This is a genomic window from Aedoeadaptatus coxii, assembly GCF_001553115.1.
Lineage (GTDB): Bacteria > Bacillota > Clostridia > Tissierellales > Peptoniphilaceae > Aedoeadaptatus > Aedoeadaptatus coxii.
In genome coordinates this window covers 1-57,671 of sequence record NZ_KQ960154.1, presented here as the reverse complement: position 1 = coordinate 57,671, position 57,671 = coordinate 1, and the positions used below count along the sequence as shown (strand labels likewise).

Sequence of the window (57,671 nt, the reverse complement as noted above, 5' to 3'; positions counted from 1 at the left end):
TTGCCGGTTAAAGCATTTACAAAAACGTGACCGCGAAGGGCGTAAGAATAAGTATCCTGTAAGCCGCCTGCCAATGTCAGCAGTGTGGCAAATAGGAGCGATTCCGAGTGTTTAGTCATAGGATCTCATCCTTTCGAGAAGCTCGCGATAAATGGGAAGCATATGGTCTTCCGCTACAAAAGCATCTAATTTATCTACAGGCACCCACATTCTGTTTTCATCGGGATGAAGAAGGGTGTCTCCTTCTTCGCCCCAAAATCCGAAGCAAAAATTAATGTGAAAATGACTGTCCACTTTTTCGCCCTTTCGCTCGTGAGATGCTACGGGCATAAGCTCCAGGGCAATGGGCTTTTCGGAAAGGGGCTTGGCGCGGCGCAATCCGGTCTCTTCGTAGAGTTCCCGAAGTGCGGAGTAAAAAAGCTCTTCTCCTTCCTCCACATGGCCTCCGGGCCACGACCAGGAGCGATAGATTTTGTGATAGATCATGAGGAGTTTATTTTTTTCCCGATCCAACACCATAGACGAGGTGGTGTAGTGGTAGGGGGCGCTCCGATCGACGGAAATCAATCGTTCGTCCAGGCGGAGCAAATGATCTTTGTCCTCCGCCTCTTTTTTATTTTTAGCTTCGTAGTTTTTAATCCAGTCCATGGATAACCTCCAGTGCCGGTTGAAAAGCCGATGGTATGGCGTAGCGTTCAAGTTCTTTTTTATCGACCCAAAGGCCGGATTCCTCTTTTGCAAAGAGGGCGTCGACCTTGGCGTAGACGATGGTAATATTCCAGATGCGATGGCTGAAAATATGTCGGTAACTTCCCCTGTTTTCTACAGAGCGCGTCATAACATTTCGCTCCGTTAAATACTTTTGTACATCTTCCGTTTTCAAATGGTTTTCGAGAAGGGGAAAACCCCACATACCGTGTAAAAGGCCCGTCTCCCGTTTTTCCAAGAGAAAAGAATCATCCAAATCTAAAAGCAGCAGCGTGTAATCTAAAAGCGTCTGCTTTTTTTTCGGCGTTTTTTTGGGAAGCTCCGCCACGCGGCCTTCTTTAAAGGCGGCGCAATCGTCGCGCAAAGGGCAGAGAAGACAGAGAGGATTTTCAGGCGTACACACTTTATTGCCGAGATCCATCATAGCCTGATTTAAATCCCCCGGCCGCTCCCTTGAAATATCTTTATTAGCGAGGGCGAAGATTTTATTTTTTCCCTTGCTCCTGTCGATGACGTCATCGACGCAGTAAAGCCTGCTGTAAATTCGAAGGAGATTGCCGTCGATGGCGGCCACGGGTTCGTCGAAGGCGATGGAAGCAATGGCGGCGGCGGTGTAATCGCCGATGCCGGGAAGCTCTCTTAAACCCTCAAAGGTTTGAGGCATGCCCTTTTCGTGAATGACTAGGGCCGCCTTCTTTAAATTACGCGCCCGGCGATAATAGCCGAGACCCTGCCAAAGCTTTAAAAGCATTTCTTCATCCCCCAGTGCCAAATCGTCTACTGTGGGAAAAGTTTCCATAAAACGTTCGTAATAGGGAATAACTGTATTGGCCTGAGTTTGTTGGAGCATAATTTCCGAGATCCATATGGCGTAGGGATTTTTCGTATGACGCCAAGGTAAGTTGCGATCGTGAGGTCGATACCAATTTAAGATTTTATATTTGATGCACATATGGGTATTATAACAAAAAGGTTAAATACTGGCGATTGACGCTATTTCATCGTCATGGTATAGTTGTTTATATCATACAAGATCAATAGGATATATGGAGGAAATGAAAATAAATGGATGCATTATTAAAAGTTGAGGGTGTACGCGCCTCAGTTGCAGAAAAAGAAATCCTAAAGGGAATGAATTTAACGGTCAATAAAGGCGAAGTACACGTCATTATGGGCCCAAACGGCAGTGGTAAATCTACTTTAGCCAACGTAATCATGGCAAACCCTGCCTACACCATGACCGAAGGAAAAGTATTCTTTGAAGGGGAAGACATTAGCGACGAAACCACAGATAAACGCGCTTTAAAAGGCCTTTACCTCAGTTTCCAAACCCCTTATGAAATTCCCGGCATCAGTGTGGAAAACTTTATTCGTCAAGCGCTTTTGGCACGGGGCCAAAAGACTTCCATTATTAAGTTTAAAAAAGAGCTTAAGAAAAAAATGGAACTTTTGGACATGAAACCGGAATATGCTGAGCGCTATTTAAATGTGGGCTTTTCCGGCGGCGAGCGCAAAAAGACTGAGATTTTACAGCTTCTTATGCTCGAACCGAAACTGGCCATTCTAGATGAAACGGACTCCGGTCTCGACGTAGACGCCGTCGCTACTGTAAGCCGCGGCTTAAAAGAATATTTAGACGGCGAACGCTCGGCGATTATCATCACCCACCACAGAGAAATTTTAAAAGAAATTCAACCGGATTTTGTTCACGTCGTAAGCGACGGAAAGATCGTAAAAGAAGGCGGCGACGAAATCATCGATCGAATCGAAGCGGAAGGTTTCGGCTGGATTAAGGATGAGCAAAATGCGTAAGATAAGAAAAAAGACTGAAATCCAAGAGATGGATCGGGGGATTTACGACGAACGGAATCCTTTTACCTATCGGAAAAAAACGGAACAAGGTTTAAACGAATCCATCGTACGCCAAATTTCGGAAGAAAAAAATGAGCCGGCGTGGATGCTCGAAAAGCGTTTGGAAGCTCTTAAAATCTTCAACGAAAAGTCCAATCCCGAATGGGGTCCGGATCTTAGCGAAGTGGATATGGACAAGGTCATTACCTATATCCGTCCCGATGCCGATCTCGCTGCAGACTGGAACGACGTACCCGAAGAAATTCGTAAAACCTTCGACTCTCTGGGCATTCCCGAAGCGGAAAAAGAATCCATGCTTTCAGGCGTCGGCGCACAATACGACTCGGAAGTGGTTTACCACAGCATTCAACAACATTTATTGGATCAAGGGGTCGTTTATACCGATTTTGAAACCGGTCTCCACGAATACGAAGACATTGTAAAAGAATATTTCGGCAAGTGCATCAATCCGAATCTGCATAAGTATGCGGCGCTGCACTACGCGGTATGGAGCGGGGGAAGCTTCGTCTACGTGCCGGAAGGTGTCGATGTCGATGTGCCCTTGCAATCCTATTTTAGATTAAATGCGCCGGGCGCCGGACAGTTTGAACACACGCTGATTATTATTGAAAAGGGCGCGAAATGCCACTTTATTGAAGGCTGTTCCGCTCCGAAATACAATGCGTTGAACCTGCACGCCGGTGCCGTCGAGCTTTTTGTAAAAGACGATGCCACCTTGCGTTATTCCACCATCGAAAACTGGTCGCGGAATATGTATAACTTAAATACGAAACGCGCCATCGTCGGCAAAAACGGCAAGATCCAATGGGTATCCGGATCCTTCGGTTCCAAAGTGAGCATGCTCTATCCCATGAGCGTTCTCGCAGGAGACGGAGCGCAAAACGAATACACCGGCATCAGTTTTGCCGGCGCCGGCCAAAACATCGATACGGGGGCGCAGGTTATTCACGCTGCCAACAACACCAAGAGCTCCATCCAATCGAAATCCATTTCGAAAGGTGGAGGGATCGGCGTTTATCGCGGCCTCGTCAAAGTAACCGACAATGCCAAGGGTACGAAATCCACGGTATCCTGTGAATCCCTTATGCTCGATAATTTATCCCGTCAAGATACGATTCCCGCCATCGACATTAACAATCGCGACGTCGACTTCGGACACGAAGCGAAAATCGGTCGGATTTCCGACGAAGTTATTTTCTATTTAATGACGCGGGGAATTTCCGAGGAAGAAGCGCGGGCGACGGTAGTGCGCGGCTTTGCCGATCCTATCGCCAAAGAATTGCCTTTGGAATACGCCGTTGAAATGAACAACCTCATCTCCTTGGAATTAGAAGGGAGCATCGGCTAATGAAGGCACACAAAGGAAATATTTTAGATTATAAAACGTACTCTTATTTAAAAGTAAATGAAGCGGACATCGAAGGCGCCGACGTTAAGGGTGACGAAGAAGTTATAGCCGACGACGTCTTTAAAAATTACGACTACGGCATCAGCCCGGAAATGGTGGAACTTCACGACACAAGCTCCACTATTGCCAAGCAATATAATATAACCTGCGCAAAAGATCTGGGCGTTCACAGATTAGACGGCGATCGCGACGAAATCGTCACGTTGGATTTCAATGTAGCGACAAACGCCCGTCTCACCGGCTATTTCGCATCGGAAAAAAATGCCGGTTATCGCTCCGCCCTTGTGCGTATTCACGTTAAGAAAAACGCCGTAGCGCGCCTTTATTTCGTCAACATGGATAAGAGCCAAGTGGCCAACTATCTTTCCATTGCCGCCGTCGTAGAAGAAGGTGGAAAGTTGGATTGTTACGTGTTCCACATGGGCGACGGCGACGAAACCAGTAATGTGAAATGCTATTTGAAAGGCGAACACGCCCTCGGCAATATTCAGTCCATCTATCTTGGAAAAGGCGGGCAATCTTACGATTTGCTTTACGATATGGTACACGAAGGGGTGGACACCACATCCAATCTCGTCGTAGACGGTGCGTTAATGGAAAATGCCTACAAAGTATTTAAAAGTCGTATCGACTTTTTGGAAGGCAGCAAACACAGCCGCGGCAACGAAGAAGAATTTGCTATTTTATTGGATTCCACGGCGAGAAGCCTTTCCGTACCCGCCCTATTAAGTCACGAAGACGACGTAGAGGGTAATCACGCTGCCAGCGCCGGAAGAATCGATCAAGATATGCTCTTTTACTTCCTCACCCGCGGTTTCGACGAAAAAACCGCTGAGCGCATGATCGTCGATGCGAAATTTGCGCCGGTGATCGACGCGGTAGTTTACGATGAAGAGCGGGAACTCATTTATAAAGAACTGGAAACTATTTTGAGGAGACGTGAACATGTTACAGCCTAGCGAAATAAAAGAAATTCGTAAGGACTTCCCTTATTTGGAATTATCCCAAAAAGACAAGCCCCTCGTTTATTTAGATTCCGCTGCCACGACCCAAAAACCGAAAGTCGTCATCGATGCCATGAGCGATTACTATCGCTATCATAACGGCGGGCCCCACCGCGGCGCCCACCGCCTTTCCATGGCGGCTACGGAAGTGTACGAAGGGGCGCGGGAAGCGGTTAAAAACTTTATCGGTGCGCGGGAATCTGCGGAAATTATCTTTACGCGAAACGCTACCGAAGGGCTCAATCTGATTACCTACAGTTACGCCCTCGAAAACTTAAAACCCGGCGATGAGATCGTGATTTCCATTATGGAACACCACGCTAACCTCGTTACCTGGCAATATGCGGCTGAAAAGACAGGCGCTACCCTTCGTTACCTCTACATCGACGAAAACAAGGAAATTCCCTGTTCGGAAGTGGAAGAAAAGGTAACGGCGAAGACGAAAATTTTAGCCATTACCCAGTGTTCCAATGTTCTCGGCACCATGCCCGAAGTGAAAAAAATGATCGCCCACTTGCGCAAAGTGAGCCCGGAAGGCGTCGCCGTTGTAGACGGTGCCCAAGCGGCTCCCCATATGCCCGTGGACGTCAAAGACCTGGACTGCGATTTCTACGTGTTTAGCGGCCACAAAATGCTCGCCGCCATGGGTGCCGGCGCCGTTTACGGTAAGTTGGAACGCTTAAATGCCATGAAGCCCTATATGTATGGCGGCGACATGATCGAATACGTGTACGAAGACCACACCACCTTCCAACAAGCGCCGGCCCGTTTTGAAGCAGGCACTCAAGATGTTGGGGCGGCTGCCAGTTTACCTGTGGCCATCGATTATTTAAACGCTATCGGTTTGGATAAAATCCACGAATACGAAAGCTATCTTACCGATTACGCCTACGATCACATGAAAGACATGGACGATATTACCATTCTTTCCAAGCCGACCAATCCTCGCGGCGGCCTCATCACCTTTAACTTTAAAGAGATACACCCCCACGATGTGGCGTCGATTTTAGATTCCAAGGGCATCGCCATTCGCAGCGGTCACCACTGTGCCCAACCCTTGCATCGAAGCTTCGGCATTCATTTTTCCTGCCGAGCATCTTTTGCCGTATATAACACCATCGAAGAAGTCGATTACTTTATAAAAAGTCTCGATGAAGTAAGGAGGTTGATGGGTCTTGGCACTCGATGATATTTACACCACGCTCATTATGGAAGAATCCAGAAGCGAGCATAACAAAGGGGATTTAGAAAATCCCGACTACAAAGAATTGGGCCACAATCCCAGCTGCGGCGACGAAATTACGCTGCAAATTAAAATGGACGGCGACACGCTGAAGGATCTTTCCTATACCGGCGTCGGCTGCGCCATTTCCCAAGCCTCCACCTCGATCATGATCGACACCGTTAGAGGCAAGACGCGGGAAGAGGCGATCCATTTAGCCGATACCTTTATCGGCATGATCAAAGGCGTTTCCATTACAGAAGAAGAACAGGACGCGTTGGAAGATGCCATGGCATTTGAGGGCATTTCCAAATTACCCGCTCGGGTAAAATGTGCCGTGCTTCCCTGGTATACGCTGAAAAACATTTTAGAAGCATGAAAAGAGCTGCATGTCAGCTCTTTTTTTATAAAAATGGATAGAAAATTTAGATTTAAAAACATGTAAAAGAAAACAGATTATTTGGTAAAGTAACAAAGAAAATGTGGTATAATAAATCTGATAAGTATAATCAATAACCAATTATAAATGGCCATTACCAGCGCAAAAGGAGGATAGCTATGAAGGCCAGAGAATTTTTATGGACCTATTGGAATCTGTTAAAAGAAGCAAACGACACAAAGATGTCACTGATGGATTACTTTTCCGAAAACTACGGGTTGACGCAGTTGCAATTACTCGTCTTGGGAAAAATCGATTCATTAGACGACACATCCATTCGCTCCATCGCCAGATCCCTACATCGAGATCACGGCAATATTTCAAAAATTTGCACCGTACTCGAACGCAAAGGCTATGTTTATCGGGAGCGCTCCGTTACAGATTCGCGAATCGTCCATGTGTACTTAACGGAACAGGGAGAAAAATACATCGACGAATTTTCAAGTATCGTCGCGCCGCTTTACGATAAGTTGGGAGATCACTTAACCGACGGCGATCTGAGATTTTTATTAAAATCAATGGAAATTATCGAATCCTTGTTTAATCAATCGGAAAAAGTAAGAAATATTCAGGACGAGCAACGCCTTGCCAGAAAAGAAGAGCAACGTCTCGCCAAACTGAAATAGAATCAAAAAGAAAGGGGTGCGCCCCTTCTTTTTTTGTATCATTGTTTCAAATTAAAGACATATAGGCGGAAAAAAAGATTTTTGCCGTGTTGCAATTTATAATAGTTACGAAAGGAGTGGACGATGAAAGGATTAAAGCATTTTGGAATACTTACACTGATTTTGTGTTTGGCGTTTTTTCCGAATCTTTCGGAAGCGAAGAGCGCGCAGGGCATAAAGAGCCCGCAAAAACTTCGGGTAGACGGCAAGCTTACCGATGTAAGAGGATATAATATCGAAGGCTACAACTACTACCGCTTGCGCGATCTCGCCAAGGCACTGGAGGGAAAAGTCGATTTTTCCGTTACAGGGGACAGCCAAACCATTACCATGGATAGAAAGGGACGCTACAAAAGTTTTAAAGGCGACAATATAGGCGGCGCGCGAGAAAGGGCGATCTTAAAGACCATGAATGTTCGCGTAAAAGGCGATTATCCGGTGGATATTATTGAGGAAACCTATAATATTCGAGGCTTCAACTATTTCAAGCTTCGCAGCATGGGAGAAATATTAGGTTTTGCCGTGGATTACGACCGCAATAAAAACGAAGCCCTTATTACGACGACGCCATCGAAACCTGAAAAACCCAATGAAGTTGTGCCGATGCCCGAGGCGCAAAAAACACCTGACATAAAAGGCCGCGTCGTTCTCGGCAACGAGCGACTCTTTACAGAATACGCAAGCCTTATTGACGGCAAGCGGGTGGGCCTTATTACCAATCAAACCGGCGTCGATGCAAACGGCGTACCCGTGGCGGAAAAGTTAAAAGCTTATCCGAAGACCAAACTCGTGGCTCTTTACAGCCCGGAACACGGTTTAGACGGCAAGCAGGAAGCGGGGAAATACGTCAAGAGCTACTTCGATCAAAAAATGAACCTTCCCGTCTACAGCCTTTACGGGCCGACGCGGAAACCTTCGAGGGAAATGCTTCAAAATGTAGACGTACTGGTTTACGATATGCAGGATATCGGCGCGAGAACCTACACCTATATTTCCACGCTGCAAAACGCCATGGTGGCGGCGAAAGAAAATAACATTCCCATCGCGGTCTTGGATCGCCCCAATCCCTTGGGTGGCACCATCGTCGAAGGCTTTTTGAGGGAAACGCGATTTAAAAGCTTTGTAGGTATCGACAAACTCCCTATGACCCACGGCATGACCGTCGGCGAACTCGGAAAGTTCTTTAATCGGGAAATCGGCGCCGATCTTACCGTCGTCACCATGAAAAACTGGACGCGAAACATGGTGTGGCAAGACACGGGGCTACCCTTTGCTCAAACCAGCCCGAACATTCCGAATCTCGAAAGCGCCTTTTTATACTCGGCCACGGGAAGCGGCGAGCAAACGGGCATCGGCCAAAGCGAATACTTCCGCTGGGTCGGCGGCAAAAACCTCGATTCCAATGACTATGCCAGACGTTTAAACGCGGCGGGCCTTCCCGGCGTGCGTTTCATTCCGGCACCGAAGGGCAATCGAGGAGGCGTTCGCCTTAAGGTAACAGATTGGCACAGCTTTAACCCGGCGCGAACGGGAATTTACACCCTGGCCATCGCCAATCAAATGCGACCCATGAACGTGCCGGAATGTAAAAAACCCTACTCCATGTTTTATTTAATTCAAGGTTCCGAAGAAATTGCGAACCTCTTTAGAGCCCGTAAATCTCCGGAAGAGATCGTCAAAGCATACGAAAAAGACGTCAACGCATTTAAAGCTGAGCGCCAAGCATATTTGCTCTACAAATAGAAAAAGACCTTTCGAGCATAAATTTGCTCGAAGGGTCTTTTTGCTTACGATTGATAATAGAGGTTGATCGCCTTGACGATGCCGTCTGCCAATTTATTTAAGTAGGCGTCGTCGTTTAAGAGGCGGTCTTCTTCCGGGTTGGACATATAGCCGCATTCGATTAAACAGTTGGGCATAGTGGCGAAGTTCGTGCCCGTTAAATCGTCTCGGGCAATAGCGCCTCGCGCTTTTGCCCCTGCAGCGTTTGCCATTTCATGCAAAATTAATTTGGAAAGTTTTTCCGACGGGGCGGAGAGGTAGCCGATGTCTGGATTGTTTGGCGACGGGTAAAAGGTTTCGATACCTTTTACAGAGGAATCGCCGGTGCCGTTGGCGTGAATGCGCAGATAAAGATCGGCGCCCATATCGTTGGCGATGCGCGCCCGCTCCTGATTGGAAATATCCACGTCGTGTCGATCCCTCACCATGCCGACGCGGTAGCCTGCCGCTTCCAACTTATCTTTAAGGAGCATGGAAAAGCGAAGAGTAAAGACATATTCGTCGATGCCTGTGGAGACGCCTCGCGTGCCGGATGCCACTTTCGCTTTCGTTTTCGTGGACGAGGGGGCAATGGTTTCGGGCTCCGGATTGCCGTGCGCTTGGTGGCCGGCATCGATACAGATCAAGGGGCCGTTCGGCGGCGTATGTTGCGGCGCAGGTTCAGGTTCCGCCGGATCGGGTGTAGGCTCTTGTTCGGGTTTCGGCTCTCGGGTTTTCGGTTTTTCTTCAGATGTGGCGCGCGATTCTTCCGTTTTTACAGCTAGTTTGTTTTCAGCCGCCGTGTGGCGCGCGTAAAGTTTCAGTCCAATGCCCGTTAAGGCAAGTAAAAGTATGGAAATAAGTACAAAGCGTTTCACAAAATCCTCCAATCACCACGATTCTACCATAAAGCGTGGCAAGAATCTTCGGGAAGTTCCATTTTCTTAATGAAAACATTGAAATCAAACCGTCGTCATTTGGTATAATGTAAGTTTGTAAGGAGGGCTCTATGAAAAAGACATCCATCGCCAAATCGACGGTGCTGATTATTTTATTCTCCCTTATCGGGAAAATGATGGGCTTCGTTCGAGAATCTATGGTGGCCGCCATCTTCGGGGCAGGATTTGAAAAAGACGCATTCGTCGCCGCGCAGTCGGCAACATCGACGGTGAGTATGTACATTGTTATGGGCATTAGTACCGTCTTTATTCCCGGTTTACAATCTGTATTTTCGCGCTACGGCGAAAAGGGAAAACATAAATTTACAAATAATATTTTCGTCATCGTCAGCTTACTTACCATTCTCATTATGGTGTTGGGGATTGTAGGTGCGCCGCTTCTCACTATGCTCGTCGGGCCCAGGTTCGATGCGCGCACCAAGGCGCTCACCGTGCAATTGATTCAGCTCGGCATGCCCGTTATTTTATTCTCCGCTTACGAGGGGATTTTCACGGGCTATTTACATTTCCATAATCGCTTCGGCATTGCGGCATCTGTGCCCATTTGGCTCAATCTCGTCTACCTGGTCTACCTCGCCATATTTTCTTCCGGCGGCGGAATTTACGGGCTTACCATTATATCCGTCGTGGCGGTTGTAGCGGAATTTTTGGCCGTGTTCTACGGCTCGCTACGCGTGGGCTATCGCTTCCAACCTATTTTGGATTTAAAGGATCAGCATACGCGCCAGACGCTTTTACTCGCCATCCCGGCGATTATTACCGTCAGCGTCAATAATATTAATACATTGGTCAACCGCGCGTTGGCATCAGGTTTGGTATCCGGTTCCATGAGTCGCTTGGATTACGCCAACAAATTAAATGTCCTCGTCATCGGCATTTTCATTACCGCCATTACCTCGGTCATTTACCCGGCCATGAGCAAGGCATTCGACGAAGGGGAAATGGAAAAAGGCAAGCGCATTATGAACGGCTCCGTTCGCTCCGTGCTCCTCATTACCATTCCCGCCATGGTCGGGCTGATCGTCTTGGCTCAGCCTATTGTGGAGCTCGCCTTTATGCGCGGCGCTTTTACGCAAGCCGATGCCGACGCTACGGCAGTTTGTCTCCGTTATTACACCCTCGCCCTCGTATCCATTTCCGTAAACAACGTGCAAAACCGCGTGTTCTACAGTTTGGAAGATACGAAGACGCCTTTTTACCTGGGCATCGTCAATGTGCTCTTTAACGTCGGTTGTAACCTCGTCCTCGTGCGCACCATGGGCATTAACGGCTTGGCCCTTTCCGTTTCCATCGCCCAAACGGTGGTTACATGGTTCTCCTTTACTATGCTTCGGAGAAAAATCGGCCATATCGGCATGAGAAGCTACGTGAAGATTACGGTGAAAACCCTGATCGCCTCGGGGATCATGGGACTTTTCGCCTACTATCTCTACTTTACGGGTCTAAACTTTATCGGTGCAAACCAAATGTTGCAGCTCATTCTCTTCCTCGTCACCGTCGGTGTATCCTCTATTCTCTACTTCGGAATCCTCGATTTACTGGGCTTGAAGGAAGCCAAGGATATTAAAAAGATCATCCACATTCGCTGGGCAAAACGTAAACGGGCCCGTGCTTAAATTGAACTCCGCTTTTGCAAGAAGAAGCAAAAATAATAAAAAACTAAGAAAGAATCGACAAAAATGACCCCTGAGATTTTAAATCTCAAGGGTCATTTTTATATGATGTTGGTGAAAATAGATGTTCACATAAATCATATAAAGTTGAGTTTCTCTGCGGTTAACTTGAGCAAGTTATGTTTCTTGAAGGTTTCTTGACGGTATATTGAGTAAACCAATAAGATATAAAATCAAGGAGGGATTATTATGGATCTTGTTAGAGAATATTTGCCGATACTTATACCTATTATTATTTTAGAAATTGGACTTATGATTTATTCCTTAAGACATGTTTTAAAACACGATAGATATAAATTTGGCAGTAGAACCATGTGGATTTTAATAGTTGTTTTTATTCAAATTATTGGACCTATCCTATACTTAACAATAGGTAGGGAGGACGAATAATGGAAGCACTTAAAATTGAAAACCTTCATAAATCTTTTGGTAAAAATACGATTATTAATGGATTATCCATGTCGATTCCTGAAAATACAATCTTTGGGTTTTTAGGCATAAATGGTGCTGGAAAAACGACGACAATGAAAATGATTTTAGGATTTTTGAAAAAGGATGAAGGTTCTATTGAAGTCTTTGGAGAAGAAGTAAGCTTTGGTCAGTCAAAAACCAATCGATTTATCGGGTATCTTCCGGATGTTCCTGAATTTTATGGCTATATGACAGCAAAGGAATATCTAAATCTATGTGGGGCTATAACTGGTCTTAGCAAAAATGAAATTAAAAACAAGAGTGAGGAACTTTTAGAATTGGTGGGATTAAGAGATGTCAATAAAAGGATTAGTGGTTATTCTAGAGGCATGAAACAGCGCTTGGGTATTGCCCAAGCCTTGTTAAATAGCCCTAAATTATTAATATGTGATGAACCCACTTCCGCCCTTGATCCACTAGGAAGAAAAGAGATATTAGACATCATATTAAAAATAAAAGATTTTACTACTGTCATTTTTTCCACACATATTTTATCAGATGTTGAAGCGATTTGTGATCATGTTGTGGTGCTTGATAAAGGAAAAAATGTACTAGAAGGTTCAATAGATGAACTAAAAAATATAAAGAGGAAAAACACAATTAAAATCAGATTTAAGGCTGACAAAGAACTAAAGGTATTTAAGTCACTAGATAAATTTTCAAATCTGGTAACAAATGAAAAAGGAGATACTTTATACTTAACAGACGAAGACAATCAACTAAAAGATCTTGATATTTTATATGAGCTATATAAGTTAAACATATTTCCTATAGAAATAAAAATAGAAGAACCTACATTAGAAAATATTTTTATGGAGGTGACGAAAGCATGAGGATATTTTTATCTCTATTAAAGAAAGAAGCTATTGAAGGTGCAAGGACTAAAAAAATAATTTCTACCTTTATCCTGTTCTTGTTCATCGGGTTAATAAGTCCTTTGACAGCAAAATTAACTCCCATGATACTTCAATCCATATCTACAGGAAATATAGATATTAACGTAGTACCACCATCAGAAATTGACTCTTGGACACAATTCTTTAAAAACATTAGTCAAATAGGTATGTTTGGATTAGCCATTATATTAAGTACTCAAATGGCCAATGAATTCCAAAAGGGAACCTTGATTAATTTATTATCTAAGGGACTGCCAAGGTATCAAGTTGTGCTATCGAAGATTTTTTACAATTTTATTTTGTGGTTTTTGGCCTATTTTTGCTCGTTTATACTCACTTATTTCTACACAAAGTACTTTTTTGGGATTTCATTTCCTATTAGAAATATACTTATGGCAGCCTTGCTCCCTTTTATATTTGGCTTATTTTTAATATCATTAGAGATATTAGCTGGAGTGATTTCAGGAAATGTTATAGGTACATTAATATTAACGACTGGTGGGATTGTGATTCAACTTATATTATCCATTCGAGATGAGATTGTTAAATACATGCCGATCGCGTTGATAGGAAAGCCTGTGAACCTTATTAAAGGAATTGGATATGATGATTACTATGTACCGATTATTACGGGCAGTATTTTGCTTATACTGTGTATCGTAATTTCGATTGCTGTAATAAACAAAAAGCAAATCAGTTAGGAGATAAAACATCATGCTAAAAATTGGAGAAACTATTCTTCAGAAGCGAAAAGAAAGAGGCATAACTCAGGAAGAATTAGCAGAATTCATGATGGTAACAAAGGCGTCCGTATCAAAATGGGAGACAGGTCAAAGTTATCCAGATATTTTACTTCTACCAAAACTTGCCACTTTCTTTAATATAAGTGTGGATAAATTAATAGGATATGACCCAGGTTTATCTTCAACTCAAATACAAAAATTTTATATAGCCTTGGAGAATCGTGTCCTTGATGCTGGTATGGATAGTATCGTAGAAGATATAAAAATTAAAATTAAACAATACTATTCTTGCTTTGAACTACTATACTATATGGCTTTGTTTATTTTGAACCATTGTGATTTAGCAACTGATGATGTAAAAAAAGAGGAATATCTAGAATACGCAAATAACATACTAAATAGGGTATGCGAGCATTCTAAAGATCCTATATTAAAAGAACAATCATTGAGCTTGAGGGCAGCCTGTTTAATTAGTTTAGGAAAACCAGAAGAAGCATTAACTATTTTGCCATCTTCGGACATGCTCTCTATATCAAAAGATTGTTTAGTGGCTTCAGCTTATTTAAAAACGAAGAAAGAAAATGAAGTAGATCAGAAGCTACAAGTAATGATTTATAAGAACATAACTGATTTAATCACCCTTCTTATGATGAAGAGTAGTTTGAATAATGACGATTGGGTCAAAACTTCGGAGAGAGTGGAGGATTTAATAGAAAGTTTTAATCTCATTGAAATAAATGTTTCCATCGTTTTAAATTTTTATTTATCCTTAGCAACGCACTATATTGAAGATAATAATCTCAAACTTGCTAGTCAATATGTGGAAAAACTACTCAATTTGTTAATAGAGAGAAAGGGAAAATCGTTTAAGATAAGAGGAGATGAATATTTCAATCAAATAGATGAATGGCTTGATGAAAATTTATTATTATCTACGCATCCAAACAGAAGTGATGATATGATTGCTCGCTCTTATTTATTCGCAGTAACTGACAATGTGGGCTTTAAGGAAATTATTGAACAAGAAAAAATCAAGAATTTGCTTAGGAAGTTTGATACTCATTAAAGGCTATCGCGAAATGAGAAACTATAGTATCAAATTATAACCTCCTCTCATTTATTTATAATATGAATAAAATCCATTTTTTTAGTAACTTACACTATGGGAGATGGCCCTTACTGAAGAGTATAAAAATATTCTAAAATATGTTATCCTGTTTTCCATAACTATTCTGTAAATATAAGGGTATTTATTAAGTGAAGTGAAAACTATGATGTGAGGGAGAAAACCATGCAAGGAACAAAAGTGGCATTAAGTGATAAAGCACTAGCCTATTTAAAAAAGAAAAATATCCGCGCCATTTCCGTGGATACTTTAGAGCAGCCCTGTTGCGGCTTTCCCGGCGTGATCAACGAATCCGTCTCCAAGGGCGAGCCGAAGAAGGAACAGGATATTTATAAAAAGCAGGTTTACGAGGGAATCGACGTGTACTTCCCCTATTACACCAATGTAGACAGCCAGACGATTCACATCGATTGCGAACGCTTTTTAGGTTATACACGGCTTTTTGTCGCCAATGCTGTCATGGAATATTAAAAAGCCCGCCGAAAGGCGGGTTTTTTAGCGCCACAAAAAAACCTCCCCGAAGGGAGGTATAGAAGCGATACTTTAAGAAAAAACCGCGGATATTCCGCGGTTTCTCTTATTTAGTTGGAATTAATCGTTGGCGTAATTGTCGAAATAACCTTGTACCATAACGACGGGGGTACCCTTGTCGCCACTGCCGGAGGTTAAATCGGCGAGAGAACCTAAAAGGTCGGTGAGACGTCTCGGGGTGGTGCCCAAGGTTTCATCTCTTCCGAGCAAGTCTTGATCTTTTTCGTGGATGCGATCGATAATGACTTTTTCCATTTCGTCGGTACTTAAACCTTTAAGTTCCGTATCGGCCAAATATTTCATCTTCAGCTCGCTGGGCGTACCGTGTAAACCATCGGTATAGGCGGGAGAAACTACCGGGTCGGCAAGTTCCCAAATCTTTCCGATGGGATCTTTAAAGGCGCCGTCGCCGTAAACCATCACTTCAAAATGATTGTTGAAGTATTCGTTTAAGCGCTTTTGAACGGCATCGACAAAAGGTTTACCGTTTCTCGGGAAAAGCTTGATCATTTCGGGGCCGGCCATGTTGCTGCCGAGGACGCCGTATTGTTCATTGTATCCGTGAGCATCGGTAGGTTCTGCTAAAATATCGTCCAAACCGTAGACGAGATTAGCGCCGTTGTCTTTTAGTTCGCGCTTAATTAATTCGCGGGTATGAATACTTGCGACGAGCACATCTTTCGTGTAGGAAAGAATGGCGCGGGGATCGTTGGAGAAGTAAATTTCACTGTTCGGCGCGATTTCTTTGTAAAGTTTTACATAATCAATGCCGGTAAATTCGTGTTTTACTTCCTTGCCGAAATGTTCGCGGTATTGCGCTTCGGTCAGGACGTCACGGTAAGGGTTAATGCCCGTGCCGTAAAGTTTGTTTTCATCCATTAAATGGTTTCCGACCTCATCGGAGGGGAAACTCAAAAGAATATGGAGCTTTCTGCCGCTCTTTGCCAGACCTTTTAAGATCGTGGAAAAGCGGTTTCTGGAAAGGATCGGAAAAACGACGCCGAATTCACCGTCGAATTTATCGGCAACATTTTTTGCAATGTCGTCGCAGGTGGCGTAATTGCCTTGGCTGCGGGCGAGCAAAGATTCCGTAACACAGATAACATCTTTGTCGTGTACCTTAATGTTTTCGGATTCAATGGCATTTTTTACCGATTGAAAGACGATATCCACTAAATCATCGCCCTTTTTGACGATGGGGAGTCGAATACCGCGGGTCGTTGTTCCAATATAACGCTTCATGTTCAAGATCGCCTCTTTCATTTTGAAGTAACAACTAGGACTAAAACTACTTTCCTATTCTACCATATTTTCCTAAAAGGTGGTATCATAAATAGCAGAAAATACAGAAAAAACTCATTTGGAGGTGAAGTCGATGGGAAAAGTTTTCCCAAATAGGAAAAAAGGATTCTTCGAAGAACACTGGATCGCCCTGATCATTTTATGGCTTCTTTTCTTCGAACGGCTTTACATGATGTCTCGCTTGGGAGCGGATTACGGATTGAAAAGCGACGATGCAAGTTATGTAAAGGCCGGGATAACCTTTTTCCACACCGGCGCCATTACCATGCACGGCGTCGTCAGCGCTCAAATCATGCCGGGACTGCCCGTTTTAATCGGGGCATTTGTAGCCCTTTTCGGGGAAGGATATGGAATGTGGATCGGTTTAAAATTTTTTTGGTGCTTACTGGGAACCTTAGCACCCTGGTTTGTATACCTCACCATCGATTCAAAAGCGCCGAAGTGGGCGGCCATTCTGCCCATGCTTCTGTTCTTTACGCCGGATTTTGCGTGGCAGGATAATTTGATTTTAACGGAAACGCCCTTTTTATTTTTAACCTGCCTCTACCTTTACGGGCTCTTTCGCTTAGGCGACCGTAAGGATTGGACAAGTTACTTTATCGTCTTTGGCGCCGCCTTTTTGGCCTTTATGATGAAAGCCCAAGCTGCCGTCTATTTCTTCTTGCCCGTTCCTTATTTATGGATGAAAAAATATCCGAGCACCAAACTTTACGGCCAATGCTTTTTAACGTTGCTCTTAGTATCTTGCTTTATCGTACCGTGGACGGTGCGAAATTATTACCATTTCGGGGAGCTCATCCCCACAACCTACGGCATCGGCAATCCCTTACTCCTCGGCACGTACCAAGGGGTGGGCTATCCGAAAGATGAAGACGCCTTTAAGGAGCTTGCCATTCGCCGTGCCGTGGAGGAAGAGTATCAAAACCTCAAGGAGAAAGACGGAACGTATTCGGCGAAACACAAACGCTTCATTGCCTTGCGCACAGATGAGGCCAAAGCTCACGCTCGCATGCGGTATTGGTGGCGCCACGATCGGGTGTCAATGTTGAAAAGCTACCTATATATAAAGCCGAAGAGCATGTTGTACCAAACCTTCTATTGGGACGAAGTCGTTCCCCACACCAAAGGCGTCATCGAATGGGGGCGCCACGTGGATTTCTTCCTCGCCCTCGCCGCCCTTCCCGCAGCCATTTTGGCGCGGCGCACCGTGGCGGAAGTGATCTTCCTCCTATTCGCCTACGGCCTTCAGGTGTATATGTACGCCTATGCCTACGTCTTCGATCGCTACGCCCAAAGCTTATTGCCCTTCCGCTACATCGCCGTCGGATTCTTTTTAGCCGCCGCCGCGGAAATCCTTAAAAAAAGCGGATGGACTATTGAAAGTCGATGGGCAATTTATAAAACAGAAAGAGAATTTAATCGCCAACGGAAAAAGGCGCAATAAAAAACAGGCCCGAGAGCCTGTTTTTTTAATATGCCTTTGCGTAGTAGACCATGTGTTTTGCAGGTTTTCCGCAGTGGACACAGACGGTGTCGATTTCTTCTTGTTGATCGTCGAAGGGGATGCAGCGAATGGTGGCCGTGGTTTCGTCTTTGATTTCGGCTTCGCATTCTTCGTCGCCACACCACATACCTTTTAAGAAGGGATTGCCGGCGGCCATTCGTTCTTTAAATTCGTCGTAGTTTTTAACCGTAAAGGTATTTTCTTCCATCCGCTTTTTGGCGGCGACGAACATATCTTTTTGAATGGTTTCGAGCATGTCGTCCACTTGATCGGCGAGGTTTTCCATGGGAACGAAGATCTTTTCGTTGGTATCGCGGCGGACGAAGACCACTTGGTTATTTTCGATATCTTTCGGTCCGATTTCGATACGAAGGGGCACGCCCTTAAGTTCCCATTGATTGAATTTCCAGCCCGGGCTGTATTCTTCGCGGTCGTCGAGTTTGACGGTGAAGCGATCTTTTATGGAATCGTAAAGTTCTTGGGCTTTTTCTTTTACCCCTTCTTTGTGTAAGGCGATGGGCACGATAATAACTTGTGTCGGCGCGACGTGGGGAGGCATGACCATGCCGCGGTCGTCGCCGTGAACCATGATAAGGCCGCCGATTAAGCGCGTGGAAATACCCCAGCTCGTGGTCCAAGCTGTGGCGAGTTTGCCTTCTCTGTCTTGGAATTGAATGTCGAACATTTTCGCAAAGTTTTGGCCCAAGTTGTGGCTCGTACCCGATTGAAGAGCTTTGCCGTCGTGCATCATGGCTTCCAAAGTGTAGGTAGCGTCGGCGCCGGCGAAACGTTCGGAATCGCTCTTCTTACCTAAAATAACGGGAACGGCCATTTCATCTTCAATAACTTGGCGATAGATTTCGTGGATTCTCAAGGTTTCTTCTTGAGCATCTTCGTAGGTTTCGTGAACGGTGTGGCCTTCTTGCCATAAGAATTCGACGGTTCTTAAGAAGGGGCGCGTCGTTTTTTCCCAGCGGAATACGGAGCACCATTGGTTGATTAAAAGGGGAAGATCCCGGTAGGTTTGCACCCATTTGGAGTACATGGTGTTAATAATGGTTTCCGATGTGGGGCGCACGATCAGGCGTTCGGCCAATTCTTCGTCGCCGCCGTGGGTTACCCAAAGAACTTCCGGCGCAAAGCCGTCGAAGTGTTCTACTTCTTTTTGAAGCAAATGTTCGGGAATGAGCATGGGGAAGTAGGCGTTGGTGTGGCCTGTGGCCTTAAAGCGGCGATCGGCCTCTTCTTTAATTCTTTCCCATACGGCAAAACCATAGGGGCGAATGACCATACAGCCTCTAACCGGCGCGTAATCCGCCATTTCAGCTTTTAAGACGACGTCGGTATACCATTGCGCGAAATCGTCGTCGCGGGATGTAATCTCTCTTACAAATTTTTCTTTTTCTTTAGCCATTTTATCCTCCTAGACTATAAAAAAACCACGGCTTTTCTGGGACGAAAAACCGTGGTACCACCCAAATTCAACATCAAAAGATGTTCTCGACATCGTAACGTGATGAACGGCTCAGTTTATGAGCAACTCCGGAGCGGGATTCCGTATGGTGCCATTGTCGAATCTTTCAATCGGTGAATTCGACTCCCTGTTATGGTGAGATACGTACTTTTCTCCATCAGCGTTTAAAGAATATACGTCCATTATACAAGTTGGAAAAATCTTGTCAAGTAGAGTCGATAAATTTTGAGACGCTTACAATAAAATCAAAATCACAGTCCTCACTTCTTGACATCAAAAAATGTTTTGACTATTATAAAAGAAAACACCCCTCTTATCGGGAGGGCTTATAGGTTTTTTATATTGGTTGTCTTTCGGGAGAACCAATTTTTTGTTTTATAGGAGGAACTATGGATCTAAACAAAAGCTTTGGCGAAATGGCGTTTAATAAGCATATGATGCGGGAGCGGCTGCCCCACGCCATTTATTTCCGGTGGAAGAATGCCATTCGAAACGAAGCGCCACTGGACAGGGAAACTGCCGACGGCATCGCCCACGCCATGAAAGAATGGGCACTTGAAAAAGGCGCCACCCATTACTGCCACTGGTTTCAACCGCTTAACGGTTTGACGGCGAAAAAACACGATTCTTTTTTAGATCGCACGGATAAATACGAGCCTATTTATCGCTTCAGCGGCAAGGAATTAATTCGCGGCGAAAGCGACGGCTCCAGCTTCCCCACAGGAGGCATGCGCAGCACCTTCGAGGCGCGGGGCTACACTTATTGGGATGCTACGGCCAATTCTTTTATTATCGACAGAATCCTTTACATCCCCACGATCTTCGTTTCCTTTAACGGCGACAAGCTGGATAAAAAAGGCCCTCTTCTGGAATCCATGAAGCTTTTAAGCGACTACGGTTCCCGCGTGGTCAATCTCTTTGAAAAAGAAGAATACACCTACCGTATGAAACCGAAAGTAGGTCTGGAGCAGGAATTTTTCCTCATCGATCGCAAGCAATATGAGGAGCGAAGCGATTTAAAGAGCATCGGCCGCACGTTGATCGGCGCCGGCGCCCCCAAGGGTCAAGAGCTTGGGGATCATTACTTCGGCGGCATTCCCCGTCGGGTGATGGATTTTTACGAAGATGTAAACCAAAAGCTTTGGGAGCTTGGGATTTACGCCAAAACCGAACACAACGAAGTGGCGCCCGGGCAATTTGAAATCGTCGCCCTTTACGAAAACGCCAACATCGCCGTGGATTACAATCAGCTCATTATGAGCACATTAAAAGAAACTGCCGGTCAACACGGCATGGCATGTCTTTTACACGAAAAACCTTTTGCCGGCGTCAACGGCAGCGGCAAACACGACAACTATTCCCTGACGACCAATTACGGGAAAAACGTCTTCGATCCCGGAGACAATCCCAAGGAAAACATCACCTTCCTCCTGTTTTTAGCCGCCATGATCGAGGCGGTAGACGATTACGCGCCCTTGCTCCGCGTGGCATCGGGCGGACCCAGTAACGACGATCGCTTAGGCGGTTTGGAAGCGCCGCCGTCGATTATTTCCATGTTCCTCGGAAATGATTTGGAAGAAATTTTAAAAGACATCGCCCACGACGAATATCACGCTAAAATCGAAGTGCCCAAGGAGATTAAAATCAATTCTCTAGGCTACACGCCGAGAGATTCCAGCGACCGCAATCGCACGAGCCCCTTTGCCTTTACAGGTAATAAATTTGAATTCCGCATGGTGGGCTCGTCTATGACAGGCGCCGACGCCAACATAGTCATTAACACCGCCTTAGGGCACAGCCTTAGAAAAATGGCAGAGCGATTGGAGCCCTTTAAAGAGGACGAAGACGCCCTTCGAAAAGAAGCGTATCGCCTGGTAGCGGAAATCGTACGGGATCACGAACGCATCTTTTACAGCAAAGACAATTACGCCAGCGAATGGCGAGAAGAAGCTGAGCGTCGGGGTCTGCCCATTTACGACAGCTTCTTTGAAGCCCTTTCGGCGTATAAAGATAAAAAGCTCATGGCCATCTTCGACGAATACGGCGTCATTAGCGAAGAAGAAGCCGACGCCATTTACGAAGTGGGCATGGAAGCCGTATCGGTACATCATTTCCTCGAAGCCCGCACTTTAATGACCATGCTTTCAAAAGATGTGGAGCCTGCCGTCGTATCGGAATTGAACGATATCTTAAATGTGACGGGGCGTCTTGAAAACCCGGCCCTTGACGATCGGCTGGAAACGCTGAACACGCTGTTTGAAGAGCTTTTAGTGCGCCACAAAAAATTAAAGGCATCTTATGCCAAGGGCAAAACCCTTACAGGTTACGAGCGCGCCCGCTATTTCCAAGAAGAAATCAGCACGCAAATACCCCATATACGCAAAATCTGCGATGAATTAGAGGCGAGAATTTCCAGAAAACACTGGACCATTCCCACCTATGAAGATATTTTCACACGATTAGTTTAGGAGGCAATATGACAAAATATATTTTTGTTACCGGCGGCGTAGTGTCCGGTATCGGCAAAGGTATTAGCGCGGCGAGTATCGGCCGTCTGCTTAAAAACAGAGGCTTTAAAGTCTTTATGCAAAAATTCGATCCCTATTTAAATGTGGATCCGGGCACCATGAGTCCCTATCAACACGGGGAAGTCTTCGTTACAGCCGACGGCGCCGAAACCGATTTGGATTTAGGCCACTACGAACGCTTTACCAATGAAGAACTTACGAAATCCGCCTCCATTACCACGGGCAAAATTTACTCGCGGGTCATTCAAAAAGAACGCCGCGGCGATTACGACGGCGCCACCGTACAAGTCATCCCCCACATTACCGACGAAATCAAAAAAGCCGTCTATAAAGCCGGCACGGAAACCGACGCCGATGTGGTCATCACCGAAATCGGCGGCACCGTCGGCGACATCGAAGGCCTTCCCTTTATCGAAGCCATTCGCCAAATTCACTCGGAAAGCGCCGTAGACGACGTGCTCTATGTGCACACCGTGTTGATCCCCTCGATTCCCGGAAGCGACGAACTTAAAACCAAGCCCACCCAACACAGCTTTAAACAATTAATGAGCCAAGGGATCAAGGCGGATATTATTATTACAAGAAGCGACGGCGCCATCGACGAATCCATTCGCAACAAGATTTCCCTTTTCTGTGACGTACCGAAAGAAAACGTCATCGAATCCCGCCACGTAGACTTAATTTACGAACTACCTAATGTATTCCGCGATCAAAAACTCGACGAAATCATTATGGATCACCTGAAATTGGAAACCAAAGAAAACAAATCTGACGCGTGGGTTTCCATGGTGGAACACTTTAAAAAAGCGGAAGGCCCGGTAGATGTGGCCATCGTAGGAAAATACATTCAACTTCACGACGCCTACCTTTCCGTATCCCAAGCCCTTTTAGATGCGGGCTACGAACTGGGTCGCCTTGTAAACATTCATTACGTCGACGCCGAAGAGCTGACGGATGACGAAAAAGCCGAAGAAATTCTCAAGAAAATGGACGGCATCCTCGTTCCCGGCGGCTTCGGCGAACGGGGCGTGGAAGGCATGGTCCGCGCGTCGAAATTTGCGAGAGAGCACGAGATCCCCTACTTCGGCATTTGCCTCGGCATGCAAATTGCCGTCATCGATATTGCGAGAAACCTCGCAGGCCTTAGAGACGCTCACTCCACAGAGTTTGAGGTCAACACGCCTTACCCCGTCATCGACCTTATGGAATCTCAAATCGGCATTGAAAGCTTAGGCGGCACCCAACGCCTCGGCAATTACCCCTGCCATTTAGAAGAAGGAAGCAAGGCCAGGGAACTTTACGGCGAAGAGCATATTTTAGAGCGTCACCGTCATCGCTATGAATTTAATAACGAATACAGAGGAAAACTTCGGGAAGCCGGGCTTAAAATCGTCGGCATTAACGACGATCTCGACCTTGTCGAAGTGATCGAGTTGGATACGCCGGGCTATTTTGTGGCATGCCAATTCCACCCGGAATTTAAATCCCGCCCCAACCACATTCACCCCTTATTCCACGGCTTCATAGAAGCTGCCATGGAGCGTCGAGACCGTTGAGGGAGCGCTGGGATTTATACGACGCAGAAGATAAACCCACAGGCGAAGTCATTCTCCGCGGCGAACGCATACCGAAAGGGCGCTATCACCGCGTCGTGGAAGCGTGGCTTCGCACAAAAGACGGGCATTTTATCCTGCAAAAACGGTCGAAGAAAAAGAAAAACTTCCCGGGCTTTTGGTCCTGCACAGCTTGCGGAAGCGTACAGCAAGGGGAAGAGCCTGAAGAAGCCATGATCCGGGAAATGGCGGAAGAAATGGGCATTACGCTTTCGAGAGAAGATCTGACACTGGATCGCATCATTAGCGAATTCCCCGCCCATTACTATATTTATAAAATCGAAAAAGACGTAAGGGAACAAGACGTCGTCATCGATCCCGAAGAAGTCGACGACTTTATCTTCTTAACCGCCGATCAATTGCCCCGCTGGATCGAAGAACAAAACATGACAAAACTCGCCTACTACGACGATTTTTTTAAAAACTGGGCATAAAAAAACAGGTTCACTCACCGTAAGTGAACCTGTTTTCATTTAGTAAATGGGCACAGTATAAGTCCAAAGGGCAAGGCAAGGCTCCTTGGAAGAGTTAATATACGTATGCAAAGAGGTGGCGTCGAAGGCAATACTGTCGCCGGATTGAACGTCGTAGGGAACATCGTCGATGACGACAGTGAGGCTGCCGGAAAGGACGAAGCCGAATTCCTGCCCTTCGTGGCTGGATAAAACCGCATCATCCGGATCTTCCGTAGGTTCAAAGCGAATTTCCACCACTTGATAGTGGATATGCTTTGGCGGCGAAAGCACCCGCACCCTGCGCCGCATTCCCTCTTCATCGATCATTTTATGCTCCCCGCAGCGATAAATAACAGGCCGCTTGTGCGAAGGCATATCTTCAAAAAATTCACCCATGGTCGTATGCAAAGCATCGACAATGCGAAGCATGGCATTGACAGAGGGGGAAACGAGATCCCGTTCGATTTGGCTAATAAGCCCGGTCGACAGATTGGCCGCTTCGGCTAACTCCTTAATACTCATGCCGAGCTCCTTGCGCAAAACACGAATTTTATGGCCGGAAAACTTTCTCGACATAGGACACCTCCTTTAAATATATATATTAAACATAGTATACCATAATTTTATTAATACGCTATGAAAAGGTTACGATCCATGAGAGAAAAAGATTATGCTATAATAAAACGAAATAGGAGGTAAATCCATGGATAGAGAAAAAATACTGGTCGTCGATTTCGGCGGTCAATACAATCAGCTCATTACCCGTCGGGTACGGGAAAAAAACGTCTACGCCGAAGTCGTTCCCTATAAAAAAGCGTGGGAAGCCATTAAACAGGAAAAGCCCATCGGCCTCATCTTTACAGGCGGCCCCAATAGTGTTTACGACGAAAAAAGCCCGGACATCGATTCGGAAATCTTCAGCCTCGGCATCCCCATTTTAGGCATATGCTACGGCATGCAGCTCGTGGCGAAAAACCTGGGCGGCGTCGTAGAAAAATCCGATCGTCGCGAATTCGGAAAAACCAAAACCATGGTGGATCCGGCGAGCAAACTGTTCGACGGCTTGCAAGTGGAACAAACCACATGGATGAGCCACATCGATTACGTAAAAGAACTCCCCGAAGGGTTCCGCACCGTCGCCTCAACCGACAGCTGCCCTGTGGCGGCCATGGAAAACCGCGACAAAAACATATACGCTATCCAATTCCACGCCGAAGTGAACCACACGGAAAACGGACACGACATGATCGACAACTTCCTGAAAAAAGTGTGTGGCGCCAAAGGCGATTGGAACATGAAAGACTACGCCAAAGAAGCCAAAGCGGCCATACAGAAAAAAGTCGGCGATCAAAAAGTCGTCCTCGCCCTTTCAGGCGGCGTGGATTCCTCCGTGTGCGCCAAACTCCTGGCAGATGCCATTGGCGATCAACTTACCTGCATCTTCGTCGATCACGGCCTCATGCGCAAAGACGAAGGCAAAGAAGTAGAAGAAGCCTTTAAAGATACGGGCATGCACTTTATTCACGTGGATGCCAAAGATCGCTTCCTAGGCCGTTTAAAAGGCGTGGTCGAACCGGAAGAAAAACGTAAAATCATCGGCGAAGAATTTATTCGCGTCTTCGAAGACGAAGGCAAAAAAATAGGCGCCGTGGACTTTTTAGCCCAAGGCACCATCTATCCCGACGTCATCGAAAGCGGCGCAGGCGATGCAGCGGTCATCAAAAGCCACCACAACGTCGGCGGCCTTCCCGCCGTCGTGGATTTCAAAGGCTTAATCGAACCTCTGCGCGATCTTTTTAAAGACGAAGTAAGACAACTGGGCGAAACCATCGGATTAGATCCGAAACTCGTTTGGCGCCAACCCTTCCCGGGACCCGGCCTCGCCATACGCGTTATCGGCGAAATCACCGAAGAAAAACTCGACATTCTTCGCGAAGCTGACTATATCTTCCGCGACGAAATTGCAAAAGCCGGCATCGATCGCGACATCAACCAATACTTCGCCGTCTTAACCAACAACCGAAGCGTCGGCGTTATGGGCGACTTCAGAACCTACGATTACACACTGGCCCTTCGCGCCGTCACCACCTCCGACTTTATGACCGCCGATTGGGCGCGCATCCCCTACGAAGTGCTGGATAAAGTGAGCGTGAGAATCGTCAACGAAGTGGAACACATTAACCGCATCGTCTACGATATTACCTCCAAACCCCCGGCAACCATTGAATGGGAGTAGTAGCAAAATTTTATAAAACGGCTTAATTACAAGCTATAGAGAGAATAAAAAATGGCTACTGGTACTCAAATGGTACTGGAAGTAAAAAAGAATAAACTAAATAATAGTTCCAAGTGGTTTACATGAGGACAAAAAATTAGACCATAGCTTAAGTGTTATGGTCTTTTTTATTTGATAGATTGTACAGTTAAAAGCGACAATAAATTGTCGGTTTGAAGAAGACTGAAAAGAAAGTGATAGAACTTTTGATAGATATTTCAATTGTATAGCAAAATAAAGGAAAAAATAGGATATAACGAAAGGAAAAGAATATATATAGGTAAAAATTGGATTATAACATTTGATAATTAGTGATTTGATATACACGATTTAATCCTAAGATTAGGTCAGGAAGCATACGGTGCTCTGACCTTTTTTTGTTATAATACAAGTAATAAAGATTAAGCTGGAATAAGGAGGGAGTGTATTGTCTAAAATTAAAAAAGAAAAAATTTTTGCTAAAGGTTTTGATATTGAGGTTTACACAGAAGATTTTAAGAATGACTATATAAGCTTAACGGATATAGCAAAATATAAAAATACAGATGATCCAAGATTTGTAATTCAAAATTGGATGAGAAATAGAAATACTCTTGAATTTATAGGATTATGGGAAGCACTTAATAATCCAAATATTAACCGTGTGCAATTCGACACGTTTAGAAATGAAGCCGGTTTAAATAGATTCACAATGACCCCAGGAAAATGGATAGAATCTACAGATGCTATAGGTATAGTTTCAAAAGCAGGCAGATATGGTGGAACCTATGCTCATTATGATATAGCTATGGAATTTGCATCTTGGCTTTTTCCGGAATTTAAGCTATATATTATTCAAGATTACAAAAGATTAAAAGAAGATGAAAACTCAAGATTATCATTAACTTGGAATCTCCATAGAGAAATATCAAAAATTAATTATAAAATTCATGCAGATGCAATAAAAGAACACCTTCTTAAAGATTTGACCATTGAACAATTATCATTCAAGTATGCTTGTGAAGCGGATATGCTAAATGTAGCATATATTTAATAAAACTGCTAAAGAGTGGCGTGAAGAAAATCAGGATTTAAAAGATAATATGAGAGACTATGCAAGTTTAAATGAGTTATTGGTGCTTGCAAATATGGAAAGCTATAATGCAATTTTTATTGGTAAAGGTATAGATCAAAAAGAAAGAATGATAGAGCTAAGGAATCTTGCTAGAACACAATTGATGTCACTTAAAAAACTTGGTGAAAGTGATATTAAAAAATTAGAGGGAAAGAAATAACAATTTCAAATAACAAATAGATAAATTTTATTTGTCGAGGAAGAATATCAATTTTAATAGAATAATTCCTGAATTATCAGTTTTTGATATTTATTGGACTAAAAAATTTTATAGTGAATTAGGATTTAAAAGAATGACAGTAGTTGGGTGTTGATAGAGGAGGTTTTTAGAAGTATATGATAAAGAAAGCAATATTACGAAAATCCTGTTTTAGAGCTATAGACAACATTTTGTATGAAGGAACGACAGATGTAGAATTGTTTAATCGAGCTTTTGAAATTGATTATCTAAAAGATGAGGAAGTAAGAGAAGAATTATGCAGTATGGTTTGCTCTTATATTCAAAAAAATAAATTTTCAGAACTAAAAGTTCATAAATTAGGGCATGTATTGGTGCCAAAGAAGAGTTTGTCAGATTATAGGAAATGTGCTTTAATTGACATTTATGATGAAATTGTATATTTAACATTGGTAATTAGTATTGCTGATGAGATAGAAAAAATGAGAATAAACAAGAGTAAAAATAGAGTCTTTTCTTATAGATTTGGAAGTTTTAAAGGTAAACTTTTTGATGGCAAATTTCATTACACTGCCTTTAGACAAAGAACATTGGAAAAAAGCAAATATACTAAGAATAAAGTTGTAGTGGAGTGTGACATATCAAATTTTTATGATAGATTAAATATTCATAGAATTGAATCTATTCTAAGATCTAATCCAAAGATTGATGTGGATATAATATCTTTAATTAATGAATTATTATTGTACTGGGCAAATAGAGATTCTTATGGGTTACCTGTTGGTTCTAATGCTTCAAGGATACTTGCAGAGGTTGCTTTAATCGAAGTAGATAACTATCTTTTTTCAAAAGGAATTGACTTCTGCCGATTTGTGGATGATTATAGGATTTTTGCTAAAAACGCATTTGAAGCTCACAGTAATCTTGCTTTATTAACTTTAAAATTAAGCAAAGAAGGTATGTTTTTAAATACTCAAAAAACTAAAGTTAAAGATATTTCAAACTATAACAAACAAAATCTTAGTAGTGATGTTAATAGTGCTCAAAATGATGTTACTCTTGACGAAGTTGATGATAAGCAGCCAAATCTTCCTAAAATAATAAGAGGTTATTCAGGTCTAATTCCTAGCAAATTTAGAAAATTGTCTAACGCAGAAATTGAAAAATTAAAAGAGAATGACTTGGATGAGCTTATTAATGATGCTAATAATAGCATGCTTATTGAAGAAAAAGCGATTACCACAATTATGCGTACTATTATTGCAAAAGAAGAATACAGAAGATTGACGGAACTTCCTAATATAATAAAAAAATTTCCTCAATTTATACCTTATTTTATTGATGCTGTAATAAAATGCCAAGGTATTGGTAAGGAAGATTTAGTTAAAATTCAAAATGATTTTGAAGAATGGATGACAGATGTGGACGTACCAGAATATATTCAAGTGTATTTAGTGCGAATATATTCTACTAATTTACTTGAAAATAAAGAAATTTTGTTAAATTCGTTTAGAAATTTGAAGAGAAATTCAGGAGATTATATTGGAAGAGCATTATTGGAGTCTTTAGATGGAAAGCTATCGAGAGGAGAATTGCTTGAAATTAGAGATTACTATTATCGCGCAGATAAATGGGAAGAAAGGCAAATTTTAAAGATGATTAGTAGTGGCCTTTCAAAAGGTGAAAAAAGAGCATTTTTCAAAGATATTAAAATTCATGAAGATGATTATTTCATTAATAAAATAGTAAAAGACAACGGTAATAGGTAGATGTTTTAGAAGAGATATTTTTACTAATATTAAAAAAAGTAAAGTGGGAGTAGGACTATTAAATAGAAGAAAGTTAGTAAAAAATTATCATTAGTATTTTTATAAAATTGATGGAAAGGAAGAGAATAGGAGGAAAAAGTTTGAATGTGTATGAACCTTGTGAATGTATGATTTATAAAAATAATAAAAATTTTGATATGCCTGAAGAGATTATTGAGTCCGTTTTGAAAAACAATTTAGTTCTTTTTTGTGGTGCAGGTATAAACACAGAGTCAAAATCTGTTTTTTCTGAATCATTTTACACAAGTATTTTATGTGAGATAGAAGATAAGACAAATAAGAAAGTTGATTTAGACACCAGTTTTTCTAGGCTAATGAGTTTATATATTGATACATTTCCTAATGGTCGTAGGAAATTGCTAAATAAAATCAAAGTTGCAAGGTTGGATATTACTAAAAATGGTATAGATAATAATTCGGTAGTTCCTAAACTATAGTTTATCTTTATTGATGAATAGATTTAATTATGAGTAAAAAATGATGATAATTTAAAAAATATAAAATGTTGATGATAGAAAGGAAAGGTCAATGAATCTTAATAGTGTAAAAATTAGAAACTTTAGAGGATATAAAGATGAGGTATCTATAAAAATAGATGACCTTACAACTATAGTTGGTAAAAATGATTCTGGTAAATCTACTATATTAGAAGCTTTGGAGATATTTTTTAATAATAAGATCGTTGTATGTGAAAAAGAAGACTTATCTATAAACCATAGTCAAGGCGATGATTTAATAGAGATAACTTGTGTTTTTTCTCCAATTTTAGAGTCGATTTCTATAGATGCTTCTTCTGAAACAACATTAAAAAAAGAATTTTTACTAAACACTGATGGTTTGTTGGAAATAAAAAAAGTATTTAAAGCTAGTACTGCAAAACCAAAACCTTCTACATTTATAGTTTGTAATCATCCTTCCGATGAAAACTTTAATGATTTATTAACGTTAAAGATTAAAGATTTAAAACAGCGAGCAAAAGATCTCAATATTGATGAATCAAAATATGAGGCAAGAAGTAGTGTTAGTTTGAGGCAAGCTATCTGGAAGGAAAATGAGAAATTAAATTTAGTTACTACAGATGTTCCTGTTGATAAAGAAGATTCAAAAAAAATATATAGTAAATTAGAAACATATTTACCCTATTACGCTCTTTTCCAATCAGATCGTTCTAGCTCTGACACAGATAAAGAAATAACAGATCCGATGAAAGTTGCTGTACAAAAGGCTTTGCAAGAAGTAGAAAAAGAACTTAATGTAATCAAAGAAGAAGTTAGAAAAAAAGCATTAGATACTGCAAATAGAACTTTAAATAAACTTAAAGATATGAACAGTGAATTAGCTACATCTCTTACACCTGAATTTAAAACTGAACCTAATTTTGATTCTTTATTTAAACTCACAATAAATTCAGACGATAATATACCTATGAATAAAAGAGGGAGTGGAGTCAGAAGATTAGTTTTATTAAATTTTTTTAGAGCGGAAGCAGAACGACAATTATCTGAAGATGATCAAAACAGTTCAATAATTTATGCTTTCGAAGAACCAGAAACATCCCAACATCCATTACATCAAAAATTACTGGTAGAGGCTTTTTTGGAAATATCAAAAAAAGATAATGCTCAAGTGATAGTTACAACACATACACCTGCAATTTGTGGTCTATTACCGTTAAACAGTTTAAGATTAGTAGATAAAACTAATAAGGTTACACTAGTAAGGGACAGTTCGGATGACGTATATAAGCAAATAGCAGAAATGCTAGGAGTTTTACCAGAACCTTTTAGTAGCAATGCTAAAGCAATTATTCTAGTTGAAGGAAAATCTGATGTTATTTTTCTCAAACATACAGCAAATAAATTAAAAGAAGGTACTTATATAAGTAATACATTTGATGAAAAAAATATAGCAATCGTACCAATAGGTGGTTGTGGGAATCTTAAACATTGGATAACGCAAAAAATAGCAGAACAATTTTCAATACCTTGGGGAATTTTGTTGGATTCTGATAAAGGAACTGCTGATGAGGAAAGAAATCTTAAACAGGTAAAAATTTTATTAGATAAAGGAATAAAAGCATATGTTACTAGAAAAAGAGAACCAGAAAATTATATTAGTATTGATTGTATAGACGAAAAAGTATTTGACTCACAATTCTCAGAAACAGAAGACGCTAAAAAGAAAATTGGTTCTGCCATAAGAATGTCTCCTAATGATGTTTTAGAAAAATTATGGCCTAAAATGACTGCAGTACAAATTAGAGATGCAGAGAAGTACATTGATGCTGATGGAACTGAAAGATATGAATTAACAGAAATGATACAAGATTTTTTAAGCATGGTAGATTAACATATTATACTTTATTTGAAATTTATGAATATAATTTCTCCGGTACTTGGACTGGGACGGGAATAAAAATTTGAAAATGTCCTATAATTAGGTGGATTTAGTTATACTCTAAAAAATAGAACCTAGTATTTTGAATGGTTTGGGATATATCGGACATTTGGAAAAGAAGAATGGGAGTAACAGAATCAAATATGCTACTGTTATAAAAGGCTTAAAGATACAGGAGTTGAGCGGTTTTGATGTAGTAAAATTCTCTAATGATACTGTTTTGATACTAAAAGTAAGAAAAAGCAGGTCTGAAAGGGAGTTGTTGAATTTAGGTAAAAATTTTAGAAAGCCTTCCATCATTTTGGTGGGAGGCTTTTGTTGAAATAGTAATTGGAAAAATAAGAATTTATGAGGGACAGATGATGAAAAAGAAGGTGTTAGTTTTTTATGGATTAAATCTCTTAATTACAGTTTTTTTTGCACTGTTATTCGGGGGAATATTGGGAAGCATTGGCGGAAATGAAATGATGTTAGGGCTACTCGTTGTATTAGGTGTTCAATTATCTCCATTTGTGACTACTATGATATTTAGAAAAATATATAAACAAAAGATGGAGTATACATACGAATTCAATAAGTACTCGATTATAGCATGTGTATTGCCGATTTTTTTGGTTGTTATATCTGCATTTATACTAAGTTTGTCAGGTATCTCATATGTCAAAACAGAATTCAAGGGGACTATCTTGATTGTCGCTATTCTTATAACATTAGCAGGTGCTTACACGGAAGAATTTGGATGGAGAGGATGCCTGTTACATATCATAGAAATAGAGCATACACCTTTTGTCAGCTCTCTTTTTGTAGGTGTGCTTTGGGGAATATGGCATTTCTTTAAAATATCAAGTGTAGGTGTCGTTGGATTTTTATTATTCATCCCAACGATTATGTTGTTCAGTGTTTTAATGACTTATATCTTTCACAAGTCAAATAAATCTCTTGTAAATATGGCTGTATTCCATTCATTTATTAACTTAACAAATATATTTATGATTTATAACAGAGAAGGTAAAGCCTTTTACGTAGTTTTATTCAGTGTACAGTCAGCAGTTATTTTTCTGATTTTTTTGAATGATAGAAGTTATTTCAGATTGAAAACCAATCAATAAATGCTAGTTTATCGTAATAGTAGATTACTAAGTAAAAGAACACATAACTTTAAGACCTAAAAATCTTTCAGCTATGTGCTTTTTCTGGTTCTAAAATATCCGTTGAGAATAACCTCCTCAACGGATATTTTAGAACCTTTTTTCTATTGCTTTTTGTTTTTTATTGGAATATATTCGAATCACTAGGAGGCATTATGAAAGATTTTTGGTCCTATGATAAGGATGATATTTTAAAAAAATTAAATACGAGCGAAAATGGTTTGTCGAGTAAAGATGCCGACGACAGAATGGCACGTTATGGTAAAAATGTTTTTGAGGAAACGAAATCCGGATCCAATGTGATGATCTTTTTGTCTCAATTTAAAAGCCCCATAACCATGATTCTGATTTTTGCGGCTGTATTGTCGATTTTTATGAAGGATTATTCAGATGGAATGATTATCCTGATTATTATCATGATTTCTTCTTTTTTGAGTTATCTTCATGAAAGTAAAGCAAACGATGCGGTTAAACGTCTGCTGTCTTCTGTTAGCGTTACTTCTTCTGTCCTAAGAGACGGGGCTTTTAAGGAGATCGACAACGGCAATCTTACGATTGGCGATATCATCAGGGTTAAAACAGGGGATATGATACCGGCGGATTGCTTGCTGATGGAGGGCAATTCCATATCTACTGATGAATCGAGTTTAACAGGGGAGACATTTCCCGTTGAAAAGGTGACGACAACAATACCTGCCGACACGAATCTTTCGAAAAGAAAAAATTCCCTTTGGATGGGCACGCACGTTATGAGCGGCTCCGGAAAGGCGATTATAGTTAATTTAGCAAAAGATTCTGAGTTTGGAAAAATCACCTCATCCCTTAGCCAAAAAGATTCGGATACAGATTTTGAAAAAGGGATAAAGGATTTCGGCAATTTAATTTTACACGTCACGACCCTTTTAATTGGCTTAATCTTCCTGTTTAATATTATCCTAAACAAGTCTTTCTTAGAATCCTTTATGTTTGCCCTGGCTCTTTCCGTGGGCTTAACCCCTCAAATGTTGCCGGCGATCATTAGCGTGAATTTGTCACAGGGCGCCAAGAGAATGTCTGAACAGGGCGTTATTGTCAAGAAATTAAATTCAATCGAAAACTTCGGCTCCATGACCATTATGTGTTCCGACAAAACCGGCACCATAACAAAGGGAAAGGTGAAGCTTGATTCAGCGCGAACCTTTAATGGCGAACAATCGGAGATGTTAAATAAATTCGCGGCCATTAACGCTTATTTTCAAGAAGGCTATTCAAATCCAATCGATGAAGCCATTTTAAGTTCAAGCAACTATGATTTTTCGGGTTATAAAAAGCTTTTTGAAATCCCCTACTCATTTGAAAACAAACTTTTAAGCGTCATAGTAAAAACGGATTCTGATCTTTCAAACCAAAATATAATGATTACAAAAGGCGCCTTTGAAAGCATCGTCACTATATGCGATTTTTATGAAACGGCAGAGGGTTCGATTGGAAATATTCATGAGATCAAAACCCAACTATTTGATTCATTTGCCGAATTTTCAAGCCAAGGCTACAGAGTCTTAGGTCTTTCCTATAAAGTTTTGAACGACGATACTGACGTTCAAAAGGAAAAGGCCGAAGGCATGATGTTCAAAGGATTCTTACTCTTCATCGATCCCTTAAAAGAAGACGTCAACGACGTTATCGTTCAAATGAAGGATCTGGGCGTGTCGTTAAAAATGATAACGGGCGACAATCAAGAAATTGCCAAAAATATCGGAAGTCAAATAGGCCTTAATCCGAAAAAAATAATGTTGGGCGACGAGCTGGGCTCATGTTCTATAAGTCAACTAAACAAAAAGGTCTCGGATATCGATATTTTTGCTGAAATAAGTCCAAACCAAAAGGAAAAAATAATTAGAGCCTATAAAGAAGCCGGAGAGATAGTAGGCTATATGGGCGACGGCATCAACGATGCGCCGGCTATAAAACAAGCGGATGTCGGCATATCAGTTGATACGGCCGCTGATACGGCAAAAGATGCGGCTTCCATTGTGCTTTTACAAAATAGTTTAAAGGTGTTGTTATCCGGAATAAAAGAAGGCAGAAGAACCTTCATAAACACTTTGAAATATATATTTGTCGCAACAAGTGCCAATTTCGGAAACATGTTTTCCATGGCAGGGGCAAGTCTTTTCTTAAAATTTTTGCCCCTATTACCAAAACAAATTCTTCTTACCAATTTATTTACCGATTTTCCCTCTTTGCAAATCGCATCGGACTCTGTGGACGACGATTGGTTAAAGACGCCGGTAAAATGGGATATGAAATTCATCCGAAAGTTTATGGTCGTCTTTGGAATCATATCTTCCCTTTTTGACTATGTCACATTTTTTGTCTTGTTGCATATCTTTAAGGCCGATGAAACGCTGTTTCAAACCGGCTGGATGTTGGAATCCGTCATTTCTGCAATGGTCGTGATGCTCATCGTTCGAACGGCAAGGCCGGTGATAAAAAGCAAACCGAGTAAAAAATTATTACGATCTGTCGTATTCGTAAGTTTGATTTTAATTTCAATCATCTACAGCCCCATTAATTCCTATCTCGGTTTAATGGCACTTCCACTTAAAGCATTTATTTCCATGCTTTGTATATCCGCCGTCTATGCCTTCGTTGCGGAAATCCTGAAGAAAAGATTCTACCAACACAATTCATTTTCCAGATGAAACTGAAAAGCTGAGCAAAAGTGAATCATACAATAAAATCGCAGTGTTTGCTGCGATTTTTTATGATATGGGTGGATAATAAAGACCAATAGAAGAAAAGAATCTGGTCTTTCATTTTAAGGAAAGATAAAATAATAGAAGATTTTAATTTTAGAAAGGAAGGATGCCATGGCAATCGACGGAATTTGGCAGATTTTATGGTTGTTTTTCATTTATTCATTTTTAGGATGGGTTACGGAAGTATGTTTAAAATACTTGCAGTACCATCGCTTTATTAACAGAGGATTCCTCATTGGGCCCTACTGTCCCATTTATGGCGCCGGCGCCGTCATGATCACGTTGGGCGGCGACATGCTTTCTGCCATGGATCGTTCCCTGGCCATGAGTTTTCTCATCGCCTTCATTCTTTGCGGCTTATTGGAATACGCCACAAGCTACATACTGGAAAAATATTTTCACGCCCGCTGGTGGGATTACAGCCAAAAGCCCATGAATCTGCACGGCCGCGTGTGGATCGGCAATTTGATCCTCTTCGGGATTGGGGGCGTCGCCATTTTAGACATACTGAATCCGCGCTTCCTCGCCCTGTCTGCGCGATGGGAGCCTGCTATTTTTACCGCCGCTTTAACGGCCGTCGCCGTCCTTTTCCTTGCCGATGTGATGGTAAGTTACTTTATCATGAACCTCTTGAAACGAGGAGTGGAAAAGAGTCGATCCGATAAAAGCGAAGAAATCGCCGCCGAAGTTCGCTACCTCCTGGAAAACCGCTCCGTTTTCCACAAGCGGATTATGGATGCTTACCCGGAACTGACCTTCCGCACGGAGAGAGTAAAAGCCCGCTTGGAGCGCATTCGTAAAGAAGGAGAGGCCATACGCCTTCTCGCCGAAGAAAAAGTCGAAGTTCTCGAAGAAAGAACACTCGCCGGTCGGGAAGCTGCACGCAAAAACCTCACCACCACTTGGAGCCTGCAACGGGATATTATCGAAAAGCAGGATGAAATTATCGCCTTGCTGAAAAAGGGTGATGCAGGGGATATCCCAATGCTGGAAGAAGCCGTTAACGAGAATAAAGAAATTATTGAAAATAGAGAGCGCCGTTATCGGCTGTTGAAAAATGAGTAAGATGAATTTCTAAATAAATGTTATAATTGGTTGTATCATTATGTTAAGAGAGAGAGGCCATGTTTTATCAAACTCAAAGCGATGAAGAAAGAAAACTTTATATCAAGCTGTTACAGATAACGGGTTCACTATCTAATTTATTTGCCGATTCAAAAAAACCATTTTTGTATTACAGAGCCATGGAAAATATCTTCTGCAAATCATTTGAAGCTACTAATTATGCTAGAAGTGATGTATCTGTAGACGCGGGAAAGGATCGGATAGGCATAGGGCTTAAAACATTTTTACAAAATAATGGAAAAACATTTCAAAAAGTTGCCGAATTTAATAGAGAATCTTACCTATTAAAAAACTTAAACGATGAACAGATAGTTTATAAAATAGCAGAGATGAGAAATGAGAGGATTAAAACGACTCAAAGGATCTGTCAGCTTAATGACATGATGTATCATCTAATAACTAGAGACTTAAATTGTATGGGAATATATGAAGAACCTATGGATCTAGTGGATATCAACGCAATAAAAGAGATAAAAAGGAAAAGAGAAACAGTTATTTCTTTCGAGGATGGTATACATGAATATGGTTACAATACCTCTAAAAGTACTCTGTTTAAGCGATTTAATACAACAGACAAAAGATTGATAGAAAGATTTGAAGTAAAGATACTCGAAGATCCTTTTGATTTCCTCTTACACTCAGACTTAAACGAAAAAGAAAAAAGTACATTAGAGGTTAACAATGATGTAACAGATTTTATAATACTCCCCCTTTACAGTCCCAAATTAGGAGAAGTTCCCAAAAAATCAGGACTTAACCAATGGAATGCAGAAGGAAGAAATAGAGATACGGACGAAGTTTATATACCAATTCCAGCATGGATTCATAAGGCAAAACCAGAATTTTTTGAATATAACACAGATGATTATAAAACGGGATCATTTGATGTTAAATTACCTAGTGGAGAGACACTCAATATGAAGGTAGCCCAACAGGGTGGAAAAGCCCTCATGAGTAACCCCAATAAAGCCTTAGGCAAGTGGATTCTAAGAGATATCTTAAACTTAAAGGATGGAACTCTGGTAAGGAAAGCAATGCTTGATACGATAGGGATCGATAGTATCATGCTTTCTAAACACACAGATGATTCATATTCTTTAGATTTTTTAAAAGCTGGGAGCTACGAGGATTTTGAGGAAGAATACGAAAAATAAACACTACGTGTTTATTTTTTTAAATGCAGTAATTTGCAACATGCCGCAGAATTTGGAGGAAATACTATATGAACAATAAAATAATAAGTTTGTTTGCAGGAGTGGGTGGCATAGACTTAGGTTTTGAGCAGGCGGGATTCGAGACTATTTATGCAAATGAACTAGACAAGAACGCGAGAGAAACTTATAAGCTAAATTTTCCAAATGTAAAGTTAGATCCTAGAGATATTAGAGAAATAAAAAAAGAAGATCTGCCACAAGATGCAGATATCGTAACAAGTGGATTTCCTTGTCAATCATTCTCTATTGCGGGATATCGAAAAGGCCTTGAAGACGAAGAGAATGGAGATCTCTTTTTTGAAACATTAAGAATAGCAAAAGCTGTAAATGCAGAAATTATATTCTTAGAAAATGTAAAAAATCTAGTGGGGCATGATAAAGGGAAAACATTCAGGATTATCTTAGAGGCTCTAGAGTCCAATGAATATTACGTGGATTACCAAGTTTTAAATGCCTTAGAATTTGGGAATGTTGCTCAAAATAGAGAAAGAATATACATAGTAGCATTTAAGAATAAAGATCACCTGGCTAAATTTAGATTTCCAAAGCCAATTGCACTAAGAAGAACAATTAGAGACTTCATAGATTTTGAAACCAAGCAAGACCCGAAATATTACTACACGGAAAAAAATTTCAAATATTACAATGAGCTGGTAAATGAAATGGATGACCCTACTACTCTCTATCAATGGAGAAGAAGATATGTAAGAAAAAACAAGAGTGGGGTATGTCCTACTCTCACAGCAAATATGGGAACAGGCGGACACAATGTACCTTTGATTGTGACTGATTCAGGAGAATACAGAAAGCTGACCCCCAGAGAAACCTTTAATTTTCAAGGGTTTCCTAAAGATTTTAAACTACCTGTTCTAGCAGCAGGTCATCTATATAAACAGGCCGGTAACTCTGTAGTAGTTGACGTAATAGAAAGAATCGCAAAAAATATAAAAGAGGCCATACAATAAAAAGTGGCTGATAGTCCGTTGGCTTATAGTCTACAAAATGGTATAATATCCTTAATTGGAGGTACTCATTTTGATTAAAAAAGCATTAGGACAAGAGATCAGACGCCTTAGATCATCACAAGGCTATAGCCAAGAGCATTTTGCTAAATTAAGTGGACTAGATAGAACCTATATTTCTGACGTAGAGCAAGGTAAAAGAAATATCTCTATAGAAAGTATAGAAAAAATAGCCAAGGCTTTAAACGTCACAATGTCTGAATTGTTTCATTTTTCAAGACCAATTCAAAAGACCATCATCCTAAACATAAATGAAGAACAGTTCGTCCTAGAAAGCAACGAAGAACTCACTTCTAATATCAAAGATCATATTGAAGCAATAGCAGATTATTTTTATGATGAAGATAACGACTGGTTTACGGAAGAGCTGTATGATATGTCTGAACTTGAAATAGCAGACCTATTTGAAAGGGTTGTTAAAGACGAAGTTGGTATTGAAGTGATTTTTAAGGCCATTGATTTAGAAGTGAGAATTAAAAACGACAACTATTATTAAAGGGAATATATAGCAAATAAGAAGGAAAGAGTGTCCTATAAAGTGGACTTAATCGAGTAATCATTTTGCTAGCCCGATTTTATTTACAGATATTTGTTCTATGCGGTTTACACATGTTTATGAATTTTTCGACCCAAGCTACCTAACTTTATTGTGACCCTTCTTATTTATTATAGGTCTTCCTCGCTTATGGGGTCCTAGACCCTCAAGGACTTCTTTCTCAACTTTGATATTCCATTGCTAACGTTTTATAGCCAGAATTTCCACATAAATAATCTTTGTTGATTTTTCTTCAGTTCACAACTGTAAATTGCCATTAAAAGACCCCCATAGGTTGGATCTCTTAATCCAGCTTTTGGGGGTCTTTGCATAAGCTCTTCGGAGCTTTTTTTCTTCACCATATAATCGTAGAATTATTTACATTGCAATAAATTTAGGTTTATTTTTGTTTAACGGGTATAATAAAACAAGATCATGATTGTGTCGTTGTAAGGGGGTTATCATGAAGAATGAAGTAAAGCGCGAAGGCGGTTTCCATTATGCGTGGGTTATTTTAGTGGTGGCGGCTTTGGTTTTAGGGGTGTATGTGCCCGTAGTAAACTCCCTATCCAACAGCTGGCAGATTGCCGTCACCGATGATCTCGGTTTTTCCAGAACGGCTTTTTCGTTTACAGGTACCATTACCCAAGCCGTGGGGATTTTTCTGGGTCCCGTGATTTCGGTGATTCTTACGAAATATAATTTTAAGCGCATATGGACGGGGGCGGCCATTACCTTTGCTCTCGCCGTTTTCGGCTATTCCCTTGCGCAGAATAAGTTTCATTTTTACGCCTTAGGCCTCGTCGTCGGCGCCGCTTATATTACCACGGCGCAAATTCCCATGATGATGCTCATCAACAACTGGTTTGCGGATAAAAAGGGCCTCGCCACGTCTATCGCCGTGTCGGGGATTTCCGCAGGGGGCGCTCTTTTAAGCCCTCTCGTCAACGGCCTCATCGCCAATGTGGGCTGGAGAATGTCTTATAGGGTGTATGCTCTGATTATTCTCATTCTCGCCGTGGTTTTCGGCTTTTTCTTAATTTATTTGCGGCCGGAAGACAAGAGCTTAAAGCCTTACGGTTATAAAGAAGAAGACGAAGGGCCTATTGATCGTACGAAGGATTCCAATAAATCTTTAAACGTCGGCCTTTCCATCGGTGCGTCCCTTTCCTGCAGCTTCTTTATTTTCCTGCTCTTGGGCTCAGTGATGAACGGCCTTGCCAACGGCGCGTCTCTTCAATTTCCCCCTGCCCTTCAGGAAGCGGCCGGCTTTCAAACGGCGGGCACCGTGGTGTCCATTTATCTTTTAGTCGGCGTAGCGGGCAAGCTTTTGCTCGGCCGCATTGCGGATAAATACGGCATTTACCACGCCTTAATTTTCGGCGCCGGCACCTTGGCGCTTAGTTTTGTGTCCATGCTCTTTGCCGGGCAAGTGTGGGGCCCGTGGCTCGTGGCCTTCGTCTTCGGCTTCGGCCTTGCCTTGGGATCGGTCTTGCCCCCGCTCGTCACATCTTCCATTTATGGGCGCGCCATGTACGGGGAAGCTTACGGCTTTGTGCAATCGTCCACTCAAATCGGCGCAGCCTTCGGCCCTCTTTTGGTATCGTATATTTTCGACTCGTCGGGAACGTACTATTGGGCGTGGCTCATTAACATCGGCTTTGCCCTCTTAACGGGCTTTTTATGGTTCCTTGCCCATAAAAATGCGGAACCCTTTGAAGGTAAAAGCGAAAAATAAAGGAGGCACTTATGGAAAAATATATTCCTATTTTAAAAGACCTTATCCAATTTGAATCGGTAAACGACGGCGAGGAAGAAGTCGCCCGTTACATCGCCGATTTATTTAAAGATTACGACAATGTGGAGACGGAAATTATAGATTCTTATCCCGGTCGCTCCAATGTGATCGTCAAATTAAAAGGCAATGAAAAAGGGAAGATCTTTGCTTTTTCGGGCCATTTAGACGTGGTGGCTCCCGGGGAAGGCTGGACGCATCCGCCCTTTGAAGGGGTTATCGAAGGCAATAAAATGTATGGACGCGGCACTTGCGATATGAAGGCCGGCGTGGCGGCGTGTCTTTATGCCCTTTTGGGTATTATAGAATCGAAAAAAGAATTTGACGGGGAAATTTGGTTTATCGGCACTGTCGGCGAAGAAGTGGGCATGCAGGGCGCCCTGGATTTAGTGGAAGGCGGCTATTTAAACGAGGTAGACGCCATTATCACCCCTGAGCCCACGAAGCGCGATGGGGAAAACCAGGGCATTTTCGCCTCCAAGGGCTCCATTATGTATGCGGTTCATTCGGCGGGGAAGGCTGCCCACTCCTCCATGCCGGAAATCGGCATTAACGCCATTATGGCTTTGGCGAATTTTATCCGTAAGGTGCAAGACGCATTCGATGCAGTCACCGCCGATCCCGCCCTTCAAAATAAAAATCTCGGCTCCACGTTAAACGTGTTTTCCATGATCGAAGGGGGCGTGCAATTTAACTCCGTGCCGGACAAGGCTGTGGTAAAGGGCAATATCCGCACAGTGCCGGAATTTGCATCGGAAGAAGCCATCGCCCTTTTGGAAAAAGCCATTGAAGAAAATAATCGCGACGAAAGCCGGGCAAAGTTAAGCTTGGAACTCATTCAAGTGCTGGACCCGGCGGAAGCGTCGAGAGAAAACGACTTAATCGACGCCCTCATCGAATCGGCGCCGGATAAAAACGTAAAGATCAAGCCCTTGATCGGCACCTGCGAACTCTCCCGCTTTATTCATATTTCAGACGATATTCAGCTCCTGGTTTACGGCCCCGGCCTTACCCAACAGGCCCACGTGGTGGACGAGTACATCGAGTTGGACGAATATGTGGATACGATCCGCATCTTTAAAGATACGGCCCTTACATTTTTGGCAAAGTAATTTATGACACATTACACTCGAAAGAAAGCCCCGGATCAGCGTTTCTCCCTTCACGACGCGCGGATTATCGCCATGGAGCGGCGTGGAGACGATCTTTTTTTGAAGACGGATTACGGCTATGCCGATATTGAAAAAAATGACGGGGTGAACGGCGATCTTTTAATAACCGATGTCTCTTTCGACGATTCCTATGTTTATATAATCGATTTCGGGAGAGTGGAAAATACGGGGCGCTTTTCAGGGGAAAAAATGACCCTGGAGGATTTTCTTCCTCGTTTTGCAGAGAACGCCGCTATCGAAGTCTACAGCGAATACGATGGCTTTCGCGCCTATTATGTAAACGGCTTTTACTGGTTGGGCGAGGAAGTGAAGGAAATCACTTTGGATTTCTATTTTACAGGCTCCGTAGAATATGTAGTTTATGAATAAGTGCAATAAAAAAGCGGCCGGGAAGGTCGCTTTTTGTGTTGGCGAGCAATTAGTCGCCCTTTCAATTAACAAGTGGATTCTGTGGTCGTATCCACTGTTTTTTAGTTGTCGTTAGCTTTTTCATCGCCGGTTTGGCTACAACTTGCGAGGATTAAAGCGAGGGCGAGGGGTACGATGGGTTTAAAATAACGTTTCAAAAAATCTCCTTTAGTGAGTAGAGTATTTAAAATGGAGAAGGAAGCCCTTTCACATTTTATGGTCTATTCATACTGCAGAGCGTGAAAATGAAACGTGTAAAAAGTCCGGGATCATTCAGAAATGGGCTTTTCGTTGACTTTACAGGGTCTAGGATTTAAACTAAATAAAGATATTTAAACTGACAGAATAATAAAAATAACCCGGCGCCGAGAATGTGCGCCCTATCGATACATTACTTAAAAGGAGAATCGGATGTTACGAATTTTGACAGACGACGGCGCGGATTTAACTTTTATTATGCGCGAAACCTACGACATAGAGGTGTTGCCCATCGGCTTAAATGACGGCGATCACGAATTTGAAGCCGGCCGCAGCATGGATGTGGACACTTTTTACGATAATATGCGCGCAGGCGTGCATTATGCCACATCCCGCGTGTCGGTTCCCATTATGGAATCTACTTTCCGCAACTATTTGGAAAAAGGCGACGAGATCCTTTATATCGCCCTGTCCTCGGCCCTGTCCGGTACATGGGAAGGAGCTACGCTTTTAGAGCGGGATTTGAACAAGGAATTTCCCGACAAACTGCGCATCGTCGATTCGCACGCCGCCAGTTTTGGCGAAGGGCTCTTGGCCATTAAAGCGTCTATTTTAAGAAGCCGCGGGGAAAGCTTAGATGCTATCGCCGATTACATCGAAAAAATTAAAACCGAAAGCTTTGAATTTTTTACCGTAGGCAGCTTGGATTACCTTCATCGCGGCGGCCGCGTGTCCAAGGCGACGAAGGTGGCAAGCGGCATGCTTCAAATTTTCCCGATTTTGGAAACCAACAAAGAATCGGGGGAATTAAAAGTAATCGACGTTCATCGCGGGGTAAAAGGGCTACTCAAAAAGCTGAAACAGTACATGAACGATAAAAGCGAAAACGGCGTCTTCAACCCCAATCAAACAGTGTATGTTTACGGCGGCGATTGGCAAGAGCGCGTGGATACGATTAAGCAATTTTTAATCGACGAAATGGGCGTAAAAGAAGAGAATGTTTTTACAGACCTTCGCGTCGGCAGTATTATTGGCGCCCACACGGGTCCTGAAATCGCCATCGTCACCTTTGGAGGCGTCGTCGACGATCTATCCATCGTGCCGCACAGCCTATAAATTTCATAAACAATGGAACGAGCCGGCGGATGTCGGCTTTTTTATTAAGGAAGAGGTCGCCGGAAAAACGGCGCCCACACGGGTCCTGAAATTGCCATCGTCACCTTTGGAGGCGTCGTCGACGATCTATCCATCGTGCCGCACAGCCTATAAATTTCATAAATAATCGGACGAGCCGGCGGATGTCGGCTTTTTTGTTGCCATAACTTTTCCGGAAAAAGCATCTGCTTATCGACGAGTGTCATAAAGTTGACAAATTTAAGACGATCATGTAATCTTAGGTCATATTATGTATAGAAAGGTATCTTGCGGCTATGTTATCGACACTTGAAGTTTTTGTACGCCTCCTTTCCGCCGTTGTGGCAGGCGGAGTTATCGGCATTGAAAGGGAGCGCCACAGTCAACCTGCCGGCTTTCGAACCCACATCCTCGTGACCCTGGGCGCCTGTCTGATTATGATTATTTCCACCACAAAATATGCGCCGGGCACCGTAGGAAACGATCCCATGCGCCTTGCCTGCCAAGTCGTAAGCGGCATCGGTTTTTTAGGCGCCGGCACCATTTTAAAAGAAGGCCCCACCATTCGCGGCCTCACATCGGCGACGGGTCTTTGGGTTTGCGCCGCCATCGGCCTTGCCTTCGGCGCAGGAATGTATAGAGAAGCCGTTTTAACGGCCGGGCTTTCCCTTTTTACCTTGACTTTTTTAATTCGCTGGGAGCGCAAACTTTTTAAAGATAAATTCAAGCAACAAGACCTTATGAAAGTAGGAACGGCATCGGAAGAAAACTACTTGGAGCTTTACGTTGTCCGCGATCTTTCCAAAGGGCTTGTAGAAGATATTGAGGATGCCCTGCGCGATCACCGCATGCTCGTGGCTCGCATCCACATTAACCGCGGCACGCCGCCGAAAGAAGTGGAAATCGGCGATCAAGGTATTTTGGAATTTACCATTTTACCCGAAGCCCATCAGGCGCGGGAGCGAATGGACGATTGCCTTCGAAAATTGCAAAAACTCCCCGGGGTGGAATCGGTCAGCGTCAGCGTCGCCGATTTGCGGGGAGCCATATAAGGTCCGAAAGGGCCTTTTTCTATTGGGAAAAGATGCAATAGGGGGAACCTGTGGTAAAATACGAGTATTAATAGAAAGAAAGGGCACGAGCGAATGGAAAAATTAAAAAACAACAAAGCCACACCTTTTGTCATCTTAGGCTTATTAAGCGCCATGATCATGATCATGACCTTTATTTTCGGATCAGGGGAAGGGGACATGCAGCGGACGTTGCTTGTGAGCTATTTCAACGATCCCCTGCTCCTCGCGATGAACCTTATTCCCATCATCGCCGTCTTTTTGCTGATCTACGCTTTAAGCGGCAGATTGTACCTGGGCTTTTTTGCGACGACGGCGCTTTTCTTCGCCATCGGCGTGGTGCAAAAATTCAAACTTATTTACCGCGACGAACCCTTTATGATTCCGGAAATCGCCCTCTTCCGGGAATCGGTGATGATGAAGGGCAATTACAACATTTCCATTTTCACATCCAATCCGCCGGCGGTCATATCCCTCGTGGCTATCCTCGCCATCACCTTTGCCCTCTTTAAACTCTATCCCCGGCCCTGGCGTGGAAAAATTCGCAGAAGAACTTTTCTCGCCACCCTCGCCCTCTCGGCGGTGCTCTTTCGAGGATTCACCGGCCCTTACTTTAACCCCGTGCTCTATGAAAAAGTAGGAAACGATGACATCATCAACATTTTCAACGACGGCGAAAAATACCAATCCAAAGGCTTGGTCTATCCTTTTTTATACACCGGGCGCATGCTTCTCGGCAATCGGCCGGAAGATTACGACAAAAAACTCGCCGAAATGCTTTGGGAAGAATATCGAGACCCGGTGATTCCCGAGGACAAAAAAGTGCACGTCGTGTCGGTGATGTTGGAATCCTTTGCTGATTTCAGCATTTACGAGGGAGCACCCATTTATAAAGACGTCTACAAAAACCTGCACCGCATTCAAAGAGAAAGCCTTCACGGCCGTTTGGTCGCCGATATTTTCGGCGGCGGCACAGTAAACACCGAGCGCGGCTTTTTAACAGGCTATTCCGGCGCCAACCATTCCGGCTCCGTAAATTATTTAAAAGATGTAAACTCCCATGTGCGCTATATGAAAAACAACGGCTACATTACCGAGGCGCTCCACCCGATCAAAGGCTGGTTTTACAATCGCTCCAGCATTAATCCCCGATTGGGATTCGACGATTACCTTTGCTATGAAAACTACTTCAAGCCCATCGAAGAGCAGTACGACATCGACAAAGGCCACGGCTACACTCGCGACAATCATTTTCTGCCGGAAGTGGAAAAGAGACTGGATGAGGCGGCAAAAAACGGCAACTATTACTTCAGCTACGCCCTCACCTATCAAGGCCACGGTCCTTACGCCGAATACGGTAGAGGCGACAGAGATTACCTTAAGCCGCTAAACGGCGAGCGCGACAAAAATTGGTGTATCGTAAACCATTATCTTTCGGATATTTACGCCACGGACAAAGCCTTAGGCGCATTCGTAGACAGCTTGCGAAAACATCCCGAACCGGTGGTTCTCGTATTTTTCGGCGACCACAAACCCTGGCTCGGGGAAGAGGAAAGCGGCTACCACGCCATGGGCATTAACGTGGATCAATCGACACTGGAAGGCACACTCAACTACTACACCACGCCCTATGTCATCTGGGCGAACCCGGCGGCCAAAGCGAAACTCGGTAAAGATTTTAAAGGCGAAGGACCGGATATGAGCCCCTTCCTTTTGATGAATTACCTTTACACCGCCATGGGCTGGCCGAAAGATGCCATGATGCAAATGCAGGATCACTATTTAAAAGGCGTTACAGTCTATCACGATCCCCTCGTTAGAAAAGACGGCGCCTATATAAACGTAAGCGACGACAAAACATTACAAGAAAATATTCGAAACTATCGCTCAATGGAATACTATCGCGCCGCCGAGCGCATAAAAGACAACAACTAGCCCTTACCACGTAAGGGCTTCTTTAAAAGGAGAAGATCATGGGAAACATCAAAACCATACAAGGGGACATTACCACCCAAAAGGTGGACGCCATCGTGAACGCCGCCAACGAACAACTTATGCGAGGGGGCGGCGTGTGCGGTGCCATTTTCGCCGCAGCCGGGGCTGAAAAACTTCAAAAAGCCTGCGACGCTATCGGCCACTGTGCTACAGGCGATGCCGTTATAACAGAGGGCTTCAATCTTCCCGCATCCTACATCATTCACACCGTCGGCCCCGTGTGGCACGGCGGAAAATCGGGAGAAGAAGACAAACTCAGATCCTGCTACATCCGCTCACTGGAAGTGGCGGAAACCAACGGATTAAAAACCGTGGCATTCCCCTCCATTTCCACGGGCATCTTCGGCTACCCTACGGAAAAAGCCGCCCAAACCGCCGTAAAAGCCGTGAAAGAATACTTAAAAGACAAAGACATAACCGTTCTATGGGTGCTCTTCGATGAGGAAACGAAGAGGATATATGACCGAGTGTTGGGGGAAGAAGTATAAAGAGGAGGTTGTGAAGTGAAAGCACAAGATGCTTTGTGGGCAAAAAAAGATGAAGTTTCAGGTGTACTCAAATGGTTACCTTTAATGCAACATTTAGAGGATACAGTAGGTGTCGCCATTCAACTGTGGAACCACTGGCTGGCGAAGGGCACAAAACAAACTATTTACAACGGTACGTCAATAGATGAGGAACAGGCAATCAATCTGGTCGCCTTTTTAGCGGCAAGCCATGATATTGGGAAAGCGACGCCGGCTTTCCAGACGATTAAAAGCCATCAAAGCTCGGCAAGTTTGGACGACATATTAATAGAGCGGCTTGAGAAGGTGGGCTATAAGGATTTATCGCATTTGGTACTTTCAACCAAGTCGGCAGTACACCATACGGTAGCGGGAGAGAAAATTTTGCGCGACTTCGGCGTCGATTCGGGAATTGCCTCCATCATCGGCGCCCATCATGGGAAACCTATAGACAACAGCGTAACACTGGATGAGCAGATAGCCTATGAAGCATATTACTATCAAGAGAGTGATCCGTCGGGCGAGACCCATTTGTTATGGAAAAAAGTTCAGCGTGAACTATTTCAATATGCCATGGATGAGGGGAGGTATCGATCGGTAGAAGAGATCCCGATTGTGCCGCAGGCTTATCTCGTTTTATTGTCAGGCCTTATCATTATGGCAGATTGGATTGCAAGTAATACATATTATTTCCCTCTTATCGATATTGGAGAGGAAAAAGTAGAAGATGCCGAGAAACGACTGGAGAGAGGATGGAGCCTTTGGGAACAGAGCGATTTATGGGCTCCGGAGGTAAGTTCGGACATCGTTCAACTGTACGAGGATCGATTTGGGTTTTCGCCGAGAGTAGAGCAAAAAATTTTTTCAGAGATCATTGCGGCAACTGATGAACCCGGCATTTTTATATTTGAAGCACCCATGGGTAAAGGAAAGACGGAAGCAGCTCTTATAGGAGCAGAGCAGCTGGCAGTAAAAACAAATAGGAGCGGTTTATTTTTCGGGCTACCTACCCAAGCCACGTCCAATAGTATGTTTACGCGAATAGAAGATTGGCTGGAACGCACAATGAAAGGTACGGCATCCATTCAATTAGCCCATGGGAAAGCTTCCCTCAATAAAGCATACTCAAATCTTGCGGGAAAAGGTCATTTAATCGATGTAGACAGTGCTGAAAACGGAACAGTTATCGCTAATGCATGGTTTCGCGGTAAAAAGACGACGGCATTGGATGATTTCGTCGTCGGCACGGTAGATCAGTTTTTACTCGCCTCCTTGAAGCAGAAACATCTTGCATTACGCCATTTAGGATTCAGTAAAAAAGTGGTGATCATCGACGAAGTCCACGCATACGATGCCTATATGAGTGAATATTTACTCGAGTCCATATCCTGGATGGCGGCTTACGATGTGCCCGTGATTATCCTTTCAGCGACACTACCGGCCGAAAGACGGGAGGCCATGGTAAAAGCTTACCTAAAAGGAAAAGGAATTAAATGGAAAGAAGTCGAACTTCCGGAAGAGGGGTTACAAGGAGAAGAATATCCTTTAATTACCTATACCGACGGAAAAAATGCCTATCAATTTAAAGATTTTCCCGCTTCGGAGAATATGACGATTTCCCTAACGCCTCTTAAAGAAGAAGAACTCTACGATGTAATCGAGGGATTGGTGGGCCCGGGAGGGGTACTGGGAATTGTCGTCAACACTATTGGACGAGCGCAAAGAATCGGAAAAGAATTAATGGAACGCTATGGCGACGAGGTTGTTAGCGTATTGCATTCATCCTTTACGGCGATAGATCGGGTAAAAAAAGAAAATGAGTTAATGGAAATTATAGGCAAGGATAGCAGCAAAAAAGGTGTACGGCCCGATAAAAAAATCATCGTCGGCACTCAAGTCATCGAACAATCTTTAGATATCGACTTTGATGTCATGATTTCCGATTTGGCACCTGTAGATCTTTTGATCCAAAGAGCCGGGAGGTTACATCGCCACAAAGAGACAGTACGACCAGAGCATCTTTTGGACGCTCGATTATATATTATGGGTATGTCGAATGAAGAGTATGAATCAGGATCTGAGCACATTTATGGTGAGTACCTGCTCAGAGAAACAAAAAAGAATTTAAAGGATACTCTATTTTTTCCGGCAGATATTTCGCCGCTTGTACAAAAGGTTTATAGGGAACTGGGAGATAGATCGGATTTGGAAACGGATCATGTTATGGGGAAATTCCTTCATGAAAAAGATCAAAAACAGCAGAAAGCAAGAGTGTTTAGGCTATCATCTCCGAAGCGAACGATTAAAAAGAAAAGCGACGGTACACTGACAGGATGGCTGAAAAATGACTTAAGAGGCGCGACAGAAGAAGGAGCATACGGTCGCGTGCGCGATATCGATGAGAACTTGGAGGTAATCCTTTTAAAAAAATGGGAAAACGGTTATGGATTTTTTGAAGATGACCGAGATATATCACAACAAATAGATGACCCTGCCATCGCTATGGCCATCGTTTCTCACACCGTTCAACTTCCCAAAAGGGTCGTCGGATATGGTGGGAAAGCTATGGATAAGACCATTGACTTTTTGGAGAAACATACCCTACAATATTTTATAGATTGGCAAAATGACCCGTGGCTAAAGGGATCGCTGGCTATTCTTTTTAATGAAGACCAAACGTTTTCACTTAATGGATATCTTTTGCGTTACGATACACGTTACGGGCTGACCTATGAAGGGATGTGAGGAATGGCACGATTTAATTTAATCGATGAACCTTGGATTCGTGTTGTTACGGATTCGGGAGGAGAAACGGAAGAAGTTTCGTTAAAGGAACTGTTTCAGAATGCGCACCTTTATATTGGATTAGCAGGTGATATGAAAACACAAGATTTCGCCCTGCTTCGATTATTATTGGCAATTCTTCATACGGTGTTTTCTCGCGTCGATGCACAGGGAGAAATTTACGAATGGATTGAATTGGACGAAAGCTTCCGTCAATTGAATGAAGTCGATGAAGACGATATGGAAGATTATGCCGGTGCGCTTTACAAAACGTGGAATGATCTGTGGAAAGCGGGAAAATTTCCTAAGGCGGTCGTAGATTATTTAGAGGCTTGGCACGATCGTTTTTACTTATTTGATGAAGAGTATCCATTTTATCAAGTGAGTTTTAAGGTTCTTTCTAAGAATAAGCTTAATCAAAAATCTCCGACTTCAGTATGTGGAAAAAATATTAACCGAAGAATCTCAGAAAGTGGAAATAAAAAAGTTTTATTTTCTCCGAAAAATCGCTATGAAGAGTATAGTGATCTGCTTTCAGAACCTGAACTTGCAAGATGGCTGATAGCTTATCAAAATTATTCTAATAAATCTGATAAAGCTGTTTTTGGAAAAGGATATGACGTAGGGGTTTCTAAGGGATGGGCTTTTGAATTGGGTGGAATCTATTTTAAGGGAGATAATTTATTTGAATCTCTTCTGCTTAATTTAACTCTCGTTAGACAAGATCAAGAGGAAAGCTTGTATTCTCAGAAGCCATGCTGGGAATTTGATCCAGATAACCTCATTGAAAGATATCTTCGAGGGAGTTCGGATCCCCGAGCCATTGACAATTTGGCAGAACTTTACACTGTATGGAGTCGCGCTATTTACATTGACCCATCAATAGATATGAGTAAAAATTTTCAATTTGAAGTTGTAAAGCTTCCGGATATTCAGATCACGGATTATTTTATTGAGCCAATGACCTTATGGAAACTGCATAAAACGGGGGCGCAACGCAATCATACAACACCATATGTTCACAAAGAAGAATGGTCTCTTTGGCGGTCTTTCGGCTTGCTCAGCGGAAATAATGATGAGAGAACGCCCGGTGTTATCCAATGGGTAAGGAATGAGGAGATCAAGGATGCGCTTGACTCAATACAAGTATGTGTAGTAGCTGTAAGCATGATTTGGGGCGGAAACCCAACTTCCCAAATTCCCGTGAATGAAGTAGTAGATACCTTAATGCTCCACGAAAGATTACTTACAGATCTATCGGAAAATGGATGGGAACAGCGTATAAGAGATATTGTCGACCTTACCAATCATGTCGTACGAAGTACTTATGGCCGTTTTCTTTACGATATAGAGGACATTCGAAACTTGAAAAACAGCGGGCTCACTTCAAAAGAGTTGGCGCGGCTCTATTATGTGATCGATCAACCCTTTAGAGAATGGATTGCATCCATTGAACCTGATAAAGATCGGGAAGTGCAGTTGAACGAGTGGAAAAAGATACTTAAGAAGTTGGTTAAACGTGAAGCTGACCGTCTCGTCGCTCAGGCCGGGCCAAGAGATTTTACGGGGCGCATATGTGATGGAGGAGGTGTCGGAGAAAGCGAAGGTCGCTATAAAAACATCGCCATATCTTATAATGCGTTTTCATACTTTTTAAATAAGCAGCTGGATGTCAAGGAGGGGTGAGATGGGATCAAAAATAAACAAAGGAATGGAAGTTCAGAGAGTAGTAGATAATATTATCGACGCCTTGCAGCAATCGCTTGGCACGTCTGCAGGGCGCGCCAACTTGGCGAATCTCCGAAACTCAATCGGAAGGCCTATGTCTCAGTCGGTACAAATTTGGCCCTTAGTTTACGGCTTTATGCCGGAGTATTTTTTAGGCGACGGTATGAGGATTACCTTTCAGGAGCGAGCTGTTTTTACGAGTTTAGGATTATATGCCATTCATCAACAGGGAAAAGCTCAAACGGTAGCATCGCGCGAAGAAAAAAGACGTACCGTCGGTGAATCGTTCAGACAATTGCGAATGGAGGAGGATTCAAAGGCGGTTGATCGTCGTTTCAATGCACTGATCACCGCCCAAACGTACGACGAACTAGTCCATTACTTACGCCAAATGATTAGCCTTCTAAAATCAAAAACCGATACGACAATTGATTACGGGAGACTGGCGCAGGATCTCTATTGGTTCCAAAGAGGATATGAAGAGAAATTACGCCTTTCATGGGCGAGAGATTATTATCGCATAGAAAAAAATAAAGAAGAAAAAGGAGCTGAGGAAAATGAATAAACAACGCTTATTTGTAGATGTCCACGCTATTCAAACGGTACCCCCTTCCAATATAAACCGAGATGACACGGGGAGCCCGAAAACAGCCCTTTATGGCGGCGTACGTCGTGCAAGGGTGAGTTCCCAAGCGTGGAAAAGAGCGATTCGACTATATTTTAATGAACATAATGGCAGCACTAATGTAGGAGTTCGTACAAAACAAGTAGTCGATTTTGTTGTGGAGAAAATGATGAATTTGGATCCCGATATAAGTGAGAAAGAAGCAACGGACTTAGTAACAAAAACCTTTAACAGACTGGATATCAAAACGAACCTAGTTGATGACAGGATGAAAACACAAGTTCTTCTTTTTCTAGGCGATGCACAGGCAAAAGCTTTAGCGGAAGCTGCACTTTCGGGAGTAAAAGATAAAAAGAAATTACAAGCCGTATTAAAGGAAAATCCTGCTGTAGATATTGCTCTTTTCGGTCGAATGGTAGCCAAAGTCCCTTCTTTAAAGGAAGAAGCTTCATGCCAAGTAGCTCATGCTATCTCCACTCACGGCGTCCAAACGGAATTCGACTTCTTTACAGCTGTTGACGATATGGCGCCGGAAGACAATGCGGGAGCGGGTATGTTGGGTACAGTGGAGTACAATTCCTCTACTCTTTACCGATACGGAAACATTGCGGCTCACGAACTCCTCAAACAACTTGGCGATAAAGAACAGGTTATCCGATCGATCTGCCTGTTTGTAGAATCATTTGTAAACGCCATGCCCACGGGTAAAATCAATACATTTGGTAATCAAACGTTACCGCAAGCCCTCGTCGTCGTGCTGAGAGAAGATCGCCCGGTGAACCTCGTAAGTGCCTATGAAGAACCTGTACACTCCGTGTCGGGCTATGTCAAACCATCAATTGAAAAACTATTTAATGAAATGGAAAAAGCGGAAGTTTTCGTGCAGCCACCCAAAGCCGTCCTCTATCTAAACGTAGACGACAGCAATGGACCGGAAGCGGGAAAGAGGGAGAATTTGAACGATCTACTCGAAAGTTTAAAGACGAGTTTGGAACAAGCAATAGATTAGAGGTGAGAGAGTGAAGACGATCTTGCTTAAATTAGCCGGACCGATGCAGTCCTATGGCACATCGTCGCATTTTGAAACGAGAGCAACCGATCCTCACCCCTCGAAAAGTGCGATGATTGGAATGGTAGCGGCCGCATTAGGTTATCGACGTGATGAAACTGAGAAGATTCGGAGATTAAATCAACTAATGTTTGCTGTGAGAACCGATCACGAGGGTGAACTTCTGAGAGATTATCATACGGTAGAAAAAAATAGAAAATTAGAAAAAAAAGATAGTACGTATGTAACGAATCGATACTATTTAGAGGATGCCGTTTTTGTCGTCGCTCTCGGAAGTGAAGATAATGAACTGATCGAACAAATTCGACAAGCTTTAAGAAGCCCATATTTTCAACCTTATTTGGGAAGACGAAGCTTGCCGCCAACCTACGATTTTCTTCTGGATACGGTAGAAGGAGGACCCATCGAGGCGCTGAAACACTATCCTCTTCAAGGCCCTCGTTCCGTTATGGATCATAAAACGGTTACTCTTTACGGCGATCTTGAACTCCTGCCGTCGAAGGCATCAAATTTAAGAAATGATTACGTTCAGTCCTTCGATCCAAGAGGAAGAACATTCGGATTTCGCGGAGAGGGTTCGATGGAGATACAGCTTAAAGAGAATGAGCACGATGCTTTTGGCGCACTATAGGAGGATGCAATGTATTTGACAAGAGTGATGCTCGATGTTGAGAATCGTAGAAAAATGAAACATGCCTCCCATATCGGTGCAATCCATAGTCTTATCGAAGACAGCTTTCCTGAGGAAAAACAGATTGGAATCCGTACGAGAAAATTATGGCGCATTGATCCCTTAGGCGGTAAGCGCTATCTCCTGATTGTGAGCGAAAAAATGCCGGATCATAATGCCCTGGATACTATCGGCGTGAGGGGGAACATTCAGACGAAAGATTATGAGCCTTTTTTAAGTCGCCTGGAAAATGGAATGACAGCCAGATTTCGCGTCAAACTCAACCCCGTTTGGTCATCCAGAGATGGAAAAGCAAAGGGAGAGCGGGGGCGTGTAGTACCCGTTCCCGACGGCGAACAAAAACAATATCTTCTTAATCGAGCTGAACAAAACGGTTTTTCGCTTAAAGAAGAAGACTATGACATCGTCGAGCGGGGCGTCGAACTTTATCGCAAAAAAGGACAACAAGATATTTACCTGAAAAAAGCCGTTTACGAAGGCATACTGACGATTACCGATAAAAGAGCGCTCGAGCGTGTGCTTCGAGAGGGAATGGGAAAGAAAAAAGCATACGGCTTCGGTCTTATGACCCTTATTCCAATGAAAGTACTATGATAGAAAAAAACATTGGCGCACTGAAGGCTGAATTAAAAGAACTGCCGCGAATAGGCGACCGCGTAAGCTTTCTCTATATTGAGCATGCCACAATCAACCGAAAAGACAGCGCCCTTTCGGTGAATGATCGCCGAGGTATTATTTACGTTCCGGTTGCCATGATCGGCGTCCTCTTGCTGGGGCCGGGTACCGACATTACGCACAGGGCCATGGAAATACTCGGTGATGTAGGTACGAGCGTCATATTGGTAGGCGAACGCGGCGTGAGACAATACGCTCATGGGCGCGCCCTTGCTCGTTCGACGCGAATGCTGGAAAAACAGGCGAACCTCGTAACCAATCGTAATAAACGACTTGAAGTAGCTCGCAAGATGTATCAAATGCGATTTCTTGGAGAAGACACTGCAGGTCTTACCATGCAGCAATTAAGAGGGCGAGAAGGAGCGCGCGTACGAAGCACCTATCGTCAATACGCCAAAAAATACGAAGTTGAATGGGACAAAAGAACTTACGATCCCGATAATTTTCAAGATGGCAATGTGGTAAATCAAGCACTTTCAGCTGCCAATGTAGCACTTTATGGAATTGTGCACAGCGTGATCACGGCACTGGGAATGTCGCCGGGACTGGGGTTTGTTCACACAGGTCACGATCTATCATTCGTATACGATGTGGCGGATCTATATAAAGCGGATCTCACCATACCTCTGGCATTTAAAATTGCATCGGAGCACGATGAAAATGAAGATATAGGTGCCATAGCCCGAAGAGCGGTGCGAGACGCCGTGGCCGACGGAAAGCTTATGGAGCAAATCGTAAAAGATCTTCAAAAACTCATGGAAATCGAAGCGGAAGATCAGTGGGAAGTCGAAACCATCAGTTTATGGGATGATAAAGACCGCTTAGTAGCTCATGGCGTAAGCTACAAAGAATACGACGGAGATATTTAATATGCCGATGACAGTGATTACACTCACCAAAGTACCTCCGTCACTTCGAGGTGATCTTACGAAATGGATGCAAGAAATTGCCACGGGCGTCTATGTAGGCAACTTCAACTCGGCCATTCGCGAAAAACTTTGGCAGCGCGTGAAAGACAATCTTAAATCGGGAGAAGCTACATTAAGTTACAGTTGTCGCAACGAAATAGGCTACGATTTTGATATCGGTCATGGAAATCGCGAACGACTCGATTACGATGGTGTTCCGTTAGTTTTTATAAAAAAAGAGCACTCCGAATCTACGGAATGCGAAATAAAAAAAGGCTTTAGCCGGGCTGCTACCTTTCGAAAAGCAAAGCGGTTTGCCGGAGCAGGAAAAATGGAAAGATCAAGCCATTCTTCCTACATTGTCTTAGACTTAGAGACAGATGGTTTGGATGAGACAAAGAACACCATCATAGAAATAGGGATGATAAAAATAAAAGGTGATGAGAGAGAAACATTTCATGCCTTAATAAAAAGTGAAAGTAAACTACCGGAAGAAATCATCAAACTTACGGGCATATCCGATGAACTTCTAAACAAAGAAGGAATACCGCTGGAAAAAGCGCTTAACGATGGGATTAACTTTTTGGGTGATGATCCCATTGTAGGATATAATGTAGGCTTTGATATCGGCTTTATGAATCGAGCACTTACTAAAGCAGGGAAAGAGATACTGAAAAACAAGACAATTGATTTAAAGCAACTTGTTAAAAGAGAGAAAAAATTTCTTAGAAGCTATCAATTGCAAACAGTCATAAAAAACTATAACATGGATCATACAGTACCTCATCGCGCATTAGAAGATGCTGAAATAATTGCGGAACTTGCGACGAAAGTAAATGAATTTTTAAAAATTCAAAAAAGTAATGGCTTAAAATAAGGGATCCTTAACTAACCTACCCGCACACGCGGGGGTGATCCCGGGTGATTAGTTTTACTCGCAAGGTTACGCGGAACCTACCCGCACACGCGGGGGTGATCCTG

49 protein-coding genes and 1 pseudogene (1 of these 50 running past the window's edge) are annotated in these 57,671 nt (G+C 42.8%); 43 read left to right on the top strand and 7 right to left on the bottom strand.

Annotated features, from left to right (window positions below; genetic code table 11):
* The 3 genes in view from HMPREF1863_RS00250 to mutY are tightly spaced (each overlapping or abutting the next) and all read right to left on the bottom strand, a layout consistent with a single transcriptional unit that may run on beyond the window.
* Positions 1–119, bottom strand: the 5' portion of a protein-coding gene (locus HMPREF1863_RS00250; protein ID WP_068366024.1) for a YoaK family protein. 535 nt of this gene lie to the left of the window's left edge; the window shows 119 of its 654 coding nt (coding positions 1–119); the start codon lies at positions 117–119; its stop codon lies off the left edge, out of view.
* Positions 112–648 carry an NUDIX hydrolase gene (locus HMPREF1863_RS00245; protein ID WP_068366019.1) on the bottom strand — a complete coding sequence of 179 codons (537 nt, stop codon included), beginning with the start codon at positions 646–648 and terminating at the stop codon, positions 112–114. Before HMPREF1863_RS00245 ends, HMPREF1863_RS00250 begins: the two co-directional genes overlap by 8 nt.
* Positions 635–1,660: an A/G-specific adenine glycosylase gene (gene mutY / locus HMPREF1863_RS00240; protein WP_083508443.1), complete on the bottom strand. Its 1,026-nt coding sequence runs from the start codon at positions 1,658–1,660 to the stop codon at positions 635–637. The genes HMPREF1863_RS00245 and mutY overlap by 14 nt, the downstream gene beginning before the upstream one ends.
* A gap of 113 nt (positions 1,661–1,773) precedes the next feature.
* Between mutY and sufC the strand changes: the two genes are divergently transcribed.
* The 7 genes from sufC (at position 1,774) to HMPREF1863_RS00205 (ending at position 9,061) form a co-directional block, all read left to right on the top strand.
* Entirely contained in the window at positions 1,774–2,520 is a 747-nt protein-coding gene (sufC, locus tag HMPREF1863_RS00235) for a Fe-S cluster assembly ATPase SufC (RefSeq protein WP_068366016.1), read from the top strand.
* Entirely contained in the window at positions 2,513–3,928 is a 1,416-nt protein-coding gene (gene sufB / locus HMPREF1863_RS00230; RefSeq protein ID WP_068366015.1) for a Fe-S cluster assembly protein SufB, read from the top strand. Before sufC ends, sufB begins: the two co-directional genes overlap by 8 nt.
* Complete coding sequence (locus tag HMPREF1863_RS00225) at positions 3,928–4,947, top strand: SufB/SufD family protein (protein WP_068366014.1); 1,020 nt, start codon at positions 3,928–3,930, stop codon at positions 4,945–4,947. The genes sufB and HMPREF1863_RS00225 overlap by 1 nt, the downstream gene beginning before the upstream one ends.
* On the top strand, positions 4,934–6,181 hold the full coding sequence (locus HMPREF1863_RS00220; RefSeq protein ID WP_068366013.1) for an aminotransferase class V-fold PLP-dependent enzyme: 1,248 nt from the start codon (positions 4,934–4,936) through the stop codon (positions 6,179–6,181). Before HMPREF1863_RS00225 ends, HMPREF1863_RS00220 begins: the two co-directional genes overlap by 14 nt.
* Positions 6,168–6,593, top strand: coding sequence for a Fe-S cluster assembly sulfur transfer protein SufU (gene sufU, locus HMPREF1863_RS00215; protein WP_068366012.1), 426 nt, complete (start codon positions 6,168–6,170; stop codon positions 6,591–6,593). Before HMPREF1863_RS00220 ends, sufU begins: the two co-directional genes overlap by 14 nt.
* Before the next feature lie 179 nt (positions 6,594–6,772).
* Positions 6,773–7,279 (top strand): MarR family winged helix-turn-helix transcriptional regulator, encoded by a 507-nt coding sequence (locus HMPREF1863_RS00210; RefSeq protein ID WP_068366011.1) that lies wholly within the window; start codon positions 6,773–6,775, stop codon positions 7,277–7,279.
* Between the two features lie 123 nt (positions 7,280–7,402).
* A complete protein-coding gene (locus HMPREF1863_RS00205; RefSeq protein WP_068366010.1) occupies positions 7,403–9,061 on the top strand; it encodes a DUF1343 domain-containing protein in 1,659 nt (552 codons plus the stop codon).
* Between the two features lie 44 nt (positions 9,062–9,105).
* Here the strand turns inward: HMPREF1863_RS00205 and HMPREF1863_RS00200 are convergent, their stop codons facing one another.
* Positions 9,106–9,957, bottom strand: a complete 852-nt coding sequence (locus HMPREF1863_RS00200) for an N-acetylmuramoyl-L-alanine amidase family protein (protein ID WP_068366008.1) — start codon at positions 9,955–9,957, stop codon at positions 9,106–9,108.
* A 131-nt stretch (positions 9,958–10,088) separates the two neighbouring features.
* On the opposite strand from HMPREF1863_RS00200, the gene murJ reads away from it, so the two are divergent.
* The 6 genes from murJ to HMPREF1863_RS00170 all read left to right on the top strand — a co-directional run bounded on the left by murJ (position 10,089) and on the right by HMPREF1863_RS00170 (position 15,418).
* Positions 10,089–11,654, top strand: a complete 1,566-nt coding sequence (murJ, locus tag HMPREF1863_RS00195; protein ID WP_068366007.1) for a murein biosynthesis integral membrane protein MurJ — start codon at positions 10,089–10,091, stop codon at positions 11,652–11,654.
* Between the two features lie 246 nt (positions 11,655–11,900).
* The gene (locus HMPREF1863_RS00190) at positions 11,901–12,101 is read left to right on the top strand and encodes a PLD nuclease N-terminal domain-containing protein (RefSeq protein WP_068366006.1); all 201 of its coding nucleotides are present in this window, start codon (positions 11,901–11,903) and stop codon (positions 12,099–12,101) included.
* Positions 12,101–13,015, top strand: a complete 915-nt coding sequence (locus HMPREF1863_RS00185; protein ID WP_068366003.1) for an ABC transporter ATP-binding protein — start codon at positions 12,101–12,103, stop codon at positions 13,013–13,015. Before HMPREF1863_RS00190 ends, HMPREF1863_RS00185 begins: the two co-directional genes overlap by 1 nt.
* On the top strand, positions 13,012–13,779 hold the full coding sequence (locus tag HMPREF1863_RS00180) for an ABC transporter permease (RefSeq protein WP_068366002.1): 768 nt from the start codon (positions 13,012–13,014) through the stop codon (positions 13,777–13,779). The genes HMPREF1863_RS00185 and HMPREF1863_RS00180 overlap by 4 nt, the downstream gene beginning before the upstream one ends.
* A gap of 13 nt (positions 13,780–13,792) precedes the next feature.
* On the top strand, positions 13,793–14,887 hold the full coding sequence (locus HMPREF1863_RS00175; RefSeq protein WP_068366001.1) for a helix-turn-helix domain-containing protein: 1,095 nt from the start codon (positions 13,793–13,795) through the stop codon (positions 14,885–14,887).
* Between the two features lie 225 nt (positions 14,888–15,112).
* Positions 15,113–15,418 carry a hypothetical protein gene (locus tag HMPREF1863_RS00170; protein ID WP_068366000.1) on the top strand — a complete coding sequence of 102 codons (306 nt, stop codon included), beginning with the start codon at positions 15,113–15,115 and terminating at the stop codon, positions 15,416–15,418.
* A gap of 120 nt (positions 15,419–15,538) precedes the next feature.
* Here HMPREF1863_RS00170 and HMPREF1863_RS00165 read toward each other — a convergent pair whose 3' ends face one another.
* Positions 15,539–16,720 (bottom strand): coenzyme F420-0:L-glutamate ligase, encoded by a 1,182-nt coding sequence (locus HMPREF1863_RS00165; RefSeq protein WP_068366040.1) that lies wholly within the window; start codon positions 16,718–16,720, stop codon positions 15,539–15,541.
* Between the two features lie 133 nt (positions 16,721–16,853).
* Between HMPREF1863_RS00165 and HMPREF1863_RS00160 the strand changes: the two genes are divergently transcribed.
* Positions 16,854–18,224: a glycosyltransferase family protein gene (locus HMPREF1863_RS00160; protein WP_068365998.1), complete on the top strand. Its 1,371-nt coding sequence runs from the start codon at positions 16,854–16,856 to the stop codon at positions 18,222–18,224.
* A 25-nt stretch (positions 18,225–18,249) separates the two neighbouring features.
* Here HMPREF1863_RS00160 and proS read toward each other — a convergent pair whose 3' ends face one another.
* Complete coding sequence (gene proS / locus HMPREF1863_RS00155) at positions 18,250–19,698, bottom strand: proline--tRNA ligase (RefSeq protein WP_068365996.1); 1,449 nt, start codon at positions 19,696–19,698, stop codon at positions 18,250–18,252.
* A gap of 449 nt (positions 19,699–20,147) precedes the next feature.
* Between proS and HMPREF1863_RS00150 the strand changes: the two genes are divergently transcribed.
* Genes HMPREF1863_RS00150 through HMPREF1863_RS00140 form a run of 3 tightly spaced genes read left to right on the top strand, consistent with a single transcriptional unit; the run spans position 20,148 to position 24,333 of the window.
* Complete coding sequence (locus HMPREF1863_RS00150) at positions 20,148–22,226, top strand: glutamine synthetase III domain-containing protein (RefSeq protein WP_068365994.1); 2,079 nt, start codon at positions 20,148–20,150, stop codon at positions 22,224–22,226.
* An 8-nt stretch (positions 22,227–22,234) separates the two neighbouring features.
* On the top strand, positions 22,235–23,842 hold the full coding sequence (locus tag HMPREF1863_RS00145) for a CTP synthase (protein ID WP_068365992.1): 1,608 nt from the start codon (positions 22,235–22,237) through the stop codon (positions 23,840–23,842).
* Positions 23,839–24,333 (top strand): NUDIX hydrolase, encoded by a 495-nt coding sequence (locus HMPREF1863_RS00140; RefSeq protein ID WP_068365991.1) that lies wholly within the window; start codon positions 23,839–23,841, stop codon positions 24,331–24,333. Before HMPREF1863_RS00145 ends, HMPREF1863_RS00140 begins: the two co-directional genes overlap by 4 nt.
* A gap of 39 nt (positions 24,334–24,372) precedes the next feature.
* Here HMPREF1863_RS00140 and HMPREF1863_RS00135 read toward each other — a convergent pair whose 3' ends face one another.
* The gene (locus HMPREF1863_RS00135) at positions 24,373–24,930 is read right to left on the bottom strand and encodes a helix-turn-helix domain-containing protein (protein WP_068365989.1); all 558 of its coding nucleotides are present in this window, start codon (positions 24,928–24,930) and stop codon (positions 24,373–24,375) included.
* 127 nt (positions 24,931–25,057) lie between these two features.
* On the opposite strand from HMPREF1863_RS00135, the gene guaA reads away from it, so the two are divergent.
* From guaA to cas2e, 26 genes and pseudogenes are all read left to right on the top strand, one after another.
* On the top strand, positions 25,058–26,590 hold the full coding sequence (gene guaA / locus HMPREF1863_RS00130) for a glutamine-hydrolyzing GMP synthase (protein ID WP_068365987.1): 1,533 nt from the start codon (positions 25,058–25,060) through the stop codon (positions 26,588–26,590).
* A gap of 466 nt (positions 26,591–27,056) precedes the next feature.
* Positions 27,057–27,903, top strand: a pseudogene (locus HMPREF1863_RS00125) (KilA-N domain-containing protein).
* A 176-nt stretch (positions 27,904–28,079) separates the two neighbouring features.
* A complete protein-coding gene (locus HMPREF1863_RS00120) occupies positions 28,080–29,690 on the top strand; it encodes an RNA-directed DNA polymerase (RefSeq protein ID WP_068365985.1) in 1,611 nt (536 codons plus the stop codon).
* Between the two features lie 167 nt (positions 29,691–29,857).
* Positions 29,858–30,187: a hypothetical protein gene (locus HMPREF1863_RS00115; protein ID WP_232300079.1), complete on the top strand. Its 330-nt coding sequence runs from the start codon at positions 29,858–29,860 to the stop codon at positions 30,185–30,187.
* Between the two features lie 91 nt (positions 30,188–30,278).
* The gene (locus tag HMPREF1863_RS00110) at positions 30,279–32,099 is read left to right on the top strand and encodes an ATP-dependent endonuclease (protein WP_068365978.1); all 1,821 of its coding nucleotides are present in this window, start codon (positions 30,279–30,281) and stop codon (positions 32,097–32,099) included.
* Between the two features lie 407 nt (positions 32,100–32,506).
* Positions 32,507–33,256, top strand: coding sequence for a type II CAAX endopeptidase family protein (locus tag HMPREF1863_RS00105; protein ID WP_068365976.1), 750 nt, complete (start codon positions 32,507–32,509; stop codon positions 33,254–33,256).
* A gap of 194 nt (positions 33,257–33,450) precedes the next feature.
* The gene (gene mgtA / locus HMPREF1863_RS00100) at positions 33,451–35,979 is read left to right on the top strand and encodes a magnesium-translocating P-type ATPase (RefSeq protein ID WP_068365975.1); all 2,529 of its coding nucleotides are present in this window, start codon (positions 33,451–33,453) and stop codon (positions 35,977–35,979) included.
* Between the two features lie 168 nt (positions 35,980–36,147).
* Positions 36,148–37,101: a putative ABC transporter permease gene (locus tag HMPREF1863_RS00095; RefSeq protein ID WP_068365974.1), complete on the top strand. Its 954-nt coding sequence runs from the start codon at positions 36,148–36,150 to the stop codon at positions 37,099–37,101.
* Between the two features lie 59 nt (positions 37,102–37,160).
* Positions 37,161–38,315, top strand: a complete 1,155-nt coding sequence (locus tag HMPREF1863_RS00090; protein ID WP_068365972.1) for a phospholipase D-like domain-containing protein — start codon at positions 37,161–37,163, stop codon at positions 38,313–38,315.
* Between the two features lie 68 nt (positions 38,316–38,383).
* Positions 38,384–39,340 carry a DNA cytosine methyltransferase gene (gene dcm / locus HMPREF1863_RS00085; protein WP_068365969.1) on the top strand — a complete coding sequence of 319 codons (957 nt, stop codon included), beginning with the start codon at positions 38,384–38,386 and terminating at the stop codon, positions 39,338–39,340.
* A 70-nt stretch (positions 39,341–39,410) separates the two neighbouring features.
* On the top strand, positions 39,411–39,893 hold the full coding sequence (locus HMPREF1863_RS08795; RefSeq protein WP_083508439.1) for a helix-turn-helix domain-containing protein: 483 nt from the start codon (positions 39,411–39,413) through the stop codon (positions 39,891–39,893).
* A gap of 502 nt (positions 39,894–40,395) precedes the next feature.
* Positions 40,396–41,670, top strand: coding sequence for an MFS transporter (locus HMPREF1863_RS00075; protein WP_068365967.1), 1,275 nt, complete (start codon positions 40,396–40,398; stop codon positions 41,668–41,670).
* 11 nt (positions 41,671–41,681) lie between these two features.
* Positions 41,682–42,839 carry an ArgE/DapE family deacylase gene (locus HMPREF1863_RS00070; RefSeq protein ID WP_068365966.1) on the top strand — a complete coding sequence of 386 codons (1,158 nt, stop codon included), beginning with the start codon at positions 41,682–41,684 and terminating at the stop codon, positions 42,837–42,839.
* A 3-nt stretch (positions 42,840–42,842) separates the two neighbouring features.
* Positions 42,843–43,268, top strand: coding sequence for a hypothetical protein (locus HMPREF1863_RS00065; RefSeq protein WP_068365965.1), 426 nt, complete (start codon positions 42,843–42,845; stop codon positions 43,266–43,268).
* Between the two features lie 450 nt (positions 43,269–43,718).
* Positions 43,719–44,621: a DegV family protein gene (locus HMPREF1863_RS00060; protein WP_068365963.1), complete on the top strand. Its 903-nt coding sequence runs from the start codon at positions 43,719–43,721 to the stop codon at positions 44,619–44,621.
* A 314-nt stretch (positions 44,622–44,935) separates the two neighbouring features.
* The gene (locus HMPREF1863_RS00055) at positions 44,936–45,691 is read left to right on the top strand and encodes an MgtC/SapB family protein (protein WP_068365960.1); all 756 of its coding nucleotides are present in this window, start codon (positions 44,936–44,938) and stop codon (positions 45,689–45,691) included.
* A 93-nt stretch (positions 45,692–45,784) separates the two neighbouring features.
* Complete coding sequence (locus HMPREF1863_RS00050) at positions 45,785–47,644, top strand: LTA synthase family protein (RefSeq protein WP_068365958.1); 1,860 nt, start codon at positions 45,785–45,787, stop codon at positions 47,642–47,644.
* Between the two features lie 38 nt (positions 47,645–47,682).
* Positions 47,683–48,192, top strand: coding sequence for a macro domain-containing protein (locus tag HMPREF1863_RS00045; RefSeq protein WP_068365956.1), 510 nt, complete (start codon positions 47,683–47,685; stop codon positions 48,190–48,192).
* Between the two features lie 15 nt (positions 48,193–48,207).
* Positions 48,208–50,955 (top strand): CRISPR-associated helicase/endonuclease Cas3, encoded by a 2,748-nt coding sequence (locus tag HMPREF1863_RS00040; RefSeq protein ID WP_068365954.1) that lies wholly within the window; start codon positions 48,208–48,210, stop codon positions 50,953–50,955.
* 3 nt (positions 50,956–50,958) lie between these two features.
* Positions 50,959–52,680: a type I-E CRISPR-associated protein Cse1/CasA gene (locus HMPREF1863_RS00035; protein ID WP_068365952.1), complete on the top strand. Its 1,722-nt coding sequence runs from the start codon at positions 50,959–50,961 to the stop codon at positions 52,678–52,680.
* Position 52,681: 1 nt separating this feature from the next.
* On the top strand, positions 52,682–53,287 hold the full coding sequence (gene casB, locus HMPREF1863_RS00030) for a type I-E CRISPR-associated protein Cse2/CasB (RefSeq protein ID WP_068365950.1): 606 nt from the start codon (positions 52,682–52,684) through the stop codon (positions 53,285–53,287).
* Positions 53,280–54,356 (top strand): type I-E CRISPR-associated protein Cas7/Cse4/CasC, encoded by a 1,077-nt coding sequence (cas7e, locus tag HMPREF1863_RS00025; RefSeq protein ID WP_068365945.1) that lies wholly within the window; start codon positions 53,280–53,282, stop codon positions 54,354–54,356. The genes casB and cas7e overlap by 8 nt, the downstream gene beginning before the upstream one ends.
* Before the next feature lie 10 nt (positions 54,357–54,366).
* Entirely contained in the window at positions 54,367–55,047 is a 681-nt protein-coding gene (gene cas5e / locus HMPREF1863_RS00020) for a type I-E CRISPR-associated protein Cas5/CasD (RefSeq protein ID WP_068365944.1), read from the top strand.
* 9 nt (positions 55,048–55,056) lie between these two features.
* The gene (cas6e, locus tag HMPREF1863_RS00015; RefSeq protein WP_068365943.1) at positions 55,057–55,701 is read left to right on the top strand and encodes a type I-E CRISPR-associated protein Cas6/Cse3/CasE; all 645 of its coding nucleotides are present in this window, start codon (positions 55,057–55,059) and stop codon (positions 55,699–55,701) included.
* On the top strand, positions 55,698–56,651 hold the full coding sequence (cas1e, locus tag HMPREF1863_RS00010; protein ID WP_198142683.1) for a type I-E CRISPR-associated endonuclease Cas1e: 954 nt from the start codon (positions 55,698–55,700) through the stop codon (positions 56,649–56,651). Before cas6e ends, cas1e begins: the two co-directional genes overlap by 4 nt.
* A 1-nt stretch (position 56,652) precedes the next feature.
* Positions 56,653–57,567: a type I-E CRISPR-associated endoribonuclease Cas2e gene (gene cas2e, locus HMPREF1863_RS00005; RefSeq protein WP_068365942.1), complete on the top strand. Its 915-nt coding sequence runs from the start codon at positions 56,653–56,655 to the stop codon at positions 57,565–57,567.
* Positions 57,568–57,671: the final 104 nt, after the last annotated feature.

What these genes read in the sequence shown, in the direction of transcription:
- guaA (WP_068365987.1), top strand. Translation starts at nt 25,058, where the DNA reads ATGGATAGAGAAAAAATACTGGTCGTCGATTTCGGCGGTCAATACAAT.
- HMPREF1863_RS00190 (WP_068366006.1), top strand. Translation starts at nt 11,901, where the DNA reads ATGGATCTTGTTAGAGAATATTTGCCGATACTTATACCTATTATTATT.
- casB (WP_068365950.1), top strand. Translation starts at nt 52,682, where the DNA reads ATGGGATCAAAAATAAACAAAGGAATGGAAGTTCAGAGAGTAGTAGAT.
- HMPREF1863_RS00110 (WP_068365978.1), top strand. Translation starts at nt 30,279, where the DNA reads ATGAATCTTAATAGTGTAAAAATTAGAAACTTTAGAGGATATAAAGAT.
- HMPREF1863_RS00185 (WP_068366003.1), top strand. Translation starts at nt 12,101, where the DNA reads ATGGAAGCACTTAAAATTGAAAACCTTCATAAATCTTTTGGTAAAAAT.
- HMPREF1863_RS00175 (WP_068366001.1), top strand. Translation starts at nt 13,793, where the DNA reads ATGCTAAAAATTGGAGAAACTATTCTTCAGAAGCGAAAAGAAAGAGGC.
- HMPREF1863_RS00180 (WP_068366002.1), top strand. Translation starts at nt 13,012, where the DNA reads ATGAGGATATTTTTATCTCTATTAAAGAAAGAAGCTATTGAAGGTGCA.
- HMPREF1863_RS00065 (WP_068365965.1), top strand. Translation starts at nt 42,843, where the DNA reads ATGACACATTACACTCGAAAGAAAGCCCCGGATCAGCGTTTCTCCCTT.
- sufC (WP_068366016.1), top strand. Translation starts at nt 1,774, where the DNA reads ATGGATGCATTATTAAAAGTTGAGGGTGTACGCGCCTCAGTTGCAGAA.
- cas6e (WP_068365943.1), top strand. Translation starts at nt 55,057, where the DNA reads ATGTATTTGACAAGAGTGATGCTCGATGTTGAGAATCGTAGAAAAATG.
- HMPREF1863_RS00070 (WP_068365966.1), top strand. Translation starts at nt 41,682, where the DNA reads ATGGAAAAATATATTCCTATTTTAAAAGACCTTATCCAATTTGAATCG.
- HMPREF1863_RS00220 (WP_068366013.1), top strand. Translation starts at nt 4,934, where the DNA reads ATGTTACAGCCTAGCGAAATAAAAGAAATTCGTAAGGACTTCCCTTAT.
- HMPREF1863_RS00205 (WP_068366010.1), top strand. Translation starts at nt 7,403, where the DNA reads ATGAAAGGATTAAAGCATTTTGGAATACTTACACTGATTTTGTGTTTG.
- HMPREF1863_RS00060 (WP_068365963.1), top strand. Translation starts at nt 43,719, where the DNA reads ATGTTACGAATTTTGACAGACGACGGCGCGGATTTAACTTTTATTATG.
- HMPREF1863_RS00075 (WP_068365967.1), top strand. Translation starts at nt 40,396, where the DNA reads ATGAAGAATGAAGTAAAGCGCGAAGGCGGTTTCCATTATGCGTGGGTT.
- HMPREF1863_RS00055 (WP_068365960.1), top strand. Translation starts at nt 44,936, where the DNA reads ATGTTATCGACACTTGAAGTTTTTGTACGCCTCCTTTCCGCCGTTGTG.
- HMPREF1863_RS00090 (WP_068365972.1), top strand. Translation starts at nt 37,161, where the DNA reads ATGTTTTATCAAACTCAAAGCGATGAAGAAAGAAAACTTTATATCAAG.
- HMPREF1863_RS00160 (WP_068365998.1), top strand. Translation starts at nt 16,854, where the DNA reads ATGGGAAAAGTTTTCCCAAATAGGAAAAAAGGATTCTTCGAAGAACAC.
- cas7e (WP_068365945.1), top strand. Translation starts at nt 53,280, where the DNA reads ATGAATAAACAACGCTTATTTGTAGATGTCCACGCTATTCAAACGGTA.
- mutY (WP_083508443.1), bottom strand. Translation starts at nt 1,660, where the DNA reads ATGTGCATCAAATATAAAATCTTAAATTGGTATCGACCTCACGATCGC.
- HMPREF1863_RS00165 (WP_068366040.1), bottom strand. Translation starts at nt 16,720, where the DNA reads ATGAAGCGTTATATTGGAACAACGACCCGCGGTATTCGACTCCCCATC.
- HMPREF1863_RS00145 (WP_068365992.1), top strand. Translation starts at nt 22,235, where the DNA reads ATGACAAAATATATTTTTGTTACCGGCGGCGTAGTGTCCGGTATCGGC.
- mgtA (WP_068365975.1), top strand. Translation starts at nt 33,451, where the DNA reads ATGAAAGATTTTTGGTCCTATGATAAGGATGATATTTTAAAAAAATTA.
- HMPREF1863_RS00170 (WP_068366000.1), top strand. Translation starts at nt 15,113, where the DNA reads ATGCAAGGAACAAAAGTGGCATTAAGTGATAAAGCACTAGCCTATTTA.
- HMPREF1863_RS00035 (WP_068365952.1), top strand. Translation starts at nt 50,959, where the DNA reads ATGGCACGATTTAATTTAATCGATGAACCTTGGATTCGTGTTGTTACG.
- cas1e (WP_198142683.1), top strand. Translation starts at nt 55,698, where the DNA reads ATGATAGAAAAAAACATTGGCGCACTGAAGGCTGAATTAAAAGAACTG.
- cas2e (WP_068365942.1), top strand. Translation starts at nt 56,653, where the DNA reads ATGCCGATGACAGTGATTACACTCACCAAAGTACCTCCGTCACTTCGA.
- HMPREF1863_RS00105 (WP_068365976.1), top strand. Translation starts at nt 32,507, where the DNA reads ATGATGAAAAAGAAGGTGTTAGTTTTTTATGGATTAAATCTCTTAATT.
- sufB (WP_068366015.1), top strand. Translation starts at nt 2,513, where the DNA reads ATGCGTAAGATAAGAAAAAAGACTGAAATCCAAGAGATGGATCGGGGG.
- HMPREF1863_RS00210 (WP_068366011.1), top strand. Translation starts at nt 6,773, where the DNA reads ATGAAGGCCAGAGAATTTTTATGGACCTATTGGAATCTGTTAAAAGAA.
- proS (WP_068365996.1), bottom strand. Translation starts at nt 19,698, where the DNA reads ATGGCTAAAGAAAAAGAAAAATTTGTAAGAGAGATTACATCCCGCGAC.
- HMPREF1863_RS00120 (WP_068365985.1), top strand. Translation starts at nt 28,080, where the DNA reads ATGATAAAGAAAGCAATATTACGAAAATCCTGTTTTAGAGCTATAGAC.
- HMPREF1863_RS00225 (WP_068366014.1), top strand. Translation starts at nt 3,928, where the DNA reads ATGAAGGCACACAAAGGAAATATTTTAGATTATAAAACGTACTCTTAT.
- HMPREF1863_RS00050 (WP_068365958.1), top strand. Translation starts at nt 45,785, where the DNA reads ATGGAAAAATTAAAAAACAACAAAGCCACACCTTTTGTCATCTTAGGC.
- HMPREF1863_RS00045 (WP_068365956.1), top strand. Translation starts at nt 47,683, where the DNA reads ATGGGAAACATCAAAACCATACAAGGGGACATTACCACCCAAAAGGTG.
- HMPREF1863_RS00245 (WP_068366019.1), bottom strand. Translation starts at nt 648, where the DNA reads ATGGACTGGATTAAAAACTACGAAGCTAAAAATAAAAAAGAGGCGGAG.
- HMPREF1863_RS00115 (WP_232300079.1), top strand. Translation starts at nt 29,858, where the DNA reads ATGATTTATAAAAATAATAAAAATTTTGATATGCCTGAAGAGATTATT.
- HMPREF1863_RS00135 (WP_068365989.1), bottom strand. Translation starts at nt 24,930, where the DNA reads ATGTCGAGAAAGTTTTCCGGCCATAAAATTCGTGTTTTGCGCAAGGAG.
- murJ (WP_068366007.1), top strand. Translation starts at nt 10,089, where the DNA reads ATGAAAAAGACATCCATCGCCAAATCGACGGTGCTGATTATTTTATTC.
- HMPREF1863_RS00095 (WP_068365974.1), top strand. Translation starts at nt 36,148, where the DNA reads ATGGCAATCGACGGAATTTGGCAGATTTTATGGTTGTTTTTCATTTAT.
- HMPREF1863_RS00150 (WP_068365994.1), top strand. Translation starts at nt 20,148, where the DNA reads ATGGATCTAAACAAAAGCTTTGGCGAAATGGCGTTTAATAAGCATATG.
- dcm (WP_068365969.1), top strand. Translation starts at nt 38,384, where the DNA reads ATGAACAATAAAATAATAAGTTTGTTTGCAGGAGTGGGTGGCATAGAC.